The 46,595-nt window shown below is 68.4% G+C and carries 39 protein-coding genes, 1 tRNA gene, 1 rRNA gene and 1 pseudogene; 30 read left to right on the top strand and 12 right to left on the bottom strand.

Translation table 11 applies throughout. The annotated features are described in order from the left end of the window. Positions 1 to 213: 213 nt before the first annotated feature. Positions 214 to 330 (top strand): 5S ribosomal RNA (gene rrf, locus WFH44_RS21050). Positions 331 to 782: 452 nt separating this feature from the next. Here rrf and WFH44_RS21045 read toward each other — a convergent pair. Continuing rightward, entirely contained in the window at positions 783 to 1,670 is an 888-nt protein-coding gene (locus WFH44_RS21045; RefSeq protein WP_336716548.1) for a hypothetical protein, read from the bottom strand. A 225-nt stretch (positions 1,671 to 1,895) separates the two neighbouring features. Between WFH44_RS21045 and WFH44_RS21040 the strand changes: the two genes are divergently transcribed. Genes WFH44_RS21040 through WFH44_RS20995 form a run of 10 tightly spaced genes read left to right on the top strand, consistent with a single transcriptional unit; the run spans position 1,896 to position 11,482 of the window. Further along, positions 1,896 to 2,759, top strand: a complete 864-nt coding sequence (locus WFH44_RS21040; RefSeq protein ID WP_336716546.1) for a hypothetical protein — start codon at positions 1,896 to 1,898, stop codon at positions 2,757 to 2,759. Further along, positions 2,752 to 3,744, top strand: a complete 993-nt coding sequence (locus tag WFH44_RS21035; RefSeq protein WP_336716544.1) for an HAD-IIA family hydrolase — start codon at positions 2,752 to 2,754, stop codon at positions 3,742 to 3,744. The genes WFH44_RS21040 and WFH44_RS21035 overlap by 8 nt, the downstream gene beginning before the upstream one ends. Positions 3,745 to 3,794: 50 nt before the next feature. Further along, complete coding sequence (locus tag WFH44_RS21030) at positions 3,795 to 4,016, top strand: hypothetical protein (RefSeq protein ID WP_336716543.1); 222 nt, start codon at positions 3,795 to 3,797, stop codon at positions 4,014 to 4,016. A 6-nt stretch (positions 4,017 to 4,022) separates the two neighbouring features. Then, positions 4,023 to 4,874, top strand: coding sequence for a TlyA family RNA methyltransferase (locus WFH44_RS21025; RefSeq protein ID WP_336716542.1), 852 nt, complete (start codon positions 4,023 to 4,025; stop codon positions 4,872 to 4,874). Continuing rightward, positions 4,871 to 5,866: an NAD kinase gene (locus WFH44_RS21020; RefSeq protein ID WP_336716541.1), complete on the top strand. Its 996-nt coding sequence runs from the start codon at positions 4,871 to 4,873 to the stop codon at positions 5,864 to 5,866. Before WFH44_RS21025 ends, WFH44_RS21020 begins: the two co-directional genes overlap by 4 nt. Continuing rightward, entirely contained in the window at positions 5,863 to 7,590 is a 1,728-nt protein-coding gene (recN, locus tag WFH44_RS21015; RefSeq protein WP_336716540.1) for a DNA repair protein RecN, read from the top strand. The genes WFH44_RS21020 and recN overlap by 4 nt, the downstream gene beginning before the upstream one ends. Further along, entirely contained in the window at positions 7,587 to 9,284 is a 1,698-nt protein-coding gene (locus tag WFH44_RS21010) for a CTP synthase (protein WP_336716538.1), read from the top strand. The genes recN and WFH44_RS21010 overlap by 4 nt, the downstream gene beginning before the upstream one ends. A gap of 1 nt (position 9,285) precedes the next feature. Beyond that, entirely contained in the window at positions 9,286 to 9,963 is a 678-nt protein-coding gene (locus tag WFH44_RS21005) for an NUDIX hydrolase (RefSeq protein ID WP_336716537.1), read from the top strand. A 4-nt stretch (positions 9,964 to 9,967) separates the two neighbouring features. Continuing rightward, positions 9,968 to 10,945 (top strand): site-specific tyrosine recombinase XerD, encoded by a 978-nt coding sequence (gene xerD, locus WFH44_RS21000; protein ID WP_336716535.1) that lies wholly within the window; start codon positions 9,968 to 9,970, stop codon positions 10,943 to 10,945. A 60-nt stretch (positions 10,946 to 11,005) separates the two neighbouring features. After that, on the top strand, positions 11,006 to 11,482 hold the full coding sequence (locus WFH44_RS20995; protein WP_336716533.1) for an 8-oxo-dGTP diphosphatase: 477 nt from the start codon (positions 11,006 to 11,008) through the stop codon (positions 11,480 to 11,482). Between the two features lie 19 nt (positions 11,483 to 11,501). On the opposite strand, the gene WFH44_RS20990 is transcribed toward WFH44_RS20995, so the two are convergent. The 4 genes from WFH44_RS20990 to WFH44_RS20975 are packed head-to-tail and all read right to left on the bottom strand — an operon-like array spanning position 11,502 to position 15,744. Beyond that, complete coding sequence (locus tag WFH44_RS20990; RefSeq protein ID WP_336716531.1) at positions 11,502 to 12,644, bottom strand: bifunctional 2-methylcitrate synthase/citrate synthase; 1,143 nt, start codon at positions 12,642 to 12,644, stop codon at positions 11,502 to 11,504. After that, the gene (gene prpB / locus WFH44_RS20985) at positions 12,641 to 13,570 is read right to left on the bottom strand and encodes a methylisocitrate lyase (RefSeq protein ID WP_336716530.1); all 930 of its coding nucleotides are present in this window, start codon (positions 13,568 to 13,570) and stop codon (positions 12,641 to 12,643) included. Before prpB ends, WFH44_RS20990 begins: the two co-directional genes overlap by 4 nt. After that, positions 13,571 to 15,091 carry an MmgE/PrpD family protein gene (locus WFH44_RS20980; protein WP_336716528.1) on the bottom strand — a complete coding sequence of 507 codons (1,521 nt, stop codon included), beginning with the start codon at positions 15,089 to 15,091 and terminating at the stop codon, positions 13,571 to 13,573. It abuts the gene before it with no gap. Beyond that, positions 15,088 to 15,744, bottom strand: a complete 657-nt coding sequence (locus tag WFH44_RS20975) for a GntR family transcriptional regulator (protein WP_336716553.1) — start codon at positions 15,742 to 15,744, stop codon at positions 15,088 to 15,090. Before WFH44_RS20975 ends, WFH44_RS20980 begins: the two co-directional genes overlap by 4 nt. A 201-nt stretch (positions 15,745 to 15,945) precedes the next feature. Here WFH44_RS20975 and WFH44_RS20970 point away from each other — a divergent pair, with 201 nt between their 5' ends. Next, positions 15,946 to 17,841 carry a propionyl-CoA synthetase gene (locus tag WFH44_RS20970; protein ID WP_336716526.1) on the top strand — a complete coding sequence of 632 codons (1,896 nt, stop codon included), beginning with the start codon at positions 15,946 to 15,948 and terminating at the stop codon, positions 17,839 to 17,841. 12 nt (positions 17,842 to 17,853) lie between these two features. Here WFH44_RS20970 and WFH44_RS20965 read toward each other — a convergent pair whose 3' ends face one another. Together WFH44_RS20965 and WFH44_RS20960 are read right to left on the bottom strand one after the other, a co-directional pair. Further along, positions 17,854 to 18,567, bottom strand: a complete 714-nt coding sequence (locus WFH44_RS20965; RefSeq protein ID WP_336716525.1) for a response regulator — start codon at positions 18,565 to 18,567, stop codon at positions 17,854 to 17,856. Continuing rightward, on the bottom strand, positions 18,560 to 20,236 hold the full coding sequence (locus tag WFH44_RS20960) for a sensor histidine kinase (protein WP_336716523.1): 1,677 nt from the start codon (positions 20,234 to 20,236) through the stop codon (positions 18,560 to 18,562). The genes WFH44_RS20965 and WFH44_RS20960 overlap by 8 nt, the downstream gene beginning before the upstream one ends. Before the next feature lie 121 nt (positions 20,237 to 20,357). On the opposite strand from WFH44_RS20960, the gene WFH44_RS20955 reads away from it, so the two are divergent. The 14 genes from WFH44_RS20955 to WFH44_RS20890 all read left to right on the top strand — a co-directional run bounded on the left by WFH44_RS20955 (position 20,358) and on the right by WFH44_RS20890 (position 32,541). Continuing rightward, positions 20,358 to 21,740 (top strand): cation:dicarboxylate symporter family transporter, encoded by a 1,383-nt coding sequence (locus tag WFH44_RS20955; protein ID WP_336716521.1) that lies wholly within the window; start codon positions 20,358 to 20,360, stop codon positions 21,738 to 21,740. A 234-nt stretch (positions 21,741 to 21,974) separates the two neighbouring features. Continuing rightward, the gene (locus WFH44_RS20950) at positions 21,975 to 22,856 is read left to right on the top strand and encodes a ParA family protein (RefSeq protein ID WP_262104205.1); all 882 of its coding nucleotides are present in this window, start codon (positions 21,975 to 21,977) and stop codon (positions 22,854 to 22,856) included. Beyond that, positions 22,856 to 23,725, top strand: a complete 870-nt coding sequence (locus WFH44_RS20945) for a segregation and condensation protein A (RefSeq protein ID WP_336716519.1) — start codon at positions 22,856 to 22,858, stop codon at positions 23,723 to 23,725. The genes WFH44_RS20950 and WFH44_RS20945 overlap by 1 nt, the downstream gene beginning before the upstream one ends. Further along, positions 23,718 to 24,359 carry an SMC-Scp complex subunit ScpB gene (gene scpB, locus WFH44_RS20940; RefSeq protein WP_336716517.1) on the top strand — a complete coding sequence of 214 codons (642 nt, stop codon included), beginning with the start codon at positions 23,718 to 23,720 and terminating at the stop codon, positions 24,357 to 24,359. Before WFH44_RS20945 ends, scpB begins: the two co-directional genes overlap by 8 nt. 33 nt (positions 24,360 to 24,392) lie before the next feature. Beyond that, positions 24,393 to 25,577 (top strand): pseudouridine synthase, encoded by a 1,185-nt coding sequence (locus tag WFH44_RS20935; protein WP_336716515.1) that lies wholly within the window; start codon positions 24,393 to 24,395, stop codon positions 25,575 to 25,577. A gap of 3 nt (positions 25,578 to 25,580) precedes the next feature. Then, positions 25,581 to 26,699, top strand: a complete 1,119-nt coding sequence (locus WFH44_RS20930) for a prephenate dehydrogenase (protein WP_336716513.1) — start codon at positions 25,581 to 25,583, stop codon at positions 26,697 to 26,699. Next, positions 26,696 to 27,412: a (d)CMP kinase gene (gene cmk, locus WFH44_RS20925; RefSeq protein ID WP_264796784.1), complete on the top strand. Its 717-nt coding sequence runs from the start codon at positions 26,696 to 26,698 to the stop codon at positions 27,410 to 27,412. The genes WFH44_RS20930 and cmk overlap by 4 nt, the downstream gene beginning before the upstream one ends. A gap of 106 nt (positions 27,413 to 27,518) precedes the next feature. Continuing rightward, the gene (der, locus tag WFH44_RS20920) at positions 27,519 to 29,075 is read left to right on the top strand and encodes a ribosome biogenesis GTPase Der (RefSeq protein ID WP_336716511.1); all 1,557 of its coding nucleotides are present in this window, start codon (positions 27,519 to 27,521) and stop codon (positions 29,073 to 29,075) included. A gap of 93 nt (positions 29,076 to 29,168) precedes the next feature. Beyond that, positions 29,169 to 29,242 (top strand) — tRNA-Pro (locus WFH44_RS20915). 239 nt (positions 29,243 to 29,481) lie between these two features. Then, the gene (gene gcvH / locus WFH44_RS20910) at positions 29,482 to 29,868 is read left to right on the top strand and encodes a glycine cleavage system protein GcvH (protein WP_262104212.1); all 387 of its coding nucleotides are present in this window, start codon (positions 29,482 to 29,484) and stop codon (positions 29,866 to 29,868) included. A gap of 78 nt (positions 29,869 to 29,946) precedes the next feature. Beyond that, entirely contained in the window at positions 29,947 to 30,426 is a 480-nt protein-coding gene (locus WFH44_RS20905) for an FHA domain-containing protein (protein ID WP_336716551.1), read from the top strand. Between the two features lie 3 nt (positions 30,427 to 30,429). Then, a complete protein-coding gene (gene ftsR / locus WFH44_RS20900; RefSeq protein ID WP_442892946.1) occupies positions 30,430 to 31,179 on the top strand; it encodes a transcriptional regulator FtsR in 750 nt (249 codons plus the stop codon). A gap of 11 nt (positions 31,180 to 31,190) precedes the next feature. Further along, positions 31,191 to 31,691: a bifunctional nuclease family protein gene (locus WFH44_RS20895; protein WP_336716509.1), complete on the top strand. Its 501-nt coding sequence runs from the start codon at positions 31,191 to 31,193 to the stop codon at positions 31,689 to 31,691. Between the two features lie 256 nt (positions 31,692 to 31,947). After that, on the top strand, positions 31,948 to 32,541 hold the full coding sequence (locus WFH44_RS20890) for a MerR family transcriptional regulator (protein WP_275116383.1): 594 nt from the start codon (positions 31,948 to 31,950) through the stop codon (positions 32,539 to 32,541). Positions 32,542 to 32,643: 102 nt separating this feature from the next. Here the strand turns inward: WFH44_RS20890 and WFH44_RS20885 are convergent, their stop codons facing one another. Continuing rightward, a complete protein-coding gene (locus WFH44_RS20885) occupies positions 32,644 to 33,474 on the bottom strand; it encodes a ParA family protein (RefSeq protein WP_336716506.1) in 831 nt (276 codons plus the stop codon). Between the two features lie 311 nt (positions 33,475 to 33,785). Here WFH44_RS20885 and WFH44_RS20880 point away from each other — a divergent pair, with 311 nt between their 5' ends. Continuing rightward, complete coding sequence (locus WFH44_RS20880) at positions 33,786 to 37,211, top strand: pyruvate carboxylase (RefSeq protein WP_336716504.1); 3,426 nt, start codon at positions 33,786 to 33,788, stop codon at positions 37,209 to 37,211. Between the two features lie 17 nt (positions 37,212 to 37,228). Further along, positions 37,229 to 38,650 (top strand): mycothione reductase, encoded by a 1,422-nt coding sequence (locus WFH44_RS20875; RefSeq protein WP_336716502.1) that lies wholly within the window; start codon positions 37,229 to 37,231, stop codon positions 38,648 to 38,650. Between the two features lie 60 nt (positions 38,651 to 38,710). On the opposite strand, the gene WFH44_RS20870 is transcribed toward WFH44_RS20875, so the two are convergent. The 3 genes from WFH44_RS20870 to WFH44_RS20860 all read right to left on the bottom strand — a co-directional run bounded on the left by WFH44_RS20870 (position 38,711) and on the right by WFH44_RS20860 (position 41,876). Then, the gene (locus tag WFH44_RS20870; RefSeq protein ID WP_336716500.1) at positions 38,711 to 40,519 is read right to left on the bottom strand and encodes an AMP-dependent synthetase/ligase; all 1,809 of its coding nucleotides are present in this window, start codon (positions 40,517 to 40,519) and stop codon (positions 38,711 to 38,713) included. Between the two features lie 165 nt (positions 40,520 to 40,684). Then, positions 40,685 to 41,113, bottom strand: coding sequence for a hypothetical protein (locus WFH44_RS20865; protein ID WP_336716498.1), 429 nt, complete (start codon positions 41,111 to 41,113; stop codon positions 40,685 to 40,687). After that, positions 41,106 to 41,876 (bottom strand): alpha/beta hydrolase, encoded by a 771-nt coding sequence (locus WFH44_RS20860; protein ID WP_336716496.1) that lies wholly within the window; start codon positions 41,874 to 41,876, stop codon positions 41,106 to 41,108. Before WFH44_RS20860 ends, WFH44_RS20865 begins: the two co-directional genes overlap by 8 nt. A 162-nt stretch (positions 41,877 to 42,038) precedes the next feature. On the opposite strand from WFH44_RS20860, the pseudogene WFH44_RS20855 reads away from it, so the two are divergent. Together WFH44_RS20855 and WFH44_RS20850 are read left to right on the top strand one after the other, a co-directional pair. Further along, positions 42,039 to 42,716: pseudogene (locus WFH44_RS20855) on the top strand (lysophospholipid acyltransferase family protein); the annotation flags it as partial. A gap of 389 nt (positions 42,717 to 43,105) precedes the next feature. Next, a complete protein-coding gene (locus WFH44_RS20850; RefSeq protein WP_336716493.1) occupies positions 43,106 to 44,491 on the top strand; it encodes a class II 3-deoxy-7-phosphoheptulonate synthase in 1,386 nt (461 codons plus the stop codon). A 19-nt stretch (positions 44,492 to 44,510) separates the two neighbouring features. On the opposite strand, the gene pknB is transcribed toward WFH44_RS20850, so the two are convergent. Then, on the bottom strand, positions 44,511 to 46,484 hold the full coding sequence (gene pknB, locus WFH44_RS20845; protein WP_336716491.1) for a Stk1 family PASTA domain-containing Ser/Thr kinase: 1,974 nt from the start codon (positions 46,482 to 46,484) through the stop codon (positions 44,511 to 44,513). Positions 46,485 to 46,595: the final 111 nt, after the last annotated feature.

The following is a 46,595-nucleotide window of genomic DNA, read 5'->3' as shown; positions in this document are numbered from 1 at the left end:
GACCTGTGAAGCTGACCGGTACTAATAGGCCGATAACTTACACCACAAACAAACTGTGCTACGCGTCCGCTATGTGGTTCCCAGACAACAACCACCGTCCAGGGAACACAACAACAACTGAATAACGTCCAGTCACCACGCAGGGAACTGGCCGTAACCCACAAAACTTCACACCCCACCCGCACCACGGGTACAGGGGGCGTGAGAACGAGTTACGGCGGTCATAGCGCGGGGGAAACGCCCGGTCCCATTCCGAACCCGGAAGCTAAGACCCGCAGCGCCGATGGTACTGCACCCGGGAGGGTGTGGGAGAGTAGGTCACCGCCGGACACAACCACCACGATGAGGGGCACCGCCAACGACGGCGGCGCCCCTCACCGCATTTAACCACCACAACACAACACACACATCACATAAGCCAAATGCGGCCTTGGCGCCGGTACGCCGTCGTACTCGACTAGAATGGCTGTGGCGCACTGCGCATATTCTGATCTTTCGGATCACATCCCCACCCACAAAATACACAGCGTACGGCGGCCGCCGGCTAGTAGAGATTTCCGGCCCGCACTGAGAGGAGCTCCGGCATGGCTGATTTCCGTGCTCACGATGGACGGAACGATAAGGGCGATGCCGGCCGGGGCGGGTTCAGTAGCCGTGGAGGTTCGGCCGGTCGTTCGGGCCAGGGGTCCGGTTCCGGCAAGCGCGGGGGTGGCAGCCGCAGTGGCCAGGGCGGTCCGTACCGCGGTACCAGCAACTCCGGCGGAGACCCTCGTGGCTTCCGTTCACGCGATGATGGTGAAGGTCGCAAGGACAGCGGCTTCAATCAGCGGGGACCTCGCCGCGAGTATGGCGAACGTCCGCGTTACAACGACAGCGCCGACGGTGGGCGTCGTGAAGGCGGTTACGAGCGTCGCGCCGAGGGGCAGGGCTCGGGTGACCGGCGCCGTGGCGGCGAAGGCTTTAAGCCGCGCTACCAGGACTCCGATCGCGGCCCGCGTCGTGAGGGCGGTTATGGGCGTCGCGATGAAGGCGGTTCCGATCGCCGTCGTGAAGGCGGTTACGGGCGCCGAGACGAGCGCTCCGGCGGTGACCGACGCGAGGGTGGTTACGAGCGTCGCGCCGAGGGGCAGGGCTCGGGTGACCGGCGCCGTGGCGGCGAAGGCTTTAAGCCGCGCTACCAGGAGTCCGATCGCGGCCCGCGTCGCGAAGATGGTTATGGGCGTCGCGACGAGGGCGGTTCCGATCGCCGTCGTGAAGGGGGCTACGGGCGCCGAGACGAGCGCTCCGGCGGTGACCGACGCGAACGTGGTTACGACCGTCCCGACGGCCGCTACGAGCGTCGCGCCGAGGGGCAGGGCTCGGGTGACCGAAGCCGTGGCGGCGAAGGCTTTAAGCCGCGCTACCAGGAGTCCGATCGCGGCCCGCGTCGCGAAGGCGGTTATGGGCGTCGCGACGAGGGCGGTTCCGATCGCCGTCGTGAAGGCGGTTACGGGCGCCGAGACGAGCGCTCCGGCGGCGACCGACGCGAACGTGGTTACGACCGTCCCGACGGCCGCTACGAGCGTCGCGCCGAGGGGCAAGGTTCGGGTGACCGGCGCGGCGGCGAGGAATTCCGCGACCGGGCTGAACACACGCGTGGCGACGATTCGCGCCGGGGCGGCTTCGAACACCGCCCCCGCTGGGACAATGAGGGCGCGCCGGGCCGTGAAGAGCGCGGCGCCGCACGTCGGGAAGAGCCGACCCGGCACGATCTGCGCAGCTCAAACAGGCCGGATCGGCCAAGGTCTCCGGAGATCGACGACGACGTGACGGGTCAGGAGCTGGACCGGGCGATCCGGGCGCAGCTGAGGACACTGGAGTCCAAGAGTGCCGAGTGGGTCGCCAAGCATTTGGTAATGGCTGCTCGACTCATGGACGACGAGCCGGAGTTGGCATTCCAGCATGCGTTGGCGGCCAGCCGCCGCGGCGGCCGGATGGCGCCGGTGCGGGAGGCCGTCGGGCTGACGGCCTATGCCGCCGGACACTACGGGGAGGCCCTGCGGGAGTTCCGGACGTTCCGCCGGATCAGCGGTTCCAACATGCATCTGCCGGTCATGGCCGACTGCGAACGCGGCCTCGGCAGGCCGGAGCGTGCATTGGAGATGGCGCGGTCTGAGGATGCGGCCGAGCTCGATGCAGCCGGCAAGGTTGAGCTGGCGATGGTCGTATCCGGGGCCCGTAGCGACCTGGGCCAAGCCGAGGCAGCGGTCTCGGCACTGGAGATTCCGCAGCTGGACCGCAACCGGGCGTTCTCGTTCAGCCCGCGGTTGTTCCGCGCTTACGCCGACGCCCTGGAAGGCGCCGGCCGCGGAGCGGAGGCCGAGGACTGGCGCCGGCAGGCTCGCGTGGCGGAGAGCGCGCTGGGCGTCGGCGAGTTCGAGGAACCCGAGATCTTCGACGTGGTCGGGGACGACGAACCGGTGAAGCCTTCTCGGTCGTACCGCGATGAAACAACTGAGCCGTCGATCGGCGGCGAGGAGGCTGCGGCATCCGAGGCATCCGAGGACTCCGCGGTCGAACCGGAGGACCTCGCGGCGTCCGACGAGTCCGCGGGTGAGGAAATGTCGGAGGACATTCCGGGGGACATCGCGGCGGACGAGGGCGGCATTGAGCCGGAGGATTTCGCGGCGGACGAGGGCGACGTTGAGCCTGTGGATGACGCTGAGCCGGAGGATGAAGCGGCAGAGCGAAGCGAGAGTGCCAAGCGTTCCGATGGCTGAACCGAACCTGATCGCCGGTTACGACGCGCTGCTATGCGATCTGGACGGTGTTGTCTACGCGGGAGCCGGGGCCATCGATGGGGCGACCCAGGCCCTTGAGGGGCTGGCGGCTGTCGGGGTGTCCTTGGGATACATCACCAACAACGCCTCACGCTCGGCCGAGCAAGTGGCGGCACACCTGCGGGAGTTGGGGGCGCCGGCTGAGGCCGGGCAGGTGTTCGGCTCCGCGCGGGCGGGGGCGGAGCTGCTGGCTCAGCACGTGGAGCGTGGAGCCAAAGTCCTGGTGGCAGGCAGCGAGACCCTGGCCCGCGAGGTACAGGACAGAGGTTTCGTGACCGTCGGCTCCGCGAAAGACAAACCGGCGGCGGTGATCCAGGGCTTCGATCCGATGATCGGCTGGACCGACCTGGCCGAGGCGTCCTACGCCATCGCTGCCGGTGCTTTCTGGGTGGCAACGAATACCGACCTGACGATTCCGCGGGCGGAGGGCATCGCCCCTGGCAACGGCTCCCTGGTGGCAGCCGTCAGCGCCGCGACCGGCGCCCAGCCGCTGGTGGCCGGCAAGCCCGAAGCCGCGCTGTTCCGCACGGCGGCGGCTCAGCTCGGAGCCGAACGGCCATTGGTGGTGGGTGACCGGCTCGACACGGATATCCTGGGCGGCAACAAGGCCGGGATGGACACCGCCGTCGTGCTGACCGGCGTCGATACGGTGGAAAACGTGCTGGCGGCGCGTACGGCGGAGCGCCCGCGTTATCTGCTGTCCGGCCTCGGCGAGCTGTACCGGCCGTATGTCGAGCCGGCGCGCGCTGGCGGTGTGTTCCGCTGCGGAGGAGCCTCGGCCGAGGTCCGTGACGGGACCCTGCACCTGGCCGGGGATCCGGGCCTGGATGCGTGGCGCGCGGCGTGCGCGGCGTGGTGGGCCGCCGTTCCGGACACGGAGGGGCCTGCGGTTCCTCCGATCGAACACGGCCCGCGGCTAGACTGAACGAAGCAGACCGCTACTCATCGATCCCCTTGAGGAGTTCCCGCACAACCATGGACCAGCATCAAACCGGCCCGGAGACAGGCGGGAACGCCGATCGGGAGCCGGCAGTGGTCCACTGGCCGCAGGCGGTGGGGACGACGGCGGACGACGGCGTCGACGCGATCATCTCCGTGCTGCCGCAGCTGCCTGACGTCCCCGTGGCCGGACAGGCGGCAGTGTTCGAGCGCATCCACGACGAACTCCTGGCCGACTTGGAAGCCGGAGCCGACTGATTCCGTATGTCCCGACTTGACCAGGAACTTGTGGCGCGGGGGCTGGCGCGGTCGCGCACCCACGCCGCCAAACTGATCGCCGAGGGGCGGGTCAGCCGCGGCGGCGCCGTCCTGACCAAGGCCTCCACGACAGTGGCGCCAGCCGACGAGCTTTCCGTGGACTCGGGCTCCGGCCCGGACTACGTCAGCCGTGCCGGACACAAACTGGCGGGGGCGCTGCAGGCCTTCCCTGCGGTTTCTCCGTCCGGCCTGCGCTGCCTCGACGCCGGGGCCTCCACCGGCGGTTTTACCGATGTCCTGCTGCGGGCGGGTGCCCGCGAAGTTGCAGCGGTAGACGTCGGCCACGACCAGATGGTCCAGCGGCTGCGCGACGATGACCGCGTCCACGTTTTCGAGGGACTGAACGTCCGCTACCTGGATCCCGCGGAGATCGGCGGCCCGGCGGCCCTGACCGTGGCGGATCTCTCCTTCATCTCGCTGACCCTGGTGATGCAGCCGCTGAGCCGGGCCACCATTCCCGGCGGCGACATGCTCCTGATGGTCAAGCCGCAATTCGAGGTGGGACGCGAAGCCCTGGCGAGCACCGGCGTCGTTGGTTCCGAAAACGAACGCCGCCGTGCCGTGGGACGGGTGCTGCGCTCCGCCCTCGCCGAGGGGCTCGACATTGAGGGCATAGCACGGAGTCCGCTGCCCGGCCAGGACGGCAACGTCGAGTTCTTCCTGTGGATCAAGGTTCCCCTGTCAGTGCGGGAGCCTAGGATCGGAGATGAGCTTGAGGCGGCCGTCAAAAGGGCACTGGCCCTCTATCCGGCCGCCGGGCAGGAACCACCGCACCAACAATCGGGAGACACAGCATGAGCAGGAAGATACTGGTCCTGGCACATACCGGCCGCAAGGACGCCATGGCTGCCTCCCAGGAGACCTGTGCTCAGCTGCACTCGTCCGGGCTGGTGCCCGTGCTGCGGCGCGCGGACGCCGAACACTGCCGCCAGGTGTACGGCGAGCTGGCCGCGCCGGTCGAGATCCTCGGCGAGGACGTGGGCCTGGACGAGATCGACCTGGGGATGGTGCTGGGCGGTGACGGAACCATCCTGCGCTCTGCCGAACTGGTCCGCGAGTCCGACGTCCCGCTGCTTGGCGTCAACCTGGGCCATGTGGGGTTCCTGGCCGAGAGCGAGCGTGCCGACCTTGCGCAGACCGTCCATTGGGTCGTGCAGCGCGAGTACACGGTCGAAGAGCGGATGACCATTGATGTGCAGGTCTGGCTGGACAAGCGGAAGATCGGGCACACGTGGGCGCTGAACGAGGCGACGGTGGAGAAGGCCGACCGGCAGCGGATGATCGAGGTTGTCGTCGAGGTGGACGCCCGGCCCATCAGCACCTTCGGCTGCGACGGCGTGGTGATGGCGACGCCGACCGGCTCTACTGCCTACGGCTTTTCGGCTGGCGGTCCCGTGGTCTGGCCGGAGGTCTCCGCGCTGCTCATGGTCCCGATCAGCGCCCACGCCCTGTTCGCCAAGCCGCTGGTGGTGGCACCTGATTCGATCATGGCGGTGGAGGTCCTGAACCGCACGGATGCCAACGGGGTGCTCTGGTGCGACGGCCGCCGGAGCCTCGAACTGCCGCCCGGGTCGCGTGTCGAAGTGACGCGCTCGGACAAGCCGGTCCGCCTGGCGAGGACCAGCCGGACGCCGTTCTCCGAGCGCCTAGTGCGCAAATTCGAACTGCCGACGCAGGGCTGGCGCGGACCGGTCCGGGCCGACGAGGAGCAACCGGCCACCGCGCCCCTGCCGACTGTCAGGACCGTCGAGCCGCACCATATTGTGGCGGAAGGGGAGGCCAGGCCATGATCGAGGAAATCCGCATCAGCAACCTGGGCGTCATCACCGACGCCACGCTGCCGCTGGGCAAGGGGCTGTCGGTGGTTACCGGCGAGACCGGCGCCGGCAAGACGATGGTCGTGACCGCGCTGGGCATGCTCCTGGGCGCCCGGGCGGATGCCGGAGCGGTCCGCACCGGCGCCCGGTCCGCGGTCGCGGAGGCCGTGCTCCGCTTGTCCCCGGACAGCCCCGCGCTGGCCAGGGCGGCGGAGGCGGGGGCGTCCATCGAGGAGTACGACGGCGACGCGGAACTTATGCTTGTCCGTACCGTCAACGCGGACGGCCGCAGCAGGGCCCACGTGGGCGGCCGGACCGCCCCGGTCGGCACGCTCGCGGAAATCGGCGGGCAGCTCGTGGCGGTCCACGGGCAGTCGGACCAGCTGCGGCTGAGGAGCCAGAGCGCCCAGCGCGAGGCCCTGGACAAGTTCGCCGGGTCCAAGCTCGCCAAACCCCTGACGGCCTACCGGACGGCGTACGGACGCTGGCGCGAGGCCTCGGGGGAGCTGCAGACGCTGCGCAGCGAAGCGCGGGAGCGGCTCCGCGAGGCCGAGGGGCTGCAGCTGGCGTTGGAAGAGATCGACGGAGTTGACCCGCAGCCTGGCGAGGACGAACTGCTCAAGGCCGAGGCTACCAAGCTCGCCAACGTCGAACAGCTGCGCGCGGCGGCCCTGCTGGCGCACCAGGCGCTGGTCTCCGAGGAATTCACGGAAACCGGGGACGCGACGTCGCTGGTGGACACGGCCAAGCGGACGCTGGAGCAGGTGCAGGAGGAAGATCCTGAGCTCGGCAAGGCCGCGGCACGGCTGGCCGAGGTCGGCTACATCATCGCGGACGTGGCCACGGAGCTCGCCAGCTACGGCGCCTCGCTGGACAGCGAGGGCCCGGAACGCCTCGCGGAGCTGGAGGCTCGCCGCGGCGAGCTTGCCGTCCTGGTGCGCAAATACGCGCCGTCCATCGACGAGGTCCTCGAATGGGCCGCGGTCTCCCGCGCACGGCTGGACGAACTCACGGACGACTCGAGCCGGATCGAGGCACTGGAGGCCGAGCTGGCCACGCTGGATGCGGAGCTGGCGTCGCTGTCCGGCAGCATCACGACGGTGCGTGCCAAGGCCGCCGCCGACCTCGCCAAGAAGGTCGGCCACGAACTCACGGCGCTGGCGATGCCGGACGCCAAGCTGCAGATCGATGTCGAGCCGGCGGGCGAGCTCGGGCCGCATGGCGCGGACAACATTGCCTTCCTCCTCAAACCGCATCCCGGCGCGCCCGCCCGGCCTCTGGGCAAGGGTGCTTCCGGCGGTGAACTCTCGCGCGTCATGCTGGCCATCGAAGTGGTGCTGGCAGCCGTGGATCCGGTACCGACGTTCGTGTTCGACGAGGTGGACTCCGGTGTCGGCGGCAAGGCCGCTGTCGAGATCGGCAGGAGGCTGGCCATGCTGGCCCGCTACGTGCAGGTGATCGTCGTGACGCACCTGCCCCAGGTAGCGGCGTTCGCGGACCACCACATCCGGGTCTACAAGTCCTCGACCAAGGCTACGGCCAAGGACGACGGCGTGACCGCCAGCGATGTGCGTCTGCTCACCGATGAGGAGCGGGTCACCGAGCTGGCGCGCATGCTGGCGGGCCAGGAAGAATCCGAGCTGGCCCGGGCGCATGCGCAGGAACTGATCGACGCGGCCAAGCCGCAGGAAAGGTGATAGGCTCGAATTCCGTGGTGCAGCGAACGAATTCCCGGTTTTCCAAGTCGTCCAAGACGACCAAGCATATTTTCGTCACCGGTGGCGTGGCGTCTTCTCTCGGGAAGGGGCTGACGGCGTCGAGCCTCGGTCACCTGCTCCGGGCTCGTGGTCTTTCAGTGACCATGCAAAAGCTCGATCCCTACCTGAACGTGGATCCGGGCACGATGAATCCGTTCCAGCACGGAGAGGTCTTCGTGACCGACGACGGCGCGGAGACGGACCTTGATATCGGGCACTACGAGCGGTTCCTGGACGAGAACCTCGACGGCATGGCCAACGTCACGACCGGCCAGGTGTACTCCACCGTGATCGCCAAGGAACGCCGCGGCGAATACCTCGGCGACACGGTCCAGGTCATTCCCCACATCACGGACGAGATCAAGCGCCGGATGCGCCTCCCCGCCGAGGCCAAGAAGACCCCGGACGTGATCATCACGGAGATCGGCGGCACGGTCGGGGATATTGAGTCCCAGCCCTTCCTCGAGGCGGCGCGCCAGGTCCGCCAGGACGTGGGACGCAACAACGTCTTCTTCCTGCATGTCTCCCTGGTGCCCTACATCGGCCCGTCGCAGGAGCTGAAGACCAAGCCGACGCAGCACTCCGTGGCCGCCCTGCGGTCCATCGGCATCCAGCCCGACGCGATCGTCATCCGTTCGGACCGGGAAATCCCCGCCGCCATGCGCGACAAGATCGGCCGCATGTGCGACGTGGACCCGGACGCCGTGATCAGCTGCCCGGACGCCCCGAGCATCTACGACATCCCGAAGACCCTGCACGCCCAGATGCTGGACGCCTACATCGTGCAGCACCTGGACCTGAAGTTCAAGGATGTCAACTGGTCGAAGTGGGACCGGCTGCTCGATGCCGTCCACAACCCCAAGCACGAGATCGAGATCGCCCTGGTTGGCAAGTACATCGACCTTCCGGACGCCTACCTCTCCGTGACCGAGGCGCTGCGGGCCGGCGGTTTCGCCAACCAGACCAAGGTGCGCATCCGCTGGGTCCCGTCGGATGACTGCGCCACCGAAGAGGGCGCCGCCCGCTCGCTGGCAGGCGTGCACGCCGTCTGCGTGCCCGGCGGCTTCGGCATCCGCGGCCTCGAAGGCAAGCTTGGCGCCCTGAAGTTCGCCCGCGAGAAGAAGCTGCCGACCCTGGGCCTCTGCCTTGGCCTGCAGTCCATGGTCATGGAGTACGCCCGCAACGTCGTCGGACTGGAAGGCGCCTCGTCCACCGAGTTCGACCCGGACACCAAGTACCCCGTCATCGCGACGATGGAAGAGCAGCTCGACATCGTCGAGGGCAAGGGCGACCTGGGCGGCACCATGCGCCTTGGGCTCTACGACGCCGCGCTCAAGGGCGGCTCCGTCGTGGCTGAAACCTACGGCGCCACCAAGGTCGCCGAAAGGCACCGCCACCGCTACGAGGTCAACAACAAGTACCGTCCCGAACTCGAGGCGGCCGGCCTGGTCTTCTCCGGCACGTCGCCGGACGGCAAGCTCGTGGAGTTCGTCGAGCTGCCGCGCAAGGTCCACCCGTACTACGTGTCCACCCAGGCGCACCCGGAGCTGAGCTCCCGGCCGACGCGGCCCCATCCGCTCTTCGCGGGACTGGTCGCCGCCGCCCTGAACAACGGCAAAAAGGCCGGCTCCTAGCATGGTTTCGGGCCAGGGGTTCGCCGACGAGCACGACCCGCGCCGGGTGGTCAAGTCGGAGACGCTCTACGAGGGGCGGATCTGGGACGTTGTCAGCGACACGTTCACCCTGTCCGGGGACGACGGCGACGTGCTGGTCCGCGACTACATCTCCCATCCGGGGGCGGTCGCCATCGTGGCCCTGGACGACCAGGACCGCGTCCTGCTCCTCAAGCAGTACCGCCAGCCGGCCAGGATGTCCCTGTGGGAGGTCCCGGCCGGCTTGCTGGACGTCGAGGGCGAAGACTTCGTCGCGGCGGCGGCACGGGAACTGGCGGAAGAAGCGGACCTGACGGCAGCCCGCTGGGACGTGCTGGTGGACTTCTTCAACTCGCCGGGCTCCTCCAGCGAAGCGATCCGGATCTACCTGGCGCGCGACCTGGCCGACGTCCCCGAGGACGAGCGGCATACCCGCATGGAAGAAGAGGCGGAGATCGAGCACCTCTGGGTCGACCTGGAGGAAGCAGTCGCGGCGATCCTGTCGGGCCGGGTGCATAACCCCTCGGCGGTGGCTGGCATCCTGGCCGCGGCCCAGGCCGCACGCACCGGGTTCACCGGGCTGCGCCCGGCGGATGCGCCCTGGCCCGAGCATCCGAGCCAGCGGAACGAGTTGCCCGCCCGCGCGGACGCAGACCGCTGAAGCAATGGCTGCCATCGCGCCGGCCGCTGCCGCCGACGAATTCAGCGCCACCGCCGCTGGCCGCGCCGTAGCCGCTTACCTGCAGCACATGGCCGTTGAACGCGGGCTCGCCGCCAACACGCTGGCCGCGTACCGGCGCGACCTACGGCGGTACCTGCAGTTCCTGTCGCAGCGGCAGATCGAGGCGCCTGAGCAGGTGACGCGGCATGATGTTACGGCCTTCGCCCAGGCCCTGTCCGACGGTTCGGACGGGGCCTCGGCGCTGAGCGTGCGGTCGGCGGCCCGGACCATCGTCGCGGTGCGGGGCCTGCACAGGTTCTGGGTGCTCGAAGGGATCACGGCCGGCGATCCCGCCGCGGACGTGCATCCTCCGATGCCGGGGAAGCGGCTCCCGAAGGCCATCACGGTGGATGAGGTGACCCGGATCCTCGAGTCCGTCAATACCGAGTCCGCCACCGGCCAGCGGGACCGGGCGCTGCTCGAGTTCCTCTACTCCACGGGGGCGCGGATCAGCGAGGCGGTCGGACTGGACGTGGACGATGTCGCCGCGATCGACGCGGAGGAGGGCACCGCCGTCGTCCGCCTTTTCGGCAAGGGCTCTAAGGAGCGCGTGGTGCCGCTCGGGTCTTACGGCGCGAAGGCGATCGACGACTACCTGGTGCGCGCCCGCCCGCTACTGGCGTCCAAGGGCCGCGGAACGCCGGCCTTGTTCCTGAACGCGCGCGGCGGACGGCTGAGCCGCCAGAGCGCGTGGACGATCCTGAAGACCGCCGCCGAGAAGGCCGGGATCGACCGCGACGTCTCGCCGCACACGCTGCGGCATTCCTTCGCCACCCACCTGCTGGAGGGCGGCGCCGATGTCCGCGTGGTCCAGGAATTGCTAGGCCACGCATCGGTCACCACGACGCAGGTCTACACGCTGGTGACGGCGGATACCCTGCGCGAGGTCTATGCTGCGGCGCACCCGCGGGCCCTCGGCTAGCGGCAACGCGCGGATTCGCGCGGAACACGCCCGCGGGGGAGCGCGGCTAGACTCGGTGCCATGAAGCCGCTCAACGTCGTCCTGTGTTTCCTGCTGCGCGAACGGGACGGGGTGCGCTCCGTGCTGCTGGGGCACAAGAAGACCGGCTTCGGCACCGGCAAGGTGGTTGGTGTCGGCGGCAAGCTCGAGCCCGGCGAGGGGCCGGTGGAGGCCGTTTGCCGCGAGGTCCTGGAAGAGACCGGACTCGTGGTCCGGCCGGAGGCGCTGGTCCCGGCGGGCAGGATCTTCTTCGATTTCCCCTACCGGCCCGAACTGAACATGGACACCCTGCTATACGTCACGCGCAGCTGGGAAGGGGAGCCGGCGGAGTCGGACGAGATCGCCCCCGAGTGGTACGACGTGGAGCGGCTGCCGCTGGAACTGATGTGGCACGACGCCGGCACCTGGCTGCCGCTGGCGCTGGACGGGCACGGCCCGAACCTGCGCATCATCCTCAACGAGGACAACGCGACGGTCCGGGCCGCGGTTCCGCTCTGACGTCCGGGGAGCGGCCGGGCTACAGGGCCCGCTGCTCCGGTCCGTTGTATTCGCTCAGCGGACGGATCAGGGAGTTGGCCTCCAGCTGCTCCATGATGTGCGCGGTCCAGCCTGTGATCCGGGCACAGACGAACAGCGGCGTGAACGTCGGGGTGTCGAAGCCCATCAGGTGGTATGCGGGCCCGGCCGGGTAGTCCAGGTTGGGCTTGATGTTCTTCTTCTCCGCCATGGCGGACTCCAGCGCGGTGTACAGCTCCGCCAGGTCCGGCCGGTCATAGTGCGCCACCATCTTGTCGAGAGCGGCCTTCATGGTCGGGACGCGGGAGTCGCCCTTCTTGTAGACCCGGTGGCCGAACCCCATGATCTTCTTCTTGCTGGCCAGCGCGTCGTCCAGCCAGGCCTTGGCCCGCGCGGTGATGTCCGGGCCCTCCCAGCCGATCTCCTCGAAGGTGTGCATGACCGCCTCGTTGGCGCCGCCGTGCAGCGGGCCCTTGAGCGCGCCGATGGCCCCGGTGACGGCCGAATGCAGGTCAGCCAGCGTCGAGGTGATCACGCGGGCGGTGAACGTGGAGGCGTTGAACGAATGCTCCGCGTAGAGGATCATCGAGACGTTGAACGCGTCGACGACGTCCGGGGCGGCCTCCTCGCCGAAGGTCATGTAGAGGAAGTTCGCCGAATAGCCCAGGTCCTCACGGGGCTCCACGAGGTCCTGCCCCCGGCGCCGGCGCTGGTCGTAGGCCACCACGGCCGGGAACGCGGCGAAGAGGTCCTTGGCCTTGGCCAGGTTGGCTTCGGGCGAGGAGTCCTCCGCCTGCGGGTGCCGGGCGCCGATGACGCTGGCCGCGGTGCGGCAGACGTCCATCGGATGCGCGCTCAGCGGCAGGGTGTCGATGACGGACTTCACGACCGGATCCAGGGCGCGGCCGGCGCGCTCATGGGCGGTGAATTCCGCCAGCTCCTCCGGGGTGGGCAGCTCCGAGTGCCAGAGCAGGTAGGCCACCTCTTCGAAGCTGCACCGGGCCGCGAGGTCCTGGACCGGGTAGCCGCGGTAGAGCAGGGAATTGGTTTCCGGATTCACCTTGGAGATGCGCGTGGTATCAACGACGACGCCGGCGAGACCCTTGTGGATCTCCGGGACTTCGGTTGCTGCTTGGGTAGTCATAGCGACTCCTTCGTCTGCGGTTGGTGCTGTCCGGGTACTTGGAAATTGAAGACAGACGTATCGAAGTGGTTATAAGCCTCATAATCCACCAATTCGTACAATCGTGCACGCGTGAGCATGTTGCCGACTTCCTTTTCCTGGCTCCCGCTGGCCTTGATGGTGTCCAGCGTCCGTTCGGCCGCGCCCATCGCGATGCGCAGCAGCGTCACGGGATAGATGACCAGGTTCACGCCGACGGAGGCCAGCTCGTCCACTCCGAACAGGTCGCTCTTCCCGAATTCGGTCATGTTGGCCAGGATCGGGACGTCCACGGCGTCGCGGATCGCCTGGAACTCCTCGAGGGTGCGCATGGCCTCCGGGAAGATCGCATCGGCTCCGGCATCCACCAGGGCCCGGGCCCGGTCCTGCGCGGCTTCCAGGCCGTCGACCGCGCGGATGTCCGTGCGGGCCATGATGAGGAAGTTCGCGTCGCGGCGGGCGTCGGCGGCAGCGCGGATGCGCTTGGATGCCGTGTCCAGGTCCACGACGTTCTTGCCGTCGAGGTGGCCGCACCGCTTCGGGTTGAACTGGTCCTCGATGTGGCACCCGGCCAGGCCGGCGTTTTCCAGTTCCTGGATGGTCCGCGCGACGTTCATGGGTTCGCCGAAGCCGGTGTCCGCGTCGACCAGGGCGGGCAGGTCCGTCATCCGGGCGATCTGTCCGGCGCGGGTGGCCACTTCGGTCAAGGTGGTCAGACCGATGTCCGGCAGGCCCAGGTCATTGGCCAGCACGGCGCCTGAAATGTAGACGCCGCCGAACCCCTTCTCCTGGATCAGCCGCGCCGAGAGCGGATTGAATGCCCCGGGGAACTGCTGGATCGTGCCGGAGCCCAGCGCGGCACGCAGCGCAGCCCTTTTCTGCTCCGGAGTGGTCTGTGAGTAGAGCATCTAGAACAGTCCCTTCGGCCCGGCTGCGAGGTCGATGACGCCCGGCGCTGCGGTGATGTTGAGCTGGTCCAGTTCGCCGGCGGCCAGCTCGGGCAGGCGCTCGACGGCGGCCAGGAAGCGGTCGATTTCGGCGTCCTCGACGAGGCCGGCGGCCAGCGTCCGGAGCTTGTTGACGTACTGCTCGCGGGCAAACGGGCGGGCGCCGAGGGGGTGGGCGTCCGCGACGGCGATTTCGTCGCGGATGACGGTGCCGTCGGCCAGCGTGATTTCCACGGAACCGCCGAAGGCCTTCTCGGCGATGTCCAGGGAGTGGTAGCGGCGGGTCCATTCCGGATCCTCTTCGGTGGTGACCTTATGCCACAGCTCGACCGTGTCCGTCCTGCCCGCGCGCTCCGGCGCGTAGGACTCCACATGGTGCCACGCGCCGTCCTGCAGGGCGACGGTGAAGATGTAGGGGATGGAGTGGTCCAGCGTCTCGCGGGACGCGGTCGGATCGTACTTCTGCGGGTCGTTGGCCCCGGAGCCGATGACGTAGTGGGTGTGGTGGGATGTCTTGATCTTGACGGCGGCCACGTTCTTCGGATCCGTCGCCTCGGGGTGCTCGCGGTGCAGCTTGCGGGCCAGGTCGATCCAGGCCTGTGCCTGGTATTCGGCGGAGTGCTCCTTGGTGTAGGTGTCGAGGATGGCGCGCTTGGCTTCGCCGACCTCCGGCAGCGGCACCTCATAGGAGGCCTCGGGCCCGTCCAGCAGCCACGCGATGACCCCGTCTTCGCCTTCGTAGATCGGCACCGGCGAGGTCTGGCCGCGCATGGCGCGGTCCACGGCTTCGACGGCCATCTTTCCGGCGAACGCGGGGGCATGGGCCTTCCACGTGGAGATCTCGCCCTTGCGGGACTGCCGGGTCGCCGTCGTCGTATGCAGGGCCTGCCCGACGGCCTGGAAAATCGTCTCCGCGTCCAGCCCGAGCAGGGTGCCGATGCCGGCCGCCGCGGACGGGCCGAGGTGGGCCACGTGGTCGATCTTGTGCTTGTGCAGGCAGATGGCCTTGACCAGGTCGACCTGGATCTCGTAGCCGGTGGCGATACCGCGGATGAGGTCGCGCCCGCTGGCGCCGACGTGTTGGCCGACGGCGAGGATCGGCGGGATGTTGTCGCCCGGATGCGAGTACTCGGCCGCCAGGAAGGTGTCGTGGTAGTCCAGTTCGCGGACGGCGACGCCGTTGGCCCAGGCCGCCCACTCCGGGGAGGACTTTTCGGTGACGCCGAAGATGCCCGCGCCCTTGCCGTTGGCCGATACGGGGTGGCTGAGCGCTTGGGCGCGCGCGGCGACGATGGGTCCGCGGTTCAGCGAGGCGATGGCCACCGAGGCGTTGTCGATGATTCGGTTGATCACCATTTCGGTGACTTCGTCGCTGACCTCCACCGGGTCGACGGCGACCTTGGCGATCTTGTAGGCGAGCTGGTCCTCCCGCGGAAGGTTCTCTTCGCTGCGGTAGACGCGCACTTTGTGGTTGACGGTCATGAAGCTGTCCTCTCGGCTGTCTGCTGGGTGGATTTGAGGTGTTCGAGGCTTTGGTGCAGATGGACGGCGGTCGCCGCGGCGGCCAGCTGGCTGTCTCCGGCGGCGATCGCCCCGGCGATGTTGGCGTGTTCGGTGGCGGCGGCCAGCAGGCGCAGCGGGTTGTCTTTGGCCAGCCTGCGGATGCGGACCAGATGGACCCGCAGGTTGCTCAGCGCCTGCAGCAGGTAGGGGTTTTGGATGGCCTCGTCGATCGCGGAGTCCAGGCGCGCGACGAGCTGGTAATAGTCGTGCAGGGCCGGGTCGTCCCGGCGCAGCAGTTCGGCCGCCGAGGAAAACTCCTGCTGCAGCTTCCCGAACGCGGCCCGGTCTCCCCGGCGGGCGGCCAGCGAGGCCGCCTGGCATTCGAGCGCAGCGCGCAGCTCGAAGATTTCGGTGATGTTCTCGAGCGAAATGTCCGCGACCACGACGCCGCGCCCGGTATGCGGCGCCGCCAGTCCCTCGGCGGTCAGCCGGCCCAGCGCTTCCCGCAGCGGAGTACGCGATACACCGAGGCGTTCGGCCTGTTCCACTTCGGCCAGGACCGTGCCGGGCGGCAGCCGCCACTCCACGATGTCCTCGCGCAGCGCCCAGTAGGCGCGTTCGCTGGCACGCATCCGGGCCTCCTTCGCTGCAGGTTCGATCGCTTGGTGCCTCATGCTTCGATTGTATACACGAACGACGGCGGGTCAAGGCTATTCCCGAGAATTCCGCACAGTTCGCCCACGTTGTGTATACAGAAGTCTTGACCTACCCCCGCCCGACCCCGCTAGGATGATGTGCGTCACAGTCCTTCGTCCGAGTATTGAGGGGAAGCCATGGGAGCCAGCTACCGTGCCACCTACCAGGCCAGTGTGGATGATCCGGAGCAGTTCTGGCTGGGTGAAGCCGGCGCCATCGAATGGTCGAAGCCCCCGGAGCAGGCGCTGGACGGCAGCCGGGCTCCGATCTACCGCTGGTTTCCGGATGGCCAGCTCAACACCTGCGCCAATGCCCTGGACCGGCACGTGGCCGCGGGACGGGGAGCGCACACGGCGCTGGTCTACGATTCGGCAATGCTCGGCGTCCAGTGCCGGTACACCTACGACGAGCTGCTGTCCGAGGTGGCGGCCTTCGCCGGGGCGCTGCGGGAGCTCGGCGTCGGGAAGGGCGACCGGGTGATCATCTACATGCCGATGATCCCCGAGGCGCCCATCGCCATGCTGGCCGCGGCCCGCCTGGGTGCGGTGCATTCGGTGGTCTTCGGCGGCTTTGCCCCGCGGGAGCTGGCGGCGCGGATCGACGACGCCAAGCCGGCGGCGGTGGTCACGGCTACGGGCGGCATCGAGCCTTCGCGCCGCGTGGAGTACCTGCCCGCCGTGGACGAAGCCATCCGGATGGCGTCGCACCAGGTGCCCCACGTCGTCGTCAAGGCCCGCGAGGGCTTTGCCCACGAGGTCGGTGCCTTCGGAGATGACACCACCCGCTGGCGCGACTGGGATGAGCTGAAGTCCTCGGCGGAGCCGGCCGCCGCCGTGCCGGTCGCAGCCACCGATCCGCTCTACATCCTCTACACCTCCGGCACCACCGGCGCCCCGAAGGGGGTCGTCCGGGACAACGGCTCGCACGCCGTGGCGCTGGCGTGGTCGATGAAGAACATCTACGACGTCGGCCCGGGCGACGTGATGTGGACGGCCTCGGATGTCGGCTGGGTGGTCGGCCACTCCTACATCGTCTACGGGCCGCTGCTCGCCGGCGCGACCACGGTGCTCTACGAAGGAAAGCCGGTGGGGACCCCGGACGCCGGGGCCTTCTGGCGGGTGGTCCAGGACCACGGCGTCAACGTCCTCTTTACAGCCCCGACCGCCCTGCGGGCCATCCGCAAGGCCGATCCGCAGGCCCGGCTGCTCGCGGACTACGACCGTTCCAGCCTGCGGACGCTGTTCGCGGCGGGGGAGCGGCTGGATCCGGAGACCTATGAATGGATTGCCGCCGCGTTGAACGTGCCGGTCATTGACCACTGGTGGCAGACGGAGACCGGCTGGGCGATCGCCGCGAATCCGCGCGGTCTCGAGCAGCTGCCGGTCAAGGCGGGTTCCCCCACCGTGCCGGTGCCGGGGTACCAGGTCGCCATCGTCGACGGGATGGGCGAGCTTGTCCCGGCCGGCACGGAGGGCAACATCGTGATCAAGCTGCCGCTGCCGCCGGGCACGCTCGCCACCTTGTGGGGCAATGACCAGCGTTTCGTGGATTCCTACCTGCGCACCTTCGACGGCTACTACGCCACGGGCGATTCGGGATACCTCGACGAGGACGGCTACCTCTTCGTCATGGGCCGTACCGACGACGTCATCAATGTTTCGGGGCACAGGTTGTCCACGGGGGCGATGGAACAGGTCGTGGCACAGCATCCCGCGGTGGCCGAATGCGCCGTCGTCGGCGTGGCGGACGAGCTCAAGGGCCAGCGGCCCAGCGGCTACGTGGTCCTCAAGGCCGGCGCCGGGGTGGACCCGGCCCGGCTGCAGAGCGAGCTCGTTTCCCTGGTCCGCCAGCAGATCGGGCCGGTGGCGGACTTCAAGGAGGTTCGCGTCGTGGCCGCGCTGCCGAAGACCCGCTCGGGCAAAATCCTGCGCAAGACGATGCGCCAGATCGCCGACGGGGGAGAATACACGGTGCCATCGACCATCGAAGATCCCTCGGTGATCGACGACCTGGTGCGCACGATCCGGTCCTGACGCCGGGCCGGGTCAGTCCCGGCGCCAGCTGTACTCGAACTCCGGCCGGCCCCTGGTCCCGTAGCGGGGCGTGCGGACGGCCGAATTCTGGTCCGCGAGGTGCTCGAGGTAGCGGCGCGCCGTGACGCGGGACATGCCGGTCTCGGCCGTGACCTCCACGGCGGAGACCGGCGACTCGCGGGACTTGAGCAGATCGACGACGCTGTTCAGCGTCTCTTCGCTAAGGCCCTTGGGAAGGGCCGTCGGGGAGGGCGCTCGCAGCTGCGCGAAGGCACGGTCCACGGCGGCCTGGGTGGTGGAACTCCCGTGCTGCGCCAGGCTGTCGCGGAACTGCCGGTAGTGGTGGAGCTTGTCGCTGAAGGCGGCGAACGTAAACGGCTTGATCAGGTACAGCGCAATGCCGGAGGAAATGGCTTTGCGGACGATCGGCAGTTCGCGCACGGCGGTCACCGCGATGACCTCGACCGGGGCGCCGGAGCCGCGGATGCGGCGGAGCACGTCCAACCCGTGCAGGTCCGGCAGGTTCATGTCCAGCAGCACCAAGTCGATGCGGGGCGCCTTGGCGGCGGCAGATCCGCCGGAGAGCCCCAGCAGGGCAAGCGCCTCGGAACCCGTCGAGGCGACGCCGGCCAGTTCGAAGCCGGCAAGCCTCCGGACGTACTCGGCGTGCGCGGCAGCGGCGACGGACTCGTCCTCGACGACGAGCACGCGGATCGGTTCAGCCATGCCGCGGGTCCCCGAATCCGTTGGCGGAAGACACAGGCCCGCCCAGCGGCAGCGACACGGTGAACAGCGCCCCTTCGTCATTGTCTACGGTCAGTTCCCCGCCCATTCTAGTGACCGCCAGCCGGACGAGGGACAAGCCGACGCCGCGCTGCGCGCCGTCGCTCTTCTTTGAGCTGAAGCCCAGGGCGAAGATGTCGTCGCGCTCGCCGTCAGGCAGCCCCGGCCCGCTGTCGTGGACCTGGATCCACAGCCGGTCCTCGGTAGTGAGGAAGTCGATGGACACCTCTTTGCGCTCGCAGGAGGAAACGGCGTCGAAGGCGTTGTCCAGCAGGTTGCCCACGATGGTGACCAACGCTTCCGGGTCCAGGCCCGGGCGGCCGGGCAGCGGCGTCCCCGAACCTGCGCCCGGGCTGGCCGCGATGTGCAGTTCGATGCCGCGCTCGTTGGCCTGGGCCGCCTTGCCGACCAGCAGGGCGGAGATGAAGGGCTCGTCGATGGCGCCGACGACTTCGTCGGTCAGCTGCTGGGACTGCTGCAGGTCTCGGGAGGCGAAATCCAGGGCGTCCTGGTGCCGGCCGAGCTCAATCAGGGACACGATCGTGTGCAGGCGGTTGGAGTGCTCGTGCGTCTGCGCACGGAGGGCATCGCGGAGGGTGCGCATGGACTCCAGCTCGCCGGCGAGGGACTGGACCTCGGTGCGGTCGCGCAGGGTCGCCACCACGCCCAGCGCTGGCACGTCGAGGGACGCCTCCGCCGAACGCCTTGCTCCGCTGCCGGGCGTCGCCGCGGGATCCTGGCTGACCAGCAGCACGTGCTGGTCCGTGACGAGGACTTCATCGCGGACGGTCCGGCGCTGGAGCAGCAGCTGCTTCAGCGCCGGCGGCAGCTGGAGCGCGGCAACGTCGGCCGGCGGATCGCCGGGACTGCGCACGGGCAGGTCGAGCATGCGCGCCGCCTGGTCGTTGTACAGCACCAGCCGGCCCTCCGTATCCACCAGCAGCATGCCTTCCCTGACGGAATGCAACACCGTGTCGTAGAAGACGAAGATGCGGGAGAGCTGGGCCGGTCCCCAGCCCAGCGTCACCCGGTCCAGGTAGCGGCTGAGTAGCCAAGACGCCAGCGATGAAACCGCCATCACGGCCAGCGCCGTGAGGATGACGAAGGGGAGCCGGGCCGCCACCGCCACGGACACGTTGGAAACGGTGACACCCGAGGCCACCATCCCCTGGACCTTCCCGGAGGCGTCCTTGACCGGCACGATCGCGCGGATGGACGGTCCGAGCGTCCCGGCGAAGACCTCGGTCTGCGGCCGTCCTGCCAGGGCCTGATCCACGCTGCCGATGTATTCGGCGCCGATCCGGGCCGGGTCCGGGTGCGTGAAGCGGGTGCGGTCGGGGGACATGATCGTGATGAAGTCGACGCCGGCGTCCCGGCGGACCCGCTCCGTGTACGGCTGCAGGCGCGCGGTGGGATCCGCCGACTGGACCGCGTCGAGCACAAACGGGCTGTCGGCGATGGCGACGGCAACCGAGGTCATCCGCTGGCCGGCGCGGTCATAGATCTGGTGCCGCGCGTCGAGGAACAGGAAGGTCGCGACCGCCGCCGTCAGGAGGATGAGGAACGCCAGCTGGCTGACCAGGATCCGGGAGGCAAGGCTCCAGTGCTTCATCGGTCTCCTTTTTCCCTGCCACGAACAGTATGAACGCAATGGTGATCAGCGTCACTGCGCGGAGCAAGATGGTTCCAGCCCGCCGCCGGAGAGCGGCATCACACCTTCAAGGAGTAAATCATTGGCAGCGACCACGCAGGTCCCCAAGGCTGATTCGAAGCCGAAGAAGGACAGAACCCACTTCCTTTACATCGCGGTCATCGTGGCCGTGGTGCTCGGCGCCATCGTCGGCCTGGTGGCACCGGAGTTCGCGCAGTCCCTCAAGCCTGTCGGCACCGCGTTCATCGGCCTGATCAAAATGATGATCGCCCCGATCATCTTCTGCACGATCGTCCTCGGCGTCGGCTCGATCGCCAAGGCCGCCACCGTCGGCAAGGTCGGCGGCCTCGCGCTGCTCTACTTCATGGTCATGTCCACCTTCGCCCTGGGCATCGGGCTCCTGGTGGGCAACCTGATCCACCCGGGCGCCGGGCTGGACATCCAGGGCACCAGCTACGAGACCGAACCGACGGAGAGCCACGGCACCGTGGACTTCCTGCTGGGCATCATCCCCACGTCGCTGCTGTCCTCGCTGACCGAGGGCAACATCCTCCAGACGCTGTTCGTGGCCCTCATCGTCGGTTTCGCCCTGCAGAAGATGGGCCCGGCGGGCCAGCCGATCCTGCGCGGCATCGGCCACATCCAGGCCTTGGTGTTCCGCATCCTCATCATGGTGATGTGGCTGGCTCCGGTCGGCGCCTTCGGTGCGATCGCCGCGGTCGTCGGGGCCACCGGCGTCCAGGCAATCATCAGCATGGCCACCCTGATGATCGCCTTCTATATCACCTGCGTCCTGTTCATCGTGGTGGTCCTCGGCCTGATCCTGAAGGTCGTCACCGGCGTCAACATCTTCAAGCTGATGCGCTACCTGGGCCGCGAGTACCTGCTGATCTTCTCCACCTCCTCCTCCGAGGCGGCGCTGCCCCGCCTGATCGCGAAGATGGAGCACCTGGGCGTGTCCAAGCCCGTGGTCGGCGTCACCGTGCCGACCGGCTACTCCTTCAACCTGGACGGCACCGCGATCTACCTGACGATGGCCGCCTTGTTCGTCGCCACCGCGCTGGGCAAGCCGCTGGAGCTGGGCGAGCAGATCTCCCTGCTGGTCTTCATGGTCATCGCTTCCAAGGGGGCGGCGGGCGTCACCGGCGCCGGCCTGGCCACCCTCGCCGGCGGCTTGCAGTCCCACCGTCCGGACCTGGTGGACGGCGTCGGGCTGATCGTCGGCATCGACCGCTTCATGTCCGAAGCCCGCGCGCTGACCAACTTCACCGGCAACGCCGTCGCTACGGTGCTGATCGGCACCTGGACCAAGGAGATCGACCGGAGCCGGGTGGACGAGGTGCTCGAGCGCCGGCTGCCCTTCGACGAGCAGACCATGGAGGTTGGCCACGGCCCCGCCCCGGAGCCGGCCGTGTCGGCTGCCCCGGAGCGGGAAGCCGACCGGGAGCTGGCCGGCGCACGCTGACCGGCAAGCCGCAGCTGCCTGCCACGACGACGGCGGTGCACCCGATTTTCGAACGGGTGCACCGCCGTCGTCCGTGGCAGGGGAGGCCAAACGGCGAAGTCTAAACTTTAGACCTCTACTTGAAGCTAAAGGCTCGCCGGTACCGTGCGCCACATTCGGCGGAATGCTGCGCCGTCACTGTAGCCTTGGGGGATAAATGGACAGCCAAGCAACCATGGAAGCTGGGATTGATACGTGAGTAGCGAACAGGGTTCGACGACTCTGCAGGAAGAAGCCGTCCTGGGGCCGACCGGCCGGCCGCAGACCGATTTCCCCGAACCGCCAGTGCTGACTTCACATGGCCCCGCCCGCATCGTCGCCATGGTCAACCAGAAGGGCGGGGTCGGCAAGACGACCTCGACCATCAACCTGGGAGCGGCGCTGGCGGAGGCCGGCCGCCGGGTCCTTCTGGTGGACTTCGATCCGCAGGGCGCGCTCTCGGCCGGCCTCGGGACGAACCCGCACGAGCTCGACCTGACCGTCTACAACGTCCTGATGGACCGCAAGGCGGATATTTACGAGGCGATCCAGAGCACCGAGATCGAGAACATCGACTTGCTGCCGGCCAACATCGACCTTTCCGCCGCCGAAGTCCAACTGGTCAACGAGGTGGCCCGCGAGCAGGTCCTCGACCGGGCGCTGCGCAAGGTCAGCGATGACTACGATGTCATCCTGATCGACTGCCAGCCCTCGCTCGGCCTGCTGACCGTCAACGCCCTGACCGCTGCCCACGGCGTCGTGATTCCGCTGATCTGCGAATTCTTCGCACTGCGCGCCGTAGCGCTGCTGGTGGAGACCATCGAAAAGGTGCAGGACCGGCTCAACCCGCGGCTGCAGATCGACGGCGTCCTGGCCACCATGTACGACGCGCGGACCCTGCACAGCCGCGAGGTCATCGGCCGCCTGCTGGAGGCCTTCGGCGACAAGGTGTTCGAGACCGTGATCAAGCGGACCATTAAGTTCGCGGATGCCACCGTCGCCGCCGAGCCGATCACCACCTATGCCGGCAACCATCCCGGCGCCGAGGCCTACCGCCAGCTGGCTAGGGAACTGATCTACCGCGGCGGCGCCCCGTAATGACGCCTGCGGTGCCGGCGGAGACGCCGCTGCCGGAACCCGAAACAGGCAGCCGGACCGCGGGATTCGAGGTCCGGCTGGACAACTTCACCGGGCCCTTCGACCTGCTGCTGGGACTGATTTCCAAGCACGAGATGGACATCACCGAGGTGGCCCTCGCGCGCGTCACCGACGAGTTCATCGGCTACATCCGCCGGCTCCAGGAGGCGGGCCTGGACCGCGCCCTGGATGAGGCCAGCGAGTTCCTGGTCATCGCTGCCACGCTGCTGGACCTCAAGGCGGCACGGCTGTTGCCCGCGGGCGAGGTCGAGGACGACGAGGACATCGCCCTCCTCGAGGCCCGCGACCTGCTCTTCGCCAGGCTCCTGCAGTACCGCGCCTTCAAGCAGATCGCGGCGATGATGGGCCGGCGGCTGGAGGAGGAGGGCCTGCGCTACCCGCGGCAGGTCGGCCTGGAACCGCAGTTCGCGGCCCTGCTGCCCGAGCTCGTCTGGCGCACGCCGCCGGCCGAGTTCGCAGCCCTCGCGGCCAAGGCCCTGGAGCCCAAGGAGCCCAAACCCACCGAGGTGGGGCTGGCGCACCTGCACGCCCCGCCCGTGAGCGTGAAGGAACAGGCCGGGATCATCGCCCGGCGGCTGCAGGCCGGCACGCCGCTCTCCTTCCGCGCGCTGACGGCCGACGCGCCGGACACCCTCGTGGTGGTCGCTCGGTTCCTCGCGCTGCTGGAGCTCTTCCGCGATGCGGTGATTGCCTTCGACCAGGCCGCACCGCTCGGGGAACTGACCGTGCGCTGGGCCGGCACAGACCGGGACTGGACGCCGGAGCGGCTGAGCGAAGAATACGAGGATGTACAGGAGACCGATGAGTGAGGACGTGCAGCAGGCCCCGGCCGGAGCCGAAGGGCCCGGCGGGGAGGAGGCCGGGGTGGAGAGCCTGCCGGGCGGTGCCCGGGCCGCTCTCGAAGCCGTCCTGATGGTCCTGGACCAGCCCGCCACGGACATCGAACTGGCCACCGCCGTCGACCTGCCCGTGGCGCGGGTCAGCGCGCTGCTGCATGAACTGCAGGAGGATTACGACGGCGGGGGCTCGCCCGGCGCGGCACCGCGCGGTTTCGAACTGCGGAAGGTGGCCGGGGGATGGCGCATCTTTTCCCGCAGCGAGTTTGCGGACATCGTGTCGGGCTTCGTGCTGGAGGGCCAGACGGCACGCCTGACCCAGGCCGCCCTCGAGACGCTGGCCGTGATCGCGTACCGCCAGCCGGTGGCGCGCTCCCGTGTATCCGCCATCCGCGGCGTCAACGTGGACTCGGTGGTCCGGACCCTCGTGCAGCGCGGATTGATCGAGGATTCCGGTGCCGATCCGGAGACCGGAGCAGTGCTGTACCGGACCACCTCGTATTTTCTGGAAAGATTGGGTATAGGAAGTCTTTCCGAGCTCCCCGAACTGGCACCACATCTGCCGGGGCTGGAACACTTGGCAGATATCGACGAATCCGTTTATTGAGATGTACCGTTCCGCGAGTATTTAAGGACACAAATGACACAGGCGCCCCGATCCGGTTCCGGCCGCAACACCCCCCGCGGCGGCGGCAAGGGCCCGAAGCCTGGCGGCAAGCCGGCCCGCCAGCCGGGTGCCGCCGGCGGACAGGGCCGCGGCGGGAAGCCGGCCCCCGGCGCGGACCGCGGCGGGAAGCCGGCCTTCGGTTCCGAGCGCGGCGGAAAGCCGGCCCCCGGACAGCGTCGCGACGCTGCCGGCCGCCCCGGCAGCGCCGCGGGAAGCGGTAAAGCGGACCAGGGCAAGGCAGGCCAGGGCAAGGCGCGCCCGGGCAAGCCTTCAACCGGACGCAAGCCGGGAGCCAAGGCCCAGCCGGCCGGCCCGCGTCCCTTCGGCCGGGAACGGTTCGGGCAGAACCTCGGTCCGGTCCGCAACCGTCCGCGTCCCCAGCGCGCCGAAGGCGGCCAGGCCGGCGGCAGCACCGAGGGCCTGCACGACCCGAACGGCGTGCGGCTGCAGAAGGTGCTGGCCCAGGCCGGCGTTGCCTCCCGCCGGGTGTGCGAGGACATGATTGCGGCCGGCCGCGTGGAAGTTGACGGCGCCGTGGTCACCGAGCTCGGCGTCCGCGTGGACCCAGCCACTGCCGTCATCCATGTCGACGGCATCCGGATCCAGACGGACGAGACGCTCGTCTATTACGTCTTCAACAAGCCCAAGGGCGTCGTCTCCACCATGGAGGACCCGGAAGGCCGGCCCTGCATCAGCGACTTCCTCAAGAAGAACAAGGACCAGCGGCTCTTCCACGTCGGCCGGCTCGACCAGGCCACGGAGGGCCTGCTGCTGTTGACCAACGACGGGGAACTGGCCAACCGCCTCACGCATCCTTCGTATGAGGTTCCCAAGACGTACCTCGTGCAGGTCCGGGGGCCGATGGCGCAGGGTGTCGGAGCGCAGATGAAGGACGGGATCGAGCTGGAGGACGGGGTCTCGCGCGTCGACTCCTTCCGGCTGGTCGATTCCACCCCCGGCCACGTGCTGGTGGAAGTCGTGCTGCACTCGGGGAAGAACCGGATCGTGCGGCGCATGTTCGACGCCGTCGGGCACCCGGTGGAGCGGCTGGTGCGCACTCAGGTCGGGCCGATCCGGCTCGGCGACCAGCGGCAGGGGAGCATCCGGGCGCTTGGCCGCACCGAGTCCGGACATTTGCTGGCCCTGGTGGGGATGTAGGCGTTGAACCCCACACACCTTAAAGCCACCCATCTGTCCGGGCCGGTGCTGGTGATCGGCACCGGCCTGCTCGGCGCCAGCATCGGCCTGGGACTGCGTGCCCACGGTATCGAGGTGCTGCTCTCCGATCTTTCGCCCTCCGCCCAGGCCGTCGCCCAGGACATCGGCGCCGGCCGCGTGCTCGAACCCGGACAGCCGGCTGCGCCGCAGCTCGTCGTCGTCGCTTCCCCTCCGGACGTCACCGCCCGCATAGTGTCGCGGGCCCTGCGCGACTACCCGTCCGCGGTCGTCATTGATATTGCCAGCGTTAAGGCGTCGGTCCTGGCCGAGCTGCAGGCAGATCCCGAGCTGGGCCCGGAGGAGATGGCCCGCTACGTCGGAACCCACCCGATGGCCGGCCGCGAGAAGTCCGGCCCGGTCGCGGCGCGCGGCGAGCTGTTCACGTCCATGCCCTGGGTGCTGTGCCCGCACGATTCGACCAGCGCCGAGGCGTTGAAGACCGCGCAGGCCCTCGCCATCGACCTCGGCGCCGTCGTGTCGCGAATGTCGGTCGAGGAACATGACCAGAGCGTGGCCCTGATTTCCCACCTCCCGCAGGTGATGTCCTCGCTGCTGGCCAGCCGGCTGCAGGACACGGAGCCGCATGCGCTGGCGCTGGCCGGCCAGGGGCTGCGCGACGTGACCCGGATTGCCGCGAGCGACCCGGCGCTGTGGGTCCAGATCCTCGGGGCCAACGCTCCGCGGCTGGTCAAGATCCTGTACGGTGTCCGCGAGGACCTGAACCGGCTGATCGGCACGCTGGAGGAGCCGGAGGCACCCGGGGCGCGGCTGGACCTGGCTCAGCTGATGAGCGAAGGCAACGCCGGCCAGGCCCGGATTCCGGGCAAGCACGGCGCCCCGCCGCAGTCCTTCGCCTGGCTGACCGTGCTCGTGGACGACCGGCCGGGCCAGATCGCCCGGCTGCTGACGGAAATCGGCGAGGTTGGCATCAACCTTGAGGACCTCCGCCTCGACCACTCGTCCGGACAGGACGTGGGCATGGTGGAAATCTCGGTGCTGCCCAGCAGGCGCCAGGAACTGATCGACTACTTGGATTCGCACGGATGGAAGGTGCTGCAATGACCCCGGCTGCCACTGAGGCCGCAACTGACATGAAGACGTACCGGCTGGGCAAGCCGCTGGTGGTGGCCATCGACGGTCCCTCCGGTTCGGGAAAGTCGAGCGTCAGCCGCGAAACCGCCCGTCGCCTGCACGCCGCATACCTCGATACCGGCGCAATGTACCGGGCGGTGACTTGGTACTGCCTCAAGACCGGCGTCGCGCTGCAGGAGGCGGCAGAGGTGGAAAAGGCCGCCCGCGAGGTGGACCTGCGGATCAGCACCCACCCGGACCATGAGCAGGTTACGGTCAGCGGAACCGATGTCACCCAAGCCATCCGCGAGCCGGAGATCTCCGGGGCTGTCAGCGCCGTCGCCACCACGCTGGGCGCCCGCGCCGAGCTGATCCGGCGGCAGCAGCAGATCATCGCGGACTCGGGCCGGCGGATCGTGGCAGAGGGCCGCGATATCACCACCGTGGTCGCCCCGGACGCAGAGGTCCGCATCCTGCTGACCGCGAGCGAGGAGGCCAGGCTCCGCCGCCGCGGGCTCCAGCTCGGCGGCACCCAGTCCGAGCAGGAGCTGCACAACCAGGTGATTGCCCGCGACGCGAAGGACTCCACCGTGGTGAACTTCAGCGAAGCGGCCGACGGTGTCTTCACCGTCGATTCCTCCGAACTGGATTTCGAAGAGACCATCGACGCCGTTCTCGAAGTCGTCCGCCGCGCGGCGCACTGACGCATTCCTTAGCGCCGGCCCGCCCCTCGGGCGGTACGCGCGACACCGCTGCGTGTTTGAATGGACACGCCAGCATACCTCCCATGCTTGACGAAGGATATTGACCATGAGTGCCACACCCACCGGCAACGGGCCCCGCGACGAGGGTTACCCCGACGGCGACTACGAGCCTGCCGGCGAGGACAGTATCGCGGAGCGCCTGGAACAGCTCGACGACGACGAGGCGGACCTGCGCGCGGAGTCGCTCCGGGCCGGCCTGGCGGACTATGAGCTCGACGAGGAGGACGCCGCTCTGCTGGCAGGCCTGGACCTGGAGCCCGAGCAGCAGGCCCCGCCCAAACCCGATCCGGTGCTGGCGATTGTGGGACGTCCGAACGTCGGCAAGTCCACTCTGGTCAACCGCATCCTCGGCCGCCGCGAGGCCGTCGTCGAGGACACCCCGGGCGTAACCCGCGACCGGGTGTCCTATTCGGCGCACTGGAATGGCCGGAACTTCACCCTCGTGGACACCGGCGGGTGGGAGCACGACGCCAGGGGCATCCATGCCAGGGTCGCCGAGCAGGCCGAGATCGCCGCGGACATGTCGGACGCCGTGCTGCTGGTGGTCGACGCGAACGTCGGTGCCACGGCCACGGACGAGGCCGTCGTGCGCATGCTGCGGCGCAAGAAGAAGCCGGTCATCCTCGTCGCCAACAAGGTGGATGACATGGCGCAGGAGGCGGAGGCCGCGGCGCTCTGGAGCCTCGGCTTCGGCCAGCCCTACCCCGTCTCGGCCCTGCACGGACGCGGCACCGCGGACATGCTGGATGCCGTCATGGACGTGCTGCCCGAATTCTCCGCCCACGGGGGCGTCACCCGGACGGGCGGGCCGCGCAGGGTCGCGCTGATCGGCCGCCCCAACGTCGGCAAGTCTTCCCTGCTGAACAAGCTGGCCGGCAGCGAACGCGTCGTCGTGGACTCGCTGGCGGGCACGACCCGGGACCCGGTCGACGAGATGATCGAACTGGGCGGCCGGATGTGGCGGTTCGTTGATACCGCCGGCATCCGCCGCCGCGTCCACATGCAGCACGGAGCGGACTTCTACGCCTCGCTGCGGACCCAGTCCGCACTCGAGCGGGCCGAGGTGGCTGTGGTCCTGCTGGCCGTGGACGAAGTCCTCAGCGAACAGGACGTGCGCATTTTGCAGACGGCCATTGATTCGGGCCGCGCCCTGGTGCTGGCCTTCAATAAGTGGGATCTGCTCGATGACGACCGGCGCCGCTATCTGGAGCGTGAGATCGAGCAGGACCTCGCGCACGTGGACTGGGCACCCCGGGTGAACCTGTCCGCCCGTACCGGCTGGCACAAGGACCGCCTCGTGCCGGCGCTGGACCGCGCGCTCGAATCCTGGGACCGCCGTATTCCCACGGGGCGGCTCAACGCCTTCCTGGGGGAGCTCGTGGCGGCGCATCCGCACCCGCTGCGCGGCGGCAAGCAGCCACGAATCCTCTTCGGCACCCAGGCCTCGACCCGGCCGCCGAAGTTCGTGCTGTTCACCACAGGATTCCTCGATCCCGGTTACCGCCGCTTTATTACTCGCCGGCTGCGCGAAACCTTCGGCTTCGAGGGAACACCCATCGAGGTGAGCATGCGCGTGCGCGAAAAGCGGGCGCGCAAACGCTGACCCGGACACGCGCCAGCGGTGGTGGTCAGACCTTCGCCAAAAATGCTGTACAGTATTTGAGGTGGTTCCGCCGGGAAGGTCCGGAAGGAACAACGGGTTGTGGCGCAGCTTGGTAGCGCACTTGACTGGGGGTCAAGGGGTCGCAGGTTCAAATCCTGTCAACCCGACACTGGGAAAGTCCCGGCCGCTCTTCGGAGCGGCCGGGACTTTCCGCATTCCGGGCCGGCGGGATTCAGGCCTCCCGGATTCCATGCCGGCGGGGGAGTCCGGACGGAGTCCGGGCCCGGCATATCGGAAGCGGCAAAGCGACGTGTGGACGGTGAACGTCTGTGCCTATACTTTCAGCGGTGGCCCCGGCCGCCGGCACCACGGCTGTCATCCGATCCACGCGAGAAAGGCCCGACTCATGAGCAACGTTCCCGCAGAACTGCACTACACCGCCGAGCACGAATGGATCGCCAAGGCCGGTGCCGAGGGCGTCGTCCGCATCGGCATTACGGATTTTGCCCAGGACGCGCTCGGCGACGTCGTCTTCGTTCAGGTGCCGGAGGCCGGTACCAAAATCACGGCCAACGACGTGATCGGCGAGGTCGAGTCGACGAAGAGCGTGAGCGACATCTATGCCCCGGTGTCGGGCGAAATCGTCGCCGCCAACGACGCGCTGGAGTCGGATCCCGCGCTGATCAATTCGGATCCGTACGGCGACGGTTGGCTGCTGGAAGTCCGCCTCGAGGACGCCTCGGCCGTCGAATCGCTGCTCAGTGCTTCGGAGTACGAACAGCAGGTAGGCTAGACCTACCGGAATGGGATTTTGAACGAGCAACCGGCGGCAGGCCGGTTGCTGCAACAGTGCATGGGAGGACGTTTCTTCATGGTGGGCGACGAGCGCAACGCAGCAGGTTCCGGACAGGCCGGTGGCCCCCGGGAACCTGCGGCCGAGACCACTTCCATCGGACTGCCGCCCGCAGCCACGACTTTCCAGCCCCAGCCCCGGCTCACCGTCGAGGAGCAGGCCGCGGTTGACGCGCTGCCGGCCGGGTCGGCTTTGCTGATTGCGCACAGCGGGCCGAACCACGGCGCGCGCTTCCTGCTGGACCAGGACGTGACCTCCGCGGGCCGGCATCCGGACGCGGACATCTTCCTTGACGACGTGACCGTTTCCCGCAAGCATGTCGAGTTCCGGCGCACCGGAACCGGCTTCACGCTGGTGGACGCCGGAAGCCTGAACGGCACCTACGTCAACAACGACCGGGTCGACAGCCTCGCCCTGCGTTCGGGGAACGAAGTCCAGATCGGCAAGTTCCGGCTGACCTACTACGCCAGCGAAGCAGCGCCGAAGGGCCAGGCTTAGGCAGTGCCCGCATCGCAGCCAGCACGGCGCGGTCTCGGCTCCGGACGGGACACGTTCCGCAGGACAGTCCTCAACATCGGGGAAGTCCTGCAGGAACTGAGCAATGACTTCCCGGGGATCAGCGCATCCAAGATCAGGTTCCTCGAGGAGAAGGGGCTGATCAGCCCGCAGCGGACCCCCGCGGGCTACCGCAAGTACTCGGCCCAGGACGTCGAGCGCCTGCGCTTCGTGCTGGCCCTCCAGCGGGACCAGTACCTCCCGCTGAAGGTCATCAAGGACTACGTGGACGCGATAGACCGCGGCGAGCGGCCCGAGGCCCTGCCCGGCGGCATGTCGCTGTCCCCCCGGATGGTCTCCGACGGACTGGCCGAGGAACTCACCGGGCGTGCCCGCTCCTTCACGCTTCCGCAGCTGCAGGAGGCTGCCGGCGTCTCCGAGGAACTGATCGGCGAGCTGCTGAGCTTCGGACTGATCCAGGAGACCGACTCCCGCTACGACGAGAACGCGCTGAAGGTCGTCAAGGCGTGCGCGAAGCTCGGGACGCACGGCATTGAGCCCCGCCACCTGCGTCCGTTCCGATCAGCGGCTGACCGCGAAATGGGTCTGGTCGAACGGGCCGTCGCGCCGCTGTCATCCCGAAAGGACGTAGCGTCGAAAGCGCGGGCGGCCGAAGCTGCCAAGGAAATCAGCGACCTCTGCCTGAACCTGCACAGCGCCCTCGTCCACGGGCATATTGCCCGAATGGATCGCTGATCGGAGGAACCATGCTCGAAGTCGAGGTAGTCGGAGTCCGCATCGAACTGCCCTCCAACCAGCCCTTGGTCCTGCTGAAGGAGAAGGCCGGAGAACGGCACATCCCCATTTGGATCGGTGCCCCGGAGGCCAGCGCGATCGCCTTTGCCCAGCAGGGAATCAAGCCGCCGCGGCCCATGACGCACGACCTGCTGTGCAGCGTGGTCACCGAGCTCGGCCGCACCATCACGGAAGTACGGCTGGTGACTGTGCAGGACACCGTCTTCTATGCGGAACTCGTGTTCGACGGCGGCACTACGGTCAGTTCCCGGGCGTCGGACGCGCTGGCCGTGGCACTGCGCGTGCCCTGCCCGATCTTCTGTGCCGAGGAAGTAATGGAGGAGGCCGGGGTGCAGATCGCCGAGGCTGCCGAGGATGACGACGCCGCGGCGCCGGAGGAAAACGCGGAAAACCAGATGCGCGAGTTCAGGGAGTTCCTGGCCGACGTAGAGCCCGAAGACTTCGAGAAGTAGGGAAACGGCCCGGCGTTCAACGGCCGGACCTGAGGCCTAAAACGCAGCTCCGGGCCGTGTTCGCCGAGGTCAGGGACATCCGACACGCCGAACTTGAAAAGGCCAGCATCTTTGACCGCCGGCGCCCGTGGTTCTAACGTCGAAGAATACAGTTCCCATTGCACCGGCGGGCGGCACGGGGCAGACTTAGATCTGACCCCTGAGTTGCCGGCGGCGCCGACTTCCCACTAGGGAACTTTCGACAAGGAGGGTTCACGTGAGTCCTAAAGGTGATGCGGGCGAGTCCCGTGCGGTGAAACCGGGTGCCGGCCTACCCGCAAGCGCCCAGGGTTTGCTGTTCACCGAGGATCTGCCGGTGCTGGACGAAGACGCCGGCTACCGTGGCCCGACGGCCTGCAAAGCGGCAGGCATTACCTACCGCCAGCTGGACTACTGGGCCCGGACCGGCCTGGTGGAACCCGCCGTACGCGGCGCCTCCGGCTCCGGATCCCAGCGCCTCTACAGTTTCCGGGACATCCTGGTCCTGAAGGTCGTCAAGCGGCTGCTTGACACCGGCGTTTCCCTGCAGCAGATCCGCACCGCCGTGGACCACCTGCGCGAGCGCGGCGTCGAAGACCTCGCCCAGATCACGCTCATGAGCGACGGCGCGAGCGTGTATGAATGCACCTCCGCCGACGAGGTGATCGATCTCGTCCAGGGCGGACAGGGCGTTTTCGGAATCGCCGTCGGCCGGGTCTGGCGCGAAGTCGAAGGCAGCCTGGCCCAGCTGCCCAGCGAGCACGTCGGAGACCAGCCGGAGTTCCCCGACGACGAGCTCAGCCGCCGCCGGGCCGCGCGCAAAATCAGCTGACTAGACCGCCGGCCACTGCCGGCATTCCACCACAAAGGGCACCCCGCGGGGTGCCCTTTCTTTGTGCCGGATTCGGCACGGCCGCAGCTAGCTCCGCGGCCTCTAGCGGCGGAGGACACGGTTGCGGAGCCCGCCCGAATCCGTGAGGTTCTTGAGCAACTCGTCGAAGAGGCCGGCGGCCTGGCGGGCCGACTCGCCCGGCCAATGATGGATGGGGTGCGCCGCGCCCTGGATCTGCTGCCAGTTGGCCTGTTCGGAAATGGTGGGGGAGAGCAGCAGGTCCGCGAACATGGTTTTCATTTCCGCGAGCCGGTAGGCATGCTCGTTGGATCCTGTGCGCACCCGATTTGCGACGACGCCCGCCGTCGTCAGGTCCGGGGCGAATTCCTCCCGGAAGAGGTCGAGCGCGCGCATTGTCCGTTCCGTGCCCGCAACGGAGAACAGGCTCGGCTCCGCGACCAGCAGGACATGGGTGCTCGCGGACCAGGCCATGCGGGTCAGGCCGTTCAGCGAGGGCGGGCAGTCAATCAGGACGAGGGAGTAGCCCTCCACCCGGGAGAGGACGGTCGCCAGGCGCCGCAGGTCGCGGCGGCTAAGGTCCGGGCGGTCATAGATCCCGGTGTAGGCCGAACCGACGGCAACGTCGAGGACCTTTCGCCCGACGTTGTGTCCGCCGTTGGAGGCAGCGGTCGCGACCCACCCGCTGGATATCACGTTCGCGCCAAGATCCGCGCGCCGCACGTTCTTGAGCAGCCGGCCGATGTCCGTCTGCCGGCTCGGCCGGACGCCCAGGCCCGTCGTCGCATCGGCGTGGGGGTCAAGGTCGACGACGAGCGTGGGGATCCCTGCCGCCAATGCCGCCGAGGCCAGGCCCAGTGTCACTGAAGTCTTGCCGACGCCGCCCTTGAGACTGCTGATGCTCACTACTTGCACGTGTAAAACCAAAACCTAACATGTCGAGTCATGACGGCTGCGTGTTGCTTGACGGAAACACTGACCCTGACCTGCGGGCGCGATTGTTCCCCCACCATCATATGGTGCCGCCCGGCCATAGCCTGATTCGGCCCCGCTGCCACCGGCGGCCGACCGCCCGTGGCAGCGGCCGGCGTCGTTCCCTATGGCCCTTCATTACGCCCTCCATGTGGGAAAATGGTGACCTGCACTACACCGGCTTGCTATTGCCTCGACAGTTACTTGAGACTTGCACCACAACCCCCGACTAACCGCGATGACGCAGGAGCGCTATGTTCTCGAAAATCCTGGTGGCCAACCGTGGCGAGATTGCCATCCGTGCCTTCCGTGCCGCCTACGAACTCGGTGCCAAGACGGTGGCCGTCTTTGCCCATGAGGACCGCAACTCTATCCATCGCCAGAAGGCCGATGAGGCGTACCTGATTGGCGAGGAGGGGCATCCCGTCCGCGCCTACCTCGACGTCAACGAAATCATCCGCGTGGCCAAGGAGTCCGGCTGCGATGCGATCTATCCCGGCTACGGCTTCCTCTCCGAAAACCCGGATCTGGCCCGCGCAGCCGCGGGCGCGGGGATCGCGTTCGTCGGTCCGCCGGCGGACGTGCTGGAGCTGGCCGGGCACAAGGTGCGCGCACTCGACGCGGCCAAGGCCGCCGGAATCCCGACGCTGAAGTCGTCGGCACCGAGTTCCGACCAGGAGAAGCTGATCGCCGAGGCCGATGAGATCGGCTTCCCCATCTTCGTCAAGGCCGTCGCCGGCGGCGGCGGGCGCGGGATGCGCCGCGTCGACACCCGCGAAGCGCTGCCGGAGGCACTGGCCGCGGCGATGCGCGAAGCTGACACCGCCTTCGGTGACCCGACCGTCTTCCTCGAGCAGGCCGTGCTGCGTCCGCGGCACATCGAAGTGCAGATCCTGGCGGACCAGCAGGGCCACGTAATGCACCTGTTCGAACGCGACTGTTCGCTGCAGCGCCGGCACCAGAAGGTCATTGAGATCGCGCCGGCGCCGAACCTGGACGACAACATCCGCCAGGCGCTCTACCGGGACGCGGTGAAATTCGCCGAGGCGCTGGGGTACGCCAATGCCGGAACCGTGGAGTTCCTCGTGGACACCATCGGAGAGCGGGCCGGCGAACACGTGTTCATCGAAATGAACCCGCGGATCCAGGTGGAGCACACCGTCACCGAGGAAATCACGGACGTGGACCTTGTCCAGGCGCAGCTGCGCATCGCCGCGGGGGAGTCGCTGGCCGATCTCGGGCTGAGCCAGGACAACGTCGCCATCAAGGGCGCCGCCCTGCAGTCGCGCATCACGACGGAAGATCCGAGCAACGGGTTCCGCCCCGATGTCGGCAAGATCACCGCCTACCGGTCGGCCGGCGGCGCGGGGGTCCGGCTGGACGGCGGCACGGTGTATGCGGGCGCCGAGATCAGCCCGCACTTCGACTCGATGCTGGTGAAGCTGACCTGCCGCGGGCGGGACTATGCCACCGCCGTCGCACGGGCCCGCCGCGCGCTGGCCGAATTCCGGATCCGCGGCGTCTCCACGAACATCCCGTTCCTGCAGGCCGTGCTGGACGATCCGGAATTCGTCGCCGGCAACGTGGCCACGTCGTTCATCGACGAACGGCCCGAACTGCTCAAGGCCAGGGTCTCCGCGGACCGCGGCACGAAGCTGCTGACCTGGCTCGCCGACGTCACCGTCAACCAGCCCAACGGGCCGCTGGCCGCCGCAACCGCTCCGGCCGACAAACTGCCCCAGTCCGCCCGCGAGGCCCTCGAATCCACCGGCGTGCTGAAGGCGGTCCCCTCGCGCGGCAGCCGGCAGCTGCTGCAGGAACTCGGACCGGAAAAGTTCGCCCGGGCCCTGCGCGAACAGACGGCCGTGGCCGTTACGGATACGACGTTCCGGGACGCGCACCAGTCGCTGCTGGCGACCCGCGTCCGCACCCGGGACCTGGTCACCGCGGGCCCGGCGATCTCTACGCTGACCCCGGAACTGCTCTCCGTGGAGGCCTGGGGCGGGGCCACCTACGACGTGGCGCTGCGCTTCCTGGGCGAGGATCCGTGGGAGCGGCTGGCCGCGCTGCGCAAGGCCATCCCGAACATCTGCCTGCAGATGCTCCTCCGCGGCCGCAACACCGTGGGCTACACCCCGTACCCGGAGGAGGTCACCGAGGCTTTCGTCAAGGAAGCGGCGGCCACCGGCATCGACATCTTCCGGATCTTCGACGCGCTCAACGATGTCTCGCAGATGGAGCCGGCCATCCGGGCCGTACGCGAGACCGGCACCGCCGTGGCCGAGGTGGCACTCTGCTACACCGGCAACCTGCTCGATCCGAACGAGAAGCTGTACACGCTCGACTACTATCTCGAGCTGGCCCAGCGGATCGTAGACGCGGGCGCACACATCCTCGCCATCAAGGACATGGCCGGCCTGCTGCGCCCGGCGGCCGCGGCCAAGCTGGTGGCCGCGCTGCGCGAACGCTTCGACCTGCCGGTCCACCTGCACACGCATGACACGGCCGGCGGCCAGCTCGCAACGCTGCTCGCCGCCGTCGACGCCGGCGTGGACGCCGTCGACGTGGCCAGCGCAGCGATGGCGGGCACGACCAGCCAGCCGTCGTCCTCGGCCCTCGTGGCGGCACTGGCGAACACCGAACGGGACACCGGAATCAGCCTCGAAGCGGTCGGCTCCCTCGAGCCGTACTGGGAAGCCGTGCGGCGGGTCTACGCGCCGTTCGAATCGGGCCTGCCCGGCCCCACGGGCCGCGTCTACCGGCACGAAATCCCCGGTGGCCAGCTGTCCAACCTGCGCCAGCAGGCGATTGCCCTGGGTCTCGGCGAAAAGTTCGAGGCCATCGAGGACATGTACACTGCGGCGGACCGCATCCTCGGCCATCTGGTCAAGGTGACGCCTTCCTCGAAGGTGGTCGGCGACCTGGCCCTGCAGCTCGTGGGCGCGAACGTGTCGCCGGCGGACTTCGCAGAGAACCCGCAGAACTACGACATCCCGGACTCGGTCATCGGATTCCTCTCCGGCGAGCTCGGCGATCCGCCCGGAGGCTGGCCGGAGCCGTTCCGCACCAAGGCCCTGCAGGGCCGGAAGGTGAAGGTCCGCGACGTCGAACTGAGCGCTGAAGATTCGGCCGCGCTCCAGGCCGACTCCACGACCCGGCGCAGCACGCTGAACCGGCTGCTGTTCGCCGGGCCCACAAAGGAGTTCCAGCATGTCCGGGAGACCTACGGCGACGTATCGGTGCTGGACACCCGGGATTACCTTTACGGCCTGCAGCGCGGATCCGAACACATCATCGAGCTGGACAAGGGCGTGAAGCTGATCGCCATGCTCGGCGCCATCTCGGAGCCCGACGAGCGCGGCATGCGCACGGTGCACTGCACACTCAACGGCCAGCAGCGCAACGTTTCGGTGCGTGACCGCAGCGTGGAGTCGTCGGTCAAGGTCGCCGAGAAGGCCGATCCTGCCGTGGCGGGCCAGGTTGCCGCACCGTTCGCCGGCGCCGTCACGCTCGTCGCCAAGACCGGCGACAGTGTCAAGGCCGGCGACACCGTAGCCACGATCGAAGCGATGAAGATGGAAGCCGGCATCACCAGCCCGGTGTCCGGCACCGTCAAGCGGCTGGCGTTCTCTGGCGTCGAGCAGGTGCAGGGCGGTGATCTGCTGCTGGTCATCGAGTAGGGCTAAACTGCATGGCTGTGACCTACTATGATCTGGCCATCATCGGCTCCGGCTCCGGCAACTCGCTCATCACCCCCTTCTGGGACAACCGGAAGGTCGCCATCATCGACGGCGGCACTTTCGGCGGTACCTGCCTCAACGTCGGGTGCATCCCGACCAAGATGTATGCCTACCCGGCCCAGCTGGCTTCCGCTGCCAAGGAAGCCGCTGGGCTGGGCGTGGACCTGACGCTGGGGAAGGTGCACTGGCGGGACATCCGGGACCGGATCTTCGGGCGGATCGACGCGATTTCCGATGGCGGGCGGCGCTACCGGGACGAGGAGCTGGACAACGTCACGCTCTATCCCGAGCACGTGCGGTTCACCGGGCCGAAGACGCTTGTCACGGACAGCGGCGAGACCATCGAGGCCGGACAGATCGTCATTGCCGCCGGTTCCCGGGCGGTGCTGCCCGACGTCCCGGGGATCGACCTGACGCAGGTGCACACTTCGGACACCGTGATGCGGCTTCCGGAGCTGCCGGGCCGGGTGCTGATCGTCGGCGGCGGCTTCGTGGCGGCCGAATTCGCGGCCGTGTTCGCCTCCTTCGGCTCGCAGGTCATCCAGATCAACCGCTCGGCGCCGCTGCTGAAGTCGGCGGATGCCCTGGTCTCCGAACGCTTCACGGCGGCCGCCGCCTCCCGCTGGGACGTGCGGCTGGGCTGGACGCTGGCGGCCGTCCACGAAGACGGCGCCAGGGTCAAGGCAGTCATCAAGGGCGCGGAGGGCGGCCAGGAGACAATCGAGGCGGACATCATCCTCGTGGCGACGGGCCGGGTGCCGAACTCGGACACCCTTGACGTCCAGGCCGCCGGCTACGACCTGGAACCAGACGGCAGGATTGCGGTCGATGCGTGCCAGCGCGTGCTGCGCCAGGGGGAGCCCGCGGACGGTGTGTTCGCGCTCGGCGACGTGAGCAACCCGTATCAGCTCAAGCACGTTGCCAACCATGAGGCGCGGGTCGTCACGCATAACCTGGAGCGCCCGGAGGACCTCCGCAGCAGCGACCATCGGTTCGTCCCCTCGGCCGTATTCACGCAGCCGCAGATCGCCCGCGTGGGCCTGACGGAAGCCGAGGCGCGGCAGGAAGCCGAGCTGAAGGGGTACGACGTCGTCACGACGGTCCAGGAGTACGGCACCACGGCTTACGGCTGGGCGATGGAGGACAGCACGGGCTTCGTCAAGCTCGTTGCCGACAGGCGCAGCGGCCAGCTGCTCGGAGCCCACATCATGGGCCACGAAGCGTCGCTGCTCATCCAGCCGCTGATCCAGGCGCTGTCCTTCGGCCTGGACGTGGCCTCCATGGCCCGGGGGCAGTACTGGATCCACCCGGCACTGGCCGAAGTCGTCGAGAATGCTTTGCTGTCCCTCGGCATCGACGCCCGGCCTGACCTGGCCTAGCCGGACCGGGTGCGGCGGGACCGGACAGGGCCGGTCCCGCCCGCAGCGTAGCGCCGTCCGCTAGCGGCGGGAAGCCGCGGGCGCGTAGATGTCCTCGACGATCTCCGCATAGTCCTTCATGACCTGGGCGCGCTTGATCTTCATGGACGGGGTCAGGTGGCCCGAGGCCTCGGTGAAGTCCTCGGCGATGACACGGAACTCCTTGATCGCCTCGGCCTGCGAGACGCTCCGGTTGGCCTCGTCGATCACGGCCTGGATCGCCTCGCGCACCTTTTCGTGCCCCGCTGCCTCCGCGGCGCTCGTGCCTGCGGGAAGCCCGTGCCTTTCCAGCCAGCCAGGCAGGGCCTCCTCGTCCAACGTGACCAGTGCGGAGATGAAGGGGCGCTGGTCGCCAAGCACCACGCACTGGGACACCAGGGCGTCCGCTCGGATCTGGTCTTCCAGCAGGGCCGGGATGACATTCTTGCCGCCCGCCGTGACGATGATTTCCTTCTTGCGGCCGGTGATCTTCAGGAAGCCGTCGTCGTCAAGCTCCCCGATGTCCCCGGTACGGAACCAACCGTCGTCGAAAGCCTCCCCCGTGAGGTCCGGGCGGTTGTAGTAGCCGCGCATGACGCACACACCTTTGGCGAGGACTTCGCCGTCGTCGGCAATGCGCACCGCATTGCCGGGCAGCGGTGCGCCCACGGTGCCGATCTTGATCAGCTGCGGGGTGTTGACCGACACGGGGGCGGTGGTCTCGGTGAGCCCGTAGCCTTCCAGCACCAGCAGGCCGACGCCGTGGAAGAAATGCCCCAGCCGCTCGCCCAGGGGACCGCCGCCGGAGACCGCGTGCTCGACCCGGCCGCCCATTGCCTCCCGGATCTTGTGGAAGACGAGTTTGTCGAAGAGCTTGTGCTTCAGCGCCAGCAGCAGCGGCACCTTGCCCGCGGCCTCGGCACGGGACCATGCGACGGCCGTCTCCGCCGCGGCGTGGAAGATTTTGCCCCTGCCGGCATCCTCGGCCTTGAGCATGGAGCTGTTATAGACCTTTTCGAAGACCCGCGGGACCGCCAGGATGAAGGTCGGCCTGTAGCTCTGCAGGTCGGGCAGCAGGTTCTTGACGTCCGGGGTATGGGCCACGGTCGCCCCGCAGGCGACGCAGAGCACCTCGATGAATCTCGCGAAGACGTGGGCGAGCGGCAGGAACATGATGGTCCGGGCCCCCTCGTGGGCGACGTCCGGAAGGGCCGCCGCCGCGTTCTCCGCCAGTTCCGCGAAGTTCCCGTGGGTCAGTTCGCAGCCCTTGGGCCGGCCGGTGGTGCCGGAGGTATAGATAATGGTCGCGAGGTCCTCGAGGGAGGCGGCCTGGCGCCGCTCCTGGATGACGCCGTTATCGATGCCGGCACCGCCCTGGCGGAGGGCGTCGAGGCCGTCGAGCTGCCAGACATGGGCGACGTGGCCGAGGCCTTCGTTCCTGGCCGCCTGCCGGACGATGTTCTCGTGGCGGTCGGTCTCGACGAAGACGCCGATGGCTCCGGAATCACCGAGGATCCAGGCGACTTGGCTCGGCGAGGACGTCTCGTAGATCGGCACCGAGACGCAGCCCGCGAACCAAATGGCAAAGTCCACCAGGGACCACTCATAACGGGTTCTGGCCATGATGCCGATGCGGTCTCCCGGAGCGGCGCCGGCCGCGACCATGCCCTTGGCAAGGGCCGTGACGTCGGCGAGGAATTCGGTGGCGCGGACGTCCTGCCAGCCGCCGGACCCGTCAGGGCGTGAGAACAGCGTTGGATCCGAGGCCTTCGCCGCCTGCTTGACGACGAGGTCGGTGATGTTGGACTGCCTGGGCACATTGACCATGGCAGGAACGCTGTATTCGCGCACGACGGCTCCTTAGGTATCGGGCACTTACCCCCACTGAGTTCCACCTAAGCCTATAACCTAAATCACAGCGGCATACTCGCTGGTAACCTACGAAACGATAACGGCTGGCGCAGCCCGCCGGCCGGGCGGACGCCGGAGATGGACGGCCGGGTGGGCCGGACGCCGTCAGACCCGGGCGCCGTCGTCACCATGGTCGCGGTCGCCCGGAAGCCGGGACACCAGGTAGCTGGCCCCGGCGATGAACAGGACGACCAGCCCGGCGATGACCGCAAAGGGTGCGCTGCGCCAGAACATCGCCATCAGCAGCAGCGCGAGCGGAGCGCCCGCGGCTCCGCACCAAGCCAGCACCACCAACGGATCGCCCGTGCCCAAAGGCGCTGGTTCCGGCGGAACGAACCCCTCGTCGTCGTCCGCTGGTTCGCTGTAGTCGCGTGGCCCCGCGGGGGTGCCGGTGCCGGACTGCGTTTCCCCGGCAGCCGGCGGCTGCGGATCAGCGGCAGGAGACTGCGGGTCCGGGGCAGACTCGGCGGACTCGAGCCGGGCGACGAGGTCCTGCCAGACTGCATCGTCCTGGGACGGTTCACGGTCAGACATGCGCGTGCTTCCTGCCGGCTACCGAGGCGATGAACGCGTCCGAGCGCTCGAAGATGAGGTCGGCATCGTGGTCCATCGTTGCCACGTGGTAGCTGTTGCCCAGTTCGACGACCTCCACCTCGGCGGAGCCGATCCGGCGGCGCAGCAGCTCCGTGCTGGACTGCGGCACCACGTGGTCGACCGCGGAGCGGAAGACGAGCGCGGGTGCCGTCACGCGGGGCAGCGCGCTGGCCGTGTCGGCGAAGAGCAGCCCCAACTGGTGTACGGCGGCCGTCGGCGTGCGGGCGTAGGCCTGTTCGTCCATCCCCGGTTTGCGGATGTCGTTCGCTATGGAGGGGGTCGACCTGACGATGTAGCGCAGCACGCCGGCGAAGCGGGCGGCCGGGTTGGCGAACGTCAGGCCGGGATTGACGGCAATGACACCGGCGACGGGGCGGCTGGCGGCCAGCCGGAGAGCGAGGGCGCCGCCCATGGACAGCCCGGCGGCGAAGACGGCGGTGCGTTCGCGGGCGAGTTCGTCATAAGCCCGTTCGACGGCGTCGTACCACTGCCGCCACGGAGTGCGGGCCAGCTCCTGCCAGGTCGTGCCATGGCCGGGCAACAGAGGCAGGCGCACCGCATATCCCTGCGCGGACAGGTACTCGGCCCAGTCCTGCAGGCTTCGCGGCGAACCCGTGAAGCCGTGGCTGAGGACGATGCCAATGCGCGAATTCGGGCCGTGGCCGCAGCTGCTGAACGGACGGACTGGCTCCATCATGGTCATGACTCTATCGTGACACCCGCGGCGCGTTCTTCCCATGCCGGGCAGCTCGCCGCTGGCACTTGGTGTGCCTGCCGGGCACGCTCTCTAGAGTAAAGTCACTCAAGGTAGATGAGGTGACCGACCGCAGCTGGCCGGCGCGGGCGTTCGACGGGAAGGGCTCACGTGTTCTATTGGGTGATGAAGACCATCTTCGTCGGACCGGTGGTGCGGCTGCTTTTCCGCCCCTGGATCAAAGGACTCGACAATCTGCCTGACGGGCCCGCCATCCTGGCCAGCAACCACCTTTCCTTCTCGGATTCGATCTTCCTCCCGGTCGCGGTGCCGCGTCCCGTGGTGTTCCTGGCCAAGTCCGAATACTTCACGGGCAAGGGGCTCAAGGGGCGTCTGACGGCAGCCTTCTTCCGCATGACCAACCAGCTGCCGATGGACCGTTCCGGCGGCGCCGCCTCGGCCTCCTCGCTGTCCGGCGGGGTGGACGTGCTGAACGAAGGCGGGCTGCTGGGGATCTACCCCGAAGGCACGCGCAGCCCGGACGGCCGGCTGTACCGTGGCAAGACCGGCGTGGCCAAGCTGGTCCTCTCGACCGGCGTGCCCGTGGTTCCGGTAGCCATGATCGGCACGGACAAGGTCCAGCCCATCGGGCGGCGCATTCCCAATATCCGCCGGGTCGGCACGATCATCGGCAAGCCGCTCGATTTCAGCCGCTACAAGGACCTCGAGAACGACCGCTTCATCCAGCGCTCCGTCACGGACGAGATCATGTACGAAATCATGCGCCTGTCCGGACAGGAATACGTGGACACCTACGCCAGCTCCGTCAAGGCGCGGCTGGCCGCCCGGAAGTCGGGCAAAGGCGGAGCGGACGCACGGGCAGCCGCCGCCGTCGGACTTCCCGAAACAGGCGCGGGCGGCACGCCCGGTGCCAAGGCGCCGGGGACGGTCACCATTGTCGGCAAGCCGGCCGGTGCCGCCGGGTCCTCCGATCTCCCGCCTGCCGCAGCGTCGTCAGCCGCGCCGGGCGGGGAACTTCCGGGCGGGCCGCGCCCCGCGGCGGCGCCCCAGGAAGCTCCAAGCGGCGAAGCTCCGGCTGAGGGCGGCCCGTCATCTGCCGGACCTGCCGCCTAGCCGGAGCACCGTTAGCCTGAACCTCCGCGGGTATGTGACAGCTTCGGTGTTCAGCGTTACGCCGGGCCGCCGAACCCACGCCGGAACCGGACTAGCATGGATACGTGACTGAACTGCCTGTAGCCCACCCGATTGCCAGCCCGCAGCCCGGAGCCGCGGAATATCCCGGCCTTGACGCGTGGCGCGATTTGCCCGTTGTCCAGCAGCCGACGTGGGCCGATAGCGAGGTCCACCGTGCCGCGGTCTCCGAGCTGTCGAGCCTGCCGCCGCTGGTCTTCGCCGGCGAAGTCGATCTCCTGCGCCAGCGCCTGGCCGATGCCGCCGAGGGCAAGGCATTCCTGCTGCAGGGCGGTGACTGCGCTGAGACCTTCGAAGGCGCCACGGCTGACAAAATCAGTGCCCGCGTCCGCACCATCCTGCAGATGGCTGTCGTCCTGACGTACGGCGCGTCCCTGCCGGTCATCAAGATGGGCCGCATGGCCGGGCAGTTCGCCAAGCCCCGTTCGTCCAATGACGAGACCCGCGAGGGCGTGACCCTGCCGGCCTACCGCGGGGACATGGTGAACGGCTACGAGTTCACGCCGGAGTCCCGCGCACACAACGCCAACCGCATGGTGCAGGCGTACCACACCTCCGCATCGACCCTGAACCTGATCCGCGCCTTCACCCAGGGCGGCTTCGCGGACCTGCGGCTGGTCCACCACTGGAACAAGGGCTTCACGGCCAACCCGGCCCACTCCCGCTACGAATCGCTGGCCCGCGAGATCGACCGCGCGGTCAAGTTCATGGACGCCTGCGGGGCGGACTTCGATGCCCTCAAGCGGGTTGAATTCTTTGCGAGCCACGAGGCGCTGGTGCTCGACTACGAGCGCGCCCTGACCCGCATCGATTCACGCACCGGCCTTCCCTACGGCACGTCGGGCCACTTCCTCTGGATCGGCGAGAGGACCCGGCAGCTCGATGGCGCCCATGTGGACTTCCTGTCCCGGGTCCGCAATCCCATCGGCGTGAAGCTCGGCCCCACGAGTACCGCCGACGACGCACTGCGGCTCATCGACAAGCTGGATCCGCAGCGTGAGCCCGGCCGCCTGACCTTCATCACGCGGATGGGCGCGGGCAACATCCGCGAAAAGCTCCCGGCACTGGTGGAGAAGGTCACGGCCAGCGGCGCCAAGGTGCTCTGGGTGACCGATCCGATGCACGGCAACACGGTGACCTCGCCGAACGGCTACAAGACCCGCAATTTCGACGACGTGATCGACGAGGTCCGCGGATTCTTCGAGGTGCACCATTCCCTGGGTACCTTCCCGGGCGGCCTGCATGTCGAGATGACGGGCGACGACGTCGCGGAATGCCTCGGCGGGGCCGACCCGGTAGACCAGCACGCGTTCCTCGAGCGCTACGAGTCGGTCTGCGATCCGCGGCTGAACCACATGCAGTCGCTGGAAATGGCCTTCCTGGTCGCAGGCGCGCTCGGCAAGCGTTCCTGAGGCTCCCCGGGAGGCTCGGCTACACCACGGTCAGCGTGACGACCGAGCCTTCCGGAGCTTCCTTTCCAGCCGGATCCTGCGCCCGGACGGTGCCGAAGAATCCACCGAGGATCTTGTTGACCTCGACCTTGAACCCCAGGTCTTCGAGAGCCTGGCGGGCATCGTCGACCTGTTCGCCGACGAAGTCCGGCACCTCGACCATCCGGGGCCCCTTGGAGAGGGTCAGCGTGACGGTATCGCCGCGGACCACGCTGCCCTCGGCGGGGCTCTGCGCAGCGACGTCTCCCTCGGGCACATCCCGGTCGAACACCGCCTCCGGGGCGATCTCGGCCTCCAGCCCCGCCTCCTGAAGGGCGGCCACGGCTTCTTCCTGGCCCAGCCCGACGACCTGCGGGACGTCGAAAGGCCGCGGTCCCCTGGACAGCGTCACGTCCACCGGCGTCCCGCGGCGCAGTTGTTCCCCGGCGGCTGGATCCTGCACCAGTACCTGGCCGGCGGGGATCTCCTCGTCATACGCCTCTTTGCGCTCGCCCAGCGCCAGGTTTACGCCCTCCAGCTGGCGTTGCGCCTCTTGGACCGTCAGCCCCTCGAGGGCCGGAACGTCGAACAGTTCAGGTCCCTTGGAAACAATGAGCGTCAGCGTTTCGAATCGCCGGATCTGTTCCCCTGCGGGAGGTGCGGTGCCGATGGCGACGCCCTCTTCGATTTGCTCGTGGAAAGACTCCTCGAGCCGGTAGTGCAGGCCCTGGCCGTCCAGCAGCGACTGCGCCTCGCCGGCCGGTTTGCCGGACACCGCGGGAATGTCGACGGCGGCTCCGGGCCCGAGTCCGAAGAACCATCCCGCGCCAGCAGCCAGGATGGCCAGCAGCGCGAGCACGATGATCCACAGCAGGCCTCGGCGCCCCGGGTTCGGCCGCAGGGAGTGTTCCGGCCGGCGCGCCTGGCGGGCCAGGTCCCGCTGCTGCGCGCGCACCTGCCGTTTCGTGGGAGCGGCGGGCGCGGCGGCCGGCTCGGGTGGCCGGGTGAGGGCCTGGGTGTGCTGGTACGACGGCGATATCACGGTCGTGCGGTTCTGGTCCCTGCCGAGCACTTCCGTCGGGTTCGGCGCGGGTACGGCCTCCGTCAGGGCAGGAGCGGCGGGAGGAGCCGGCTCGCTATGGCCGTCGAGGTCCGCGTCGCTCAACGTTGTGCGCACGTGCCGCAGCTCGCCGAGCAGGGCGTTGGCGTCGATCGGCCGCTGTTCCGGGTCGTGGGCGGTGCACCACAGCACCAGCTCGTCCAAGTCCGCCGCGAGCCCGGGCACCAGGGAAGACGGTGCGGGGACGGAGGAGTTGACGTGCTGGAACGCGACATGGATGGGGACATCGCCGCTGAACGGCTGCCTGCCGGTCAGCATTTCGAACAGCATGATGCCGACCGAGTAGACGTCGCTGCGCGCGTCGGCGGGGGAGCCGGTGACCAGTTCGGGGGAAAGATAGGCAACGGTGCCGATCAGTGTGCCCGTATTCGAGGTGGTTGACGCCGCTTTGGCCAGGCCGAAGTCGCCGATCTTGATCCGGCCGTCGGAGGACATCAGCACGTTCTCCGGCTTGACGTCGCGGTGGACCAGGCCGGCGCTGTGGGCGGCGGCGAGACCCTCCACCACCGGATCCAGCAGGGCCAACGCCAGCCGGGGCTTCAGGGCCCCCTTCTCCCGGAGGACGTCCCGCAGGGTGTGGCCGGGCACGTATTCCATCGCCAGGTAGGCGACGTTGCCGTCGAATCCCTGGTCCTGGACGCCGACGACGTGGGGATGCGAGAGCCGCGCGGCCGACTTGGCTTCCCGGACAAAGCGTTCCAGGAAGCTTGGATCCTCGGCCAGATGCGGGTACATGATCTTCAGCGCGACTTCCCGGTCGAGCCGCATATCCGTCGCCAGGTAGACCGTCGACATGCCCCCGCGGGCCAGGCGTGACTGGATCAGGTAGCGCCCGTCAACCGTGGCGCCGACCATCGCGTCCGTGACATGTTCCTGATCCCGAACATGATGCGCAAGCTCATGGACAACGGGGTCTTCAATGACCCTGTGTTCCAGAAGAACCTGAAAGCGCTGCACACCGGAGCC

The sequence above is a fragment of the Arthrobacter sp. USHLN218 genome (assembly GCF_037144715.1).
In the GTDB taxonomy this organism is placed as follows: domain Bacteria; phylum Actinomycetota; class Actinomycetes; order Actinomycetales; family Micrococcaceae; genus Crystallibacter.
Note: the sequence above shows the minus strand (reverse complement) of the source record. Positions and strands in the feature narration are given on the sequence as shown.

Coding starts and splice junctions, on each gene's coding strand:
- WFH44_RS21040 (WP_336716546.1), top strand. CDS start 1,896: ATGGCTGCTCGACTCATGGACGACGAGCCGGAGTTGGCATTCCAGCAT.
- WFH44_RS21035 (WP_336716544.1), top strand. CDS start 2,752: ATGGCTGAACCGAACCTGATCGCCGGTTACGACGCGCTGCTATGCGAT.
- WFH44_RS21030 (WP_336716543.1), top strand. CDS start 3,795: ATGGACCAGCATCAAACCGGCCCGGAGACAGGCGGGAACGCCGATCGG.
- WFH44_RS21025 (WP_336716542.1), top strand. CDS start 4,023: ATGTCCCGACTTGACCAGGAACTTGTGGCGCGGGGGCTGGCGCGGTCG.
- WFH44_RS21020 (WP_336716541.1), top strand. CDS start 4,871: ATGAGCAGGAAGATACTGGTCCTGGCACATACCGGCCGCAAGGACGCC.
- recN (WP_336716540.1), top strand. CDS start 5,863: ATGATCGAGGAAATCCGCATCAGCAACCTGGGCGTCATCACCGACGCC.
- WFH44_RS21005 (WP_336716537.1), top strand. CDS start 9,286: ATGGTTTCGGGCCAGGGGTTCGCCGACGAGCACGACCCGCGCCGGGTG.
- xerD (WP_336716535.1), top strand. CDS start 9,968: ATGGCTGCCATCGCGCCGGCCGCTGCCGCCGACGAATTCAGCGCCACC.
- WFH44_RS20995 (WP_336716533.1), top strand. CDS start 11,006: ATGAAGCCGCTCAACGTCGTCCTGTGTTTCCTGCTGCGCGAACGGGAC.
- WFH44_RS20990 (WP_336716531.1), bottom strand. CDS start 12,644: ATGACTACCCAAGCAGCAACCGAAGTCCCGGAGATCCACAAGGGTCTC.
- prpB (WP_336716530.1), bottom strand. CDS start 13,570: ATGCTCTACTCACAGACCACTCCGGAGCAGAAAAGGGCTGCGCTGCGT.
- WFH44_RS20980 (WP_336716528.1), bottom strand. CDS start 15,091: ATGACCGTCAACCACAAAGTGCGCGTCTACCGCAGCGAAGAGAACCTT.
- WFH44_RS20975 (WP_336716553.1), bottom strand. CDS start 15,744: ATGCGTGCCAGCGAACGCGCCTACTGGGCGCTGCGCGAGGACATCGTG.
- WFH44_RS20970 (WP_336716526.1), top strand. CDS start 15,946: ATGGGAGCCAGCTACCGTGCCACCTACCAGGCCAGTGTGGATGATCCG.
- WFH44_RS20965 (WP_336716525.1), bottom strand. CDS start 18,567: ATGGCTGAACCGATCCGCGTGCTCGTCGTCGAGGACGAGTCCGTCGCC.
- WFH44_RS20960 (WP_336716523.1), bottom strand. CDS start 20,236: ATGAAGCACTGGAGCCTTGCCTCCCGGATCCTGGTCAGCCAGCTGGCG.
- WFH44_RS20945 (WP_336716519.1), top strand. CDS start 22,856: ATGACGCCTGCGGTGCCGGCGGAGACGCCGCTGCCGGAACCCGAAACA.
- scpB (WP_336716517.1), top strand. CDS start 23,718: ATGAGTGAGGACGTGCAGCAGGCCCCGGCCGGAGCCGAAGGGCCCGGC.
- WFH44_RS20935 (WP_336716515.1), top strand. CDS start 24,393: ATGACACAGGCGCCCCGATCCGGTTCCGGCCGCAACACCCCCCGCGGC.
- cmk (WP_264796784.1), top strand. CDS start 26,696: ATGACCCCGGCTGCCACTGAGGCCGCAACTGACATGAAGACGTACCGG.
- der (WP_336716511.1), top strand. CDS start 27,519: ATGAGTGCCACACCCACCGGCAACGGGCCCCGCGACGAGGGTTACCCC.
- gcvH (WP_262104212.1), top strand. CDS start 29,482: ATGAGCAACGTTCCCGCAGAACTGCACTACACCGCCGAGCACGAATGG.
- WFH44_RS20905 (WP_336716551.1), top strand. CDS start 29,947: ATGGTGGGCGACGAGCGCAACGCAGCAGGTTCCGGACAGGCCGGTGGC.
- WFH44_RS20895 (WP_336716509.1), top strand. CDS start 31,191: ATGCTCGAAGTCGAGGTAGTCGGAGTCCGCATCGAACTGCCCTCCAAC.
- WFH44_RS20880 (WP_336716504.1), top strand. CDS start 33,786: ATGTTCTCGAAAATCCTGGTGGCCAACCGTGGCGAGATTGCCATCCGT.
- WFH44_RS20865 (WP_336716498.1), bottom strand. CDS start 41,113: ATGTCTGACCGTGAACCGTCCCAGGACGATGCAGTCTGGCAGGACCTC.
- WFH44_RS20860 (WP_336716496.1), bottom strand. CDS start 41,876: ATGACCATGATGGAGCCAGTCCGTCCGTTCAGCAGCTGCGGCCACGGC.
- pknB (WP_336716491.1), bottom strand. CDS start 46,484: ATGGTCGGCGCCACGGTTGACGGGCGCTACCTGATCCAGTCACGCCTG.